Annotated in this window: 46 protein-coding genes and 2 pseudogenes; 45 read left to right on the top strand and 3 right to left on the bottom strand. The window is 36.8% G+C overall.

Going from position 1 to position 56,009, the window contains the following annotated elements:
* Positions 1-360 precede the first annotated feature (360 nt).
* The 31 genes and pseudogenes from H541_RS0103645 to H541_RS11455 all read left to right on the top strand — a co-directional run bounded on the left by H541_RS0103645 (position 361) and on the right by H541_RS11455 (position 30,832).
* On the top strand, positions 361-585 hold the full coding sequence (locus H541_RS0103645) for a helix-turn-helix domain-containing protein (protein WP_022795989.1): 225 nt from the start codon (positions 361-363) through the stop codon (positions 583-585).
* 257 nt (positions 586-842) lie between these two features.
* The gene (locus H541_RS0103640) at positions 843-1,592 is read left to right on the top strand and encodes a Crp/Fnr family transcriptional regulator (protein WP_022795988.1); all 750 of its coding nucleotides are present in this window, start codon (positions 843-845) and stop codon (positions 1,590-1,592) included.
* Between the two features lie 167 nt (positions 1,593-1,759).
* Positions 1,760-2,062 carry a hypothetical protein gene (locus tag H541_RS0103635; RefSeq protein ID WP_012658664.1) on the top strand — a complete coding sequence of 101 codons (303 nt, stop codon included), beginning with the start codon at positions 1,760-1,762 and terminating at the stop codon, positions 2,060-2,062.
* 51 nt (positions 2,063-2,113) lie between these two features.
* Positions 2,114-3,961 (top strand): heavy metal translocating P-type ATPase, encoded by a 1,848-nt coding sequence (locus tag H541_RS0103630; RefSeq protein ID WP_026501593.1) that lies wholly within the window; start codon positions 2,114-2,116, stop codon positions 3,959-3,961.
* Positions 3,962-4,056: 95 nt separating this feature from the next.
* Complete coding sequence (locus H541_RS0103625) at positions 4,057-4,290, top strand: heavy-metal-associated domain-containing protein (protein WP_022795986.1); 234 nt, start codon at positions 4,057-4,059, stop codon at positions 4,288-4,290.
* Positions 4,291-4,683: 393 nt separating this feature from the next.
* Positions 4,684-4,974, top strand: coding sequence for a GNAT family N-acetyltransferase (locus tag H541_RS12750; RefSeq protein WP_084684514.1), 291 nt, complete (start codon positions 4,684-4,686; stop codon positions 4,972-4,974).
* A gap of 413 nt (positions 4,975-5,387) precedes the next feature.
* Complete coding sequence (locus H541_RS0103615) at positions 5,388-5,984, top strand: type IV toxin-antitoxin system AbiEi family antitoxin domain-containing protein (protein ID WP_022795985.1); 597 nt, start codon at positions 5,388-5,390, stop codon at positions 5,982-5,984.
* Positions 5,981-6,823: a nucleotidyl transferase AbiEii/AbiGii toxin family protein gene (locus H541_RS0103610; RefSeq protein WP_022795984.1), complete on the top strand. Its 843-nt coding sequence runs from the start codon at positions 5,981-5,983 to the stop codon at positions 6,821-6,823. Before H541_RS0103615 ends, H541_RS0103610 begins: the two co-directional genes overlap by 4 nt.
* Positions 6,824-7,100: 277 nt before the next feature.
* A pseudogene (locus H541_RS13375) lies at positions 7,101-7,322 on the top strand (helix-turn-helix domain-containing protein); the annotation flags it as partial.
* 39 nt (positions 7,323-7,361) lie between these two features.
* Positions 7,362-7,850: a GNAT family N-acetyltransferase gene (locus H541_RS11465; protein ID WP_052168256.1), complete on the top strand. Its 489-nt coding sequence runs from the start codon at positions 7,362-7,364 to the stop codon at positions 7,848-7,850.
* A 572-nt stretch (positions 7,851-8,422) separates the two neighbouring features.
* Complete coding sequence (locus tag H541_RS0103600) at positions 8,423-12,412, top strand: ATP-dependent helicase (RefSeq protein WP_022795982.1); 3,990 nt, start codon at positions 8,423-8,425, stop codon at positions 12,410-12,412.
* 773 nt (positions 12,413-13,185) lie between these two features.
* Positions 13,186-13,410: a hypothetical protein gene (locus tag H541_RS0103590; RefSeq protein WP_022795980.1), complete on the top strand. Its 225-nt coding sequence runs from the start codon at positions 13,186-13,188 to the stop codon at positions 13,408-13,410.
* The gene (locus tag H541_RS0103585) at positions 13,400-13,594 is read left to right on the top strand and encodes a helix-turn-helix transcriptional regulator (RefSeq protein WP_022795979.1); all 195 of its coding nucleotides are present in this window, start codon (positions 13,400-13,402) and stop codon (positions 13,592-13,594) included. Before H541_RS0103590 ends, H541_RS0103585 begins: the two co-directional genes overlap by 11 nt.
* A gap of 284 nt (positions 13,595-13,878) precedes the next feature.
* Complete coding sequence (locus tag H541_RS0103580; RefSeq protein ID WP_022795978.1) at positions 13,879-14,391, top strand: dihydrofolate reductase family protein; 513 nt, start codon at positions 13,879-13,881, stop codon at positions 14,389-14,391.
* A gap of 208 nt (positions 14,392-14,599) precedes the next feature.
* Positions 14,600-15,364 carry a MerR family transcriptional regulator gene (locus H541_RS0103575; protein ID WP_022795977.1) on the top strand — a complete coding sequence of 255 codons (765 nt, stop codon included), beginning with the start codon at positions 14,600-14,602 and terminating at the stop codon, positions 15,362-15,364.
* A 298-nt stretch (positions 15,365-15,662) separates the two neighbouring features.
* Positions 15,663-16,511, top strand: coding sequence for a phosphotransferase (locus H541_RS12745; protein ID WP_022795976.1), 849 nt, complete (start codon positions 15,663-15,665; stop codon positions 16,509-16,511).
* A gap of 63 nt (positions 16,512-16,574) precedes the next feature.
* Positions 16,575-16,997 carry a DUF6508 domain-containing protein gene (locus tag H541_RS0103565; RefSeq protein WP_022795975.1) on the top strand — a complete coding sequence of 141 codons (423 nt, stop codon included), beginning with the start codon at positions 16,575-16,577 and terminating at the stop codon, positions 16,995-16,997.
* An 84-nt stretch (positions 16,998-17,081) separates the two neighbouring features.
* Entirely contained in the window at positions 17,082-17,552 is a 471-nt protein-coding gene (locus tag H541_RS0103560; protein ID WP_022795974.1) for a GNAT family N-acetyltransferase, read from the top strand.
* A gap of 30 nt (positions 17,553-17,582) precedes the next feature.
* Entirely contained in the window at positions 17,583-18,065 is a 483-nt protein-coding gene (locus H541_RS0103555) for a nucleotidyltransferase domain-containing protein (protein WP_276202758.1), read from the top strand.
* A 196-nt stretch (positions 18,066-18,261) separates the two neighbouring features.
* Positions 18,262-19,200 carry a ribosome small subunit-dependent GTPase A gene (gene rsgA, locus H541_RS0103550; protein ID WP_022795972.1) on the top strand — a complete coding sequence of 313 codons (939 nt, stop codon included), beginning with the start codon at positions 18,262-18,264 and terminating at the stop codon, positions 19,198-19,200.
* Positions 19,201-19,569: 369 nt separating this feature from the next.
* A complete protein-coding gene (locus H541_RS0103545; protein ID WP_022795971.1) occupies positions 19,570-19,887 on the top strand; it encodes a hypothetical protein in 318 nt (105 codons plus the stop codon).
* 58 nt (positions 19,888-19,945) lie between these two features.
* Positions 19,946-21,007, top strand: a complete 1,062-nt coding sequence (locus H541_RS0103540) for a S66 family peptidase (RefSeq protein WP_338024046.1) — start codon at positions 19,946-19,948, stop codon at positions 21,005-21,007.
* Between the two features lie 572 nt (positions 21,008-21,579).
* Positions 21,580-21,993: an iron chaperone gene (locus tag H541_RS0103535; protein ID WP_022795969.1), complete on the top strand. Its 414-nt coding sequence runs from the start codon at positions 21,580-21,582 to the stop codon at positions 21,991-21,993.
* A 102-nt stretch (positions 21,994-22,095) separates the two neighbouring features.
* Positions 22,096-22,773, top strand: a complete 678-nt coding sequence (locus H541_RS0103530; RefSeq protein WP_240470891.1) for a DNA alkylation repair protein — start codon at positions 22,096-22,098, stop codon at positions 22,771-22,773.
* A 124-nt stretch (positions 22,774-22,897) separates the two neighbouring features.
* Complete coding sequence (locus tag H541_RS0103525) at positions 22,898-23,938, top strand: DNA/RNA non-specific endonuclease (RefSeq protein ID WP_022795967.1); 1,041 nt, start codon at positions 22,898-22,900, stop codon at positions 23,936-23,938.
* A 143-nt stretch (positions 23,939-24,081) separates the two neighbouring features.
* On the top strand, positions 24,082-24,525 hold the full coding sequence (locus tag H541_RS0103520) for a GNAT family N-acetyltransferase (protein WP_022795966.1): 444 nt from the start codon (positions 24,082-24,084) through the stop codon (positions 24,523-24,525).
* Between the two features lie 71 nt (positions 24,526-24,596).
* Positions 24,597-25,136: a GNAT family N-acetyltransferase gene (locus H541_RS0103515; RefSeq protein WP_022795965.1), complete on the top strand. Its 540-nt coding sequence runs from the start codon at positions 24,597-24,599 to the stop codon at positions 25,134-25,136.
* A 73-nt stretch (positions 25,137-25,209) separates the two neighbouring features.
* Positions 25,210-25,794: a type IV toxin-antitoxin system AbiEi family antitoxin domain-containing protein gene (locus H541_RS0103510; protein ID WP_022795964.1), complete on the top strand. Its 585-nt coding sequence runs from the start codon at positions 25,210-25,212 to the stop codon at positions 25,792-25,794.
* A complete protein-coding gene (locus tag H541_RS0103505) occupies positions 25,791-26,660 on the top strand; it encodes a nucleotidyl transferase AbiEii/AbiGii toxin family protein (RefSeq protein WP_022795963.1) in 870 nt (289 codons plus the stop codon). The genes H541_RS0103510 and H541_RS0103505 overlap by 4 nt, the downstream gene beginning before the upstream one ends.
* 289 nt (positions 26,661-26,949) lie before the next feature.
* Complete coding sequence (locus tag H541_RS0103500) at positions 26,950-28,884, top strand: alpha/beta hydrolase family protein (RefSeq protein ID WP_022795962.1); 1,935 nt, start codon at positions 26,950-26,952, stop codon at positions 28,882-28,884.
* Between the two features lie 571 nt (positions 28,885-29,455).
* The gene (locus tag H541_RS11455; protein ID WP_022795961.1) at positions 29,456-30,832 is read left to right on the top strand and encodes an ATP-binding protein; all 1,377 of its coding nucleotides are present in this window, start codon (positions 29,456-29,458) and stop codon (positions 30,830-30,832) included.
* Positions 30,833-31,012: 180 nt separating this feature from the next.
* Here H541_RS11455 and H541_RS0103490 read toward each other — a convergent pair whose 3' ends face one another.
* A complete protein-coding gene (locus H541_RS0103490) occupies positions 31,013-33,550 on the bottom strand; it encodes a M1 family metallopeptidase (protein ID WP_022795960.1) in 2,538 nt (845 codons plus the stop codon).
* 247 nt (positions 33,551-33,797) lie between these two features.
* Between H541_RS0103490 and H541_RS0103485 the strand changes: the two genes are divergently transcribed.
* From H541_RS0103485 to H541_RS0103415, 14 genes and pseudogenes are all read left to right on the top strand, one after another.
* Positions 33,798-34,592: an APH(3') family aminoglycoside O-phosphotransferase gene (locus H541_RS0103485; protein ID WP_022795959.1), complete on the top strand. Its 795-nt coding sequence runs from the start codon at positions 33,798-33,800 to the stop codon at positions 34,590-34,592.
* A gap of 226 nt (positions 34,593-34,818) precedes the next feature.
* Positions 34,819-37,773, top strand: coding sequence for a DUF3427 domain-containing protein (locus H541_RS0103480; RefSeq protein WP_022795958.1), 2,955 nt, complete (start codon positions 34,819-34,821; stop codon positions 37,771-37,773).
* A gap of 415 nt (positions 37,774-38,188) precedes the next feature.
* A pseudogene (locus tag H541_RS12490) lies at positions 38,189-38,501 on the top strand (hypothetical protein).
* Between the two features lie 92 nt (positions 38,502-38,593).
* Positions 38,594-38,989, top strand: a complete 396-nt coding sequence (locus tag H541_RS0103465) for an HIT family protein (RefSeq protein WP_022795957.1) — start codon at positions 38,594-38,596, stop codon at positions 38,987-38,989.
* A gap of 211 nt (positions 38,990-39,200) precedes the next feature.
* Positions 39,201-40,031, top strand: a complete 831-nt coding sequence (locus H541_RS0103460; protein WP_022795956.1) for an exodeoxyribonuclease III — start codon at positions 39,201-39,203, stop codon at positions 40,029-40,031.
* 376 nt (positions 40,032-40,407) lie between these two features.
* On the top strand, positions 40,408-41,466 hold the full coding sequence (gene thrC / locus H541_RS0103455) for a threonine synthase (RefSeq protein WP_022795955.1): 1,059 nt from the start codon (positions 40,408-40,410) through the stop codon (positions 41,464-41,466).
* Positions 41,467-41,474: 8 nt separating this feature from the next.
* Positions 41,475-42,386, top strand: coding sequence for a homoserine kinase (gene thrB / locus H541_RS0103450; protein ID WP_022795954.1), 912 nt, complete (start codon positions 41,475-41,477; stop codon positions 42,384-42,386).
* Positions 42,387-42,817: 431 nt separating this feature from the next.
* The gene (locus H541_RS0103445; protein WP_022795953.1) at positions 42,818-44,062 is read left to right on the top strand and encodes a sugar ABC transporter substrate-binding protein; all 1,245 of its coding nucleotides are present in this window, start codon (positions 42,818-42,820) and stop codon (positions 44,060-44,062) included.
* Positions 44,063-44,127: 65 nt separating this feature from the next.
* Positions 44,128-45,012, top strand: a complete 885-nt coding sequence (locus H541_RS0103440; RefSeq protein ID WP_022795952.1) for a carbohydrate ABC transporter permease — start codon at positions 44,128-44,130, stop codon at positions 45,010-45,012.
* Between the two features lie 14 nt (positions 45,013-45,026).
* Positions 45,027-45,860 (top strand): carbohydrate ABC transporter permease, encoded by an 834-nt coding sequence (locus tag H541_RS0103435; RefSeq protein WP_022795951.1) that lies wholly within the window; start codon positions 45,027-45,029, stop codon positions 45,858-45,860.
* 98 nt (positions 45,861-45,958) lie between these two features.
* Positions 45,959-48,109 (top strand): beta-glucosidase BglX, encoded by a 2,151-nt coding sequence (gene bglX / locus H541_RS0103430; protein ID WP_022795950.1) that lies wholly within the window; start codon positions 45,959-45,961, stop codon positions 48,107-48,109.
* 25 nt (positions 48,110-48,134) lie between these two features.
* A complete protein-coding gene (locus H541_RS0103425; RefSeq protein WP_022795949.1) occupies positions 48,135-51,446 on the top strand; it encodes a GH36-type glycosyl hydrolase domain-containing protein in 3,312 nt (1,103 codons plus the stop codon).
* 28 nt (positions 51,447-51,474) lie between these two features.
* On the top strand, positions 51,475-52,434 hold the full coding sequence (locus H541_RS0103420) for a LacI family DNA-binding transcriptional regulator (protein ID WP_022795948.1): 960 nt from the start codon (positions 51,475-51,477) through the stop codon (positions 52,432-52,434).
* A 17-nt stretch (positions 52,435-52,451) separates the two neighbouring features.
* Positions 52,452-53,222 carry an alpha/beta hydrolase gene (locus H541_RS0103415; protein ID WP_022795947.1) on the top strand — a complete coding sequence of 257 codons (771 nt, stop codon included), beginning with the start codon at positions 52,452-52,454 and terminating at the stop codon, positions 53,220-53,222.
* Between the two features lie 191 nt (positions 53,223-53,413).
* On the opposite strand, the gene H541_RS0103410 is transcribed toward H541_RS0103415, so the two are convergent.
* Positions 53,414-54,661, bottom strand: coding sequence for a glutamate-5-semialdehyde dehydrogenase (locus tag H541_RS0103410; RefSeq protein WP_022795946.1), 1,248 nt, complete (start codon positions 54,659-54,661; stop codon positions 53,414-53,416).
* A 21-nt stretch (positions 54,662-54,682) separates the two neighbouring features.
* Positions 54,683-55,486, bottom strand: a complete 804-nt coding sequence (gene proB, locus H541_RS0103405) for a glutamate 5-kinase (protein ID WP_022795945.1) — start codon at positions 55,484-55,486, stop codon at positions 54,683-54,685.
* Between the last annotated feature and the right edge of the window lie 523 nt (positions 55,487-56,009).

Here is a 56,009-nt window from a genome sequence, read left to right as displayed (position 1 = left end):
GTTAAAGCAACATCGGCGATATATGAGTCGACACAATAATATTGCACGAAAAGTATTGGGATTCTTAAGCCCAAATCAAATGGTTGAAAAGTATTACGAAAATAAGTATAACGAAGCTGCTTGATGTGTCCACTGATTTTATATTTTTATCGTTTGTTGTCAAGGATCGTTTCACTTTCCTCCTTGACAACAAACTCAAAAAATTCGTTTTGGTGGACAAGACATCAAGCACCACTATTATCAGTTCAGGTAACATATGTTTGACAACCCTAGAGTATGAATATAAAAATATTCTGATAACTATTGTATTTATCAACCAAATGGTTTATAATATTATTAGCGTATCCTTGGAGGTGCTGTATGACTACGGCAGAAATGATTAAAGAACTGTGTGAGCAAATGAATATAAGCGTTTCCGAACTCGCTAGACGTATTGGCCAGACTCCACAGAATTTCAATAAGAAATTAAAGCGGGAAACGGTAACCTTGGATGAGTTGAAAGCCATCGCTGATGTGCTGGATGTCAAGTATGAGCAGGCTTTCATTTTATCGGATGGGAATGAGATTAAAATATCTAACGAATAAAGGAGACGGTCTAATATGATGATTGGTCCGGAAAGTTACTATTAAGAGTATTTCAAAGGAAAAACCAAAGCAGAAATAGTAACCGCTATCCGAGGACTTAAGTAAGAAATAGGCCATCTAAAAAAAACAATGGAAAGTCTAGGCTAGGGCGATAATCTAATAAGAATTCCACATGAATTCACTTGCATTTACTAGACTCATGAATACTTGGAAATAAATAAACAAGTCCCAAAATAAGTTATGAAAGGAGTATCTGAATGTCGAAAAAGGATTCCAAGCAAGATATAAGAAAAAAACTCTATAATCCTTCCTCACACATTCATCATCACAAACATGAGGCAGGTTCACAGGTTTCATGTATCAGTGTTGTTCCAATCTTTAATCATCTAGAAGAAGAACAGATGGAAGAAATTATGAAAGTCATGAAGTCAATTTCATATAAAAAGGGTGAAGTGCTTTATCGAGAAGGAGATACATCTAATGTCTTATATGTTGTAAGTAATGGTAAAATTAGAATCTACCGTTTATCTGAGTCTGGAAAAGAGCAATTATTGAGAATTTTAAATCCAGGAGATTTTACAGGAGAATTAGCTCTGTTTCGCGAATCAATCCATGAAGCGTATGCAGAAGCGATGATTGATACCGATGTATGTATGATTAGTAAAAATGACTTGCAAGAATTTTTATTAAAGTACCCTACGATATCTTTGAAGATTTTAGCTGAGTTTTCTAACCGACTGGAAATATCAGAAAAACAAACAACTAGATTTGTCACCGAGAAAGTGGAGGCTAGATTAGCGTTGTTTCTTGCAGAGTGTACAGATGGCGGAGATAGTCCAACAGAAATTGAATTACCAATGAGTAAAAAGGATTTAGCCTCTTATTTAGGAACGACACCAGAAACGATAAGTAGAACGTTGGCTGATTTTGAAGAGGCAGGTTATATAAAGCAAAAAAGAAACAGAAAGATTGAGATTTTAGATTTAGATGGTTTGTTGCTGATATAGCAGATAATCTTAAAATAAAAAATAGAACAGTTGGCATTAATTTAAAAATACCAACTGTTCTATTTTTCTGCGTAAAAAGAACAAATTTGATGTAGATCAAGTTAATATCTTTTAATCCCTTATATAATGTAGTCAACCCAAAGAAAAAAAGAAAGAAGGAAAAAAACATGTCAAAAAAATTAGATTTTAATCAAGTTAAGGAAACACATTTAAAAACATTAGCACAGTATGTACCAGTTGTAGCACGAGTTCATGGCGGCAATCATCCAGAATTTCACCAAGTTCGTGAAGTATATGATAAGCTTGCAAAAAAATTAAAAGATACAGGAAGGGGAAAACCTGACTTAGTAGATGAATTTGTAAAGTTACGTAAAATTACAGACAATTATACAGTTCCAGAGGATGTTTGTGAAAGCTATGAAGCAGTATATAACCTGTTGGCAGAATTAGATAAAGCATACGAATCATAAAAGAAACAAGTGATACAATTAATAAAAATCATAATAGGAAGGAGTATGAATATACAAAAATTAATTTTAGGAAGAAAGAATCATATTACAATAGTAAGTGCAATTTTAATAATAATTGCATATGTTAGTAAATTAGGATTTCAAAACGAACCTATAGCCATATGGTCACTAATAATTGCCTCTGTTTTAGGAGTTATACCGATTGCCATCCAAGCGTATCAAGCACTCAGAGTTAAAGTAGTCAGTATTGATGTGTTAGTGACCATTGCAGTCATTGGCGCGTTTCTAATTAGAAATTATGAGGAGTCAGCAATTGTTACCTTTTTATTTCTATTTGGAGCTTATCTAGAACAAAGAACACTGAATAAAACACGTTCTGCAATAAAAGAATTAACTGAAATGGCGCCTGAAGTTGCTCTAAAGCAACTGAAAAATGGTGAGTTTGAAGAAGTAGAAATAGATGAAGTTGATGTAGGAGATATTTTGCTTGTTAAAACGGGTGCAAAAATCCCAGTTGACGGTACAGTGTTAACAGGAGAAGGGCATATTAATGAAGCAAGTATTACAGGAGAAGCGGTTCCTGTAAGTAAAAAGAAAGATTCGGGGGTATATGCCGGAACAATTTTAGAAAATGGAACTATTCAAATCACTGCTGATCGTGTAGGTGAGGATACTACTTTTGGTAAAATCATTGAGTTGGTTGAAGAAGCACAGGATTCAAAATCAGAAGCAGAACGTTTCATTGATAGATTTTCTAAATACTACACACCAGCTGTTTTAGTTATCTCTTTTATTGTATGGATATTTTCAAGGGATATTGAACTTGCAATTACAATATTAGTTTTAGGATGTCCAGGAGCATTGGTAATCGGTGTACCAGTTTCAAACGTCGCGGGGATTGGCAATGGAGCACGTCATGGAGTCCTTCTAAAAGGTAGCGAGGTTATTAGTGACTTTAGCAGACTAGATACCATGGTATTTGACAAAACAGGTACATTAACAATAGGAAATCCCAAAGTAGCTGATAAAGAAATTTATGCAGATAATGTATATGAAGTATTAGGGTATCTAGCAAGTGTTGAAAAGGAATCAGATCATCCATTAGCAAAAGCAGTTGTAGAGTATATTGGAGATATAAAATTATATACAATTGAAAAAACAGATGTTGTAAAAGGTGGAGGAATTGTAGCTCATGTAGAAGGTCATAAAGTTGCAGTCGGTAATGTGGCACTAATGGAGCAAGAAAATATTCTTTTAAGTGAAAAAGCTCGTGCAGATATTGCCAGATTTGAGAAAAATGGAAATTCACTTGTTTTAACATCAGTTGATGGTGAATTAAAAGCATTGATGGGTATTCGTGATCAAATTCGCCCGGGTGTAAAAGATGATCTTAAAAAGTTGAAAAAACTTGGTGTTAAAAATCTAGTCGTTCTTTCTGGTGATAACCAAGGAACAGTTGATTTAGTAGCACGTGAACTAGGTCTTACAGAGGCCCACGGGCATATGTTGCCGGAAGATAAATCAGCATATATTAAAGTACTGCAAGAAAGAGGTCAAATTGTTGCATTTGTTGGGGACGGAGTAAATGATAGTCCTTCACTAGCTTTAGCACAAATTGGAATTGCTATGGGAAATGGAACAGATGTAGCAATTGAAACTTCAGATGTTGTTTTAATGAATTCAGATTTCAGCCGCTTGCCACATGCATTAGGTTTAACAAAAGCAACCGCTAATAACATGCTTCAAAATATTATTATTGCAGTAGGGGTTGTATTAGTCCTTCTTGCCAGCGTATTCTTTAGTGAATGGATGAACATGTCAATCGGAATGTTAGTACACGAAGCAAGCATATTAGTGGTCATTTTAAATGGCATGAGGTTGCTACGCTACAAACTATGAAAATAAACAACAAATTAAGCTGTTGATGCAAATCAATTTAATGATGATAATAATCGAGTATAATAAAATCGATACAAACTAAAGGAGAGAAGAAAATGCAAAAAGCAACGATTCAATTAGAAACATTAACATGTCCGTCTTGTATGAAAAAAATAGAGAATGGTGTGAAATCTTTGGACGGGGTAAATAAAGAGAGTTTAAAAGTACTATTTAATTCAAGCAAGGTGAGGGTGGAATTTGACGATGAAAAAGTATCTATAAAAGACATTGAACATGTTATCGACAAATTAGGTTATGAAGTATTAAAATCCCAGGTCAAAAATATTTAAGTAGCGAACCAATTAAGTTTGTATGGGAGATAGTGTTTGGGAAGCATTTTTTCCTAAGAACTGTATTAGAGGAGCTATGTAATAAATCCATACTTTGACTGATATGTTCTCACATACGAAAGCCCTCTGTGGATATGTTTCCACAGAGGGAATTTTCGATAAAAGCATTTGAGCCAATATTTCTTGACAGCTATGAATTCACCTCAAAACATGTTGAGTATGTGGTATTGCTGTCAAGGGTTGAGAAATAAGCATGTAATAAGATATAAGTAATAGAAAAAATATAATAAATGGTATAAAATAATACAAAATTACGAGTAGGAATTGGATATGATAAGACATTTTCAAATAGAAGATATTAACTAGGTCATGAAAATCTGACTTGATAGCAATATTGCTGAACATAATTTTATAAAGCAAGAATATTGGATTTCTAATGCACCAGACGTTAAAGAACAACTTTTGCAAGCTGAAATTTATGTATATGAACAAGAAAGTAAGATTTCTGGTTTTGTTGGGATGCAAGACAATTACCTTGCAGGTATTTTTGTGGATAAGAATATTCGTTCTAACGGAATTGGAAAGCAGGTACTAGAGTATATAAAAGATATTCGTCAGGAATTTACTCTAAGGGTATACAAAGAGAATAAGGGTGCAGTTGACTTTTATGAGCGAGAATCTTAGAGTACAAATTATAAAAAATGCTGAAGAGAGTATATAAACAATAGAATAACTGATATTATGGTGAATTACAGTTCTACATGTCAGGTTTTAAATTTCAAGAGATTTCAGATTTTGCTCTGAGGTCTTTTTTGTGTCTTGAGGGGATATAGTGGCTTAAATTTTTATTGTAGCGAGGACTTGTAATGATTAGTGTTAGATTCTTGTTTTATAAGGTCAATGTTGGTTACGGGTATTTACTTGTATGCCCTGTCAAATATGAAAAAGGGCGTATATTTAAAAATAGTAAATTAACAAACTAAAGAACTGTTAGATTATTGATGTTTATCAAAAGGAGTTCCTGAAAAAATTATAACATAGAGACTACGTTTGTGCTATAATGTAGTTGTCAATATAGTACGAAAGTAGGTTATAGTATGAATAAAGCAGAAAAAGTACTTAATTTCGCTAACCAAAACAATGGAATAATTACCACTCGTCAAGTAACGGAACTTGGTGTTGGTCGATGGGTTCTCCAAACTTTGGAAAAGTTAGAAAAAATCTATCCTGTTCAACGAGGAGTTTATGTGACCGAAAACGGCTATGCAGATGATTTCTTTCTATTACAAGAACGTTATCCAAAGGGAATTTACTCTCATGAAACAGCGCTCTACTTACTTGGATTTTCTGATCGAGCACCAATCCAGATTAATATGACCTTCGAACAAGGGACGTCAACATCTCGTATGAAGGCTGATAATGTCCTTCCAGTCACAATTAGTAAGAAAGAGTGGTTTGAAGTCGGTGTGACATCTGTAAGAAGACCTGGTGGAACAGAAGTAAAAGTTTATGAAATTGAACGTGTGCTGGTTGACTTAATGAAACCTAAATATGATGCTGATTTAGAACAAGTTATTCCGGCTTATAAAAGGTATGCAGCCAGTAAGAAGAAGGATGTAAACAAACTATTCAGGTATGCTCGAATATTTGGTGTAGAAAAAAAAGTAAGAAATTATATGGGAGTGTTATTGTGATTTTCAAAAATTCCATGAGTTTTAAAGCTAAGATTAAGCAAATCTCTAAGCTAAAGGGGATAACCACACAGCAGGTTCAACAGAACTATTTGATTGAAGCTTTCCTGTCAAAACTAGCGAAATCTGAATATAAGCAGAATTTCATCGTCAAAGGTGGCTATTTGATTGGTGGTATTGTTGGGTTAAACTTGCGTGCCACGATGGATTTAGATACTACCATCAAAGGATTTACGCTTACACATGGAAAATTGCTTGAAATTGCAAATGAAATTGTAAAGATCCCGACCGAGGAATCATTCGAGTTTTCAGTTGAAGGTGTCGAAGATATTCGTGAGATGGATGACTATCCCGGACTGAAACTAAAGTTATTTGCTTCTTTTGAGAGGATACAAGAAGTGGTTGCAATCGACGTAACGATGGGAGATGTTATTACACCTAAAGAGGTGGATTTCAATTTCAGGAAGATTTTCGATGATGAAATAATAGAATTATTAACCTATCCTATTGAAACCATCTTGGCTGAAAAGATTGAGACGATTCTTTCTCGTGGCATTGGTACGACTCGACCTCGTGATTTTTATGATGTGTACATCTTGTCCAAGCTAGATAGTGAACGAATTGATTTCGCTGTTTTGAAACAGGCTCTTAGTAACACTATGAAGAAACGTCAGTCTGAATTTCAAATGTCAGATTATAAGTTGGTTTTACAGGAAATTCGTGAAAATGAATTCCAACAAAGTTTATGGAAGAAATATCAAAAGCAATATTCATATGCAAATAATACAACTTTTGATGAGGTGATTGATGCGGTTGAGGTTTTAATGAAGAAAGCTCGATGATATAGTTTTCGGTTCGTTTACAACCCCCACCTAGTTGAACTATTTCCTAACAGAGAGAAAAACGTCGGAATCCTCTAGGCATTCAGCTTTGTGGCTGCACATGTGGAGACAGTTGCGTTACTGGCAATAAAGTAGTGAAAAACCCTTTATCACATGTTAAATTCAAGAGATTTCAGATTTTGTTCTGAGGTCTTTTTTGTCGTAGAGGGATAAGTGGCTATTACAATTATCAACCAAATGATTTATAATATTTATAACGTATACTTGTAGGTGCTGTATGGCTACGGCTGAAATGATTAAAGAACTGTGTGAGCAAATGAATATAAGCGTTTCAGAACTAGCCAGACGTATTGGCCAGACTTCGCAGAATTTCAATAAGAAGTTAAAACGTAAAACGGTAGCCTTGAATGAGTTGAAAGCTATTGCTGATGTGTTAGGTGTCAAGTTTGAGCAGGCATGTATATTGCCTGATGGGAATGAAATAAAGACGTGTAATGAAATCGGAGAACGATTCAAACAGGAATTTGTAGAGGGAAAGGTGAATGTGCGAAAATATCGCTCTTCAGATTGCGTAGAACTAGCAGAGCTATTTTATAATACTATCCACACAGTTAATGCCAAAGATTACACAACAGAACAATTGGCTGTATGGGCAACAGGAAAGCTTGACTTAGAAAAATGTAATCAGTCATTTCTAGAGAATTATAGTGTCGTTGCACTCGATAACAAACGAATCATTGGATTTGGAGATATAGATCGGACAGGATATCTTGATAGGTTGTTTGTTCATAAGGATTATCAAGGAAGAAGAGTTGCTACTGCTCTTTGTGATTGTTTAGAAAAAACAGTGCAAAATAAAGTCATTACCCACGCTTCTATCACCACAATACCTTTCTTTGAGAAAAGAGGCTATGAAGTTATGAAAGAGCAAGAAGTTGAGAAACAAGGTGTTGTACTTAAAAACTTTGGAAACGCTCTGACGTTACCTCTTTGTCTAAATAATTTGAGAGATATCTTGTTCAATTAATACTCTCGTCTGAAGGTGACAAACGTTCTAAATCCAAATGCAACTCTTTGATGATAGTTTTTACAATAAAACCGTTGCTTATATGGATGCTTTTCCTTTGTACTCATGACTGCCCATGAGCATGTCGACCATATCAATATTTATCGCAAGTGATTCTATCATACTATAGTCAAACGATTTCATTTCTCTACAACCTCGTAATGCTTTTCTACCCAATCATAGCAATTTGGGGCAAAAAAAAACGAATTGGGGTAGGAAAGATATAACTCAAGGGTGGTGTTAATGTTGTTTTAGATATTTTGTTGATTAATAATCTCAATAGATGGCGATGATAATCTTGGGGGTAAGGGTGCTATTAACAAAACTATATAAGGTAAGTGAATAAAGCATTCCGGTGATTTTAATTTTGGTTCGTAACCAGAAGTAGAGTCACTTTTTTATTTTGGAGTATACTGTTTACAAGCACGAAGAAATCTAAAATTAAGGGAAATAAAGAATATAAATTGAAATATAGAGTTTTAAATTCATTATGTGATAAAATGTTAGTAAAGTCATTGTGAAGGAGCGAACAGATGGATAAAACAGAGTTGTTAAAGTTTGGGGAAGATAATCTTGACCACCCAAAACTAAATGCAAAACAAAAACAAGCAGTTGAGACTGTTGTGGGACCAGTCATGGTAGTAGCTGGACCAGGTACTGGCAAGACACAAATCCTTTCTCATCGTGTTGCAAATATTTTAGAAAACTATGATGTTAATCCAGAAGATATTGTTTGCTTAACCTTTACTGACGCGGGGGCTTCGGAGATGTTAAACCGCGTTGAAAAACTCATAGGCGAGGTGGGACGAAATGTCCGAATATCCACAATTCACTCATTTTGTAGCGAACTAATTTTATCCAATTCAGACAGGTTTGGAAATCAACCAAAGGTTATTTCTACCGCCGCTAGATATGAAATACTTAAAGAGGTTATGGACAAACATATTCTAGAAGGGAACCCTCTTTTTAAAAATTCAGGCGACCGTTATTCATCAAAGAATCAACTGTTAGATTTATATTATAGAATGAAGCGCCAAAATTTTGATAGTGAAGATATTCAATCTGAAATTAAGGAGTATTTAAAAGCTATTGAACTATCAACTCCTAGTGATGAACTGTATACCAAATTTAAGTATAAGAAAAAATACAAAGATAAACAACCTGGCGACCTAAAACCGTCTTTCCAAAAAGAAAAAGTAAAATTTGATAAGCTTTTAGCAGCTATACCAGTTGTTGAAAAATACAAAGAAAAAATTAGTGAGAAGAACTATTTTGATTTTGATGATATGGTTCTTTGGACAATTGAGAAGCTTGAGGCACAAGAAGACTTTCAACAAGAGGTATCAAATGGGATAAAATATCTTTTTGTGGATGAGTTTCAAGATACATCTATCGTTCAAAATAAATTGATTGATTTATTGGTCAAAGGCAAGTCTAATCCAAATATTTTTGTTGTAGGTGATGATGATCAAACAATCTATCGTTTTCAAGGAGTTAGCTCTAACAATATCTCAGATTTCGAGAGAAAATTTAATCCAGTCAAAATTGTCCTTGAAGAAAACTATCGCTCCTCACAATCCATTATCGATGCAGCGAAACAATTGATCAGCCATAATCCCAGGGAAGAAAAACAACTAGTAGCATCTGGAGCTAATAAAGACTATCCAAATCACCAACCTACTCTTACGGTCTATGAGTCTGACGAAGCAGAAATGATTGGCACGCTGAACCAAATCCGCGGACTAATTTCAAAGGGCGTTTTACAAAGTAAGATTGGCGTTATATACGGGCGTAACGCTTATGGGGAACAATTGGCTAAGTTGTTGAGAGACAATGGTATTTTTGTTCAAATCAAAGAAAAGAATGATTTATTTTCAGATTCTTTCTTCAAAAAAATCATAGGGATTCTAAAATACATCAGTCTGCCACATCGCAAGGTTAGTGAGTTGAGGGAAATTCTCTATTATGATCTCTTTCCCGTATCGAATGATGATATTGCCTCTATTCGGAATGTGAAAGATGACGATAAAATAGTATTGAAAAATATTCAGGAGATTGATAAAAAGCTTGAGGCTTTTCGCAAAAAGCTATCTATATCAACGAAGTATCTTTCCCCTATGTTCATTCTTAGTGAGGTCATAAAAGTGTTTGATATTGACCAATATATGATGGTTTCTAAGGAAAAGTATCATTTAATTTCCGTTACAAGAGAAACATATAACCTAATGCTTGAAGAAACGTTACTTTATTCGCAGTTGACATTGAAAGAATTTTTGAAATGTTTATCAGGCTTACAAAATATGAGAGTTTCTTTGCCTATTGAAGAGATTTCAGCTTCTCCAGAGAATTGTGTGCAACTGATGACTGCGCATGGGGCTAAGGGTTTAGAATTTGATTATGTATTTATGGTGAAATGCAATGATGGCAAGAAGAACGTGAGTTGGCCAGGAGCTGAGAATCATGGAGGAAGTTTTTCTTATCCTCCAACATTAACTGGAAAAGAAGACAATGAAGGTCAATTGAAGAAAGAGGAAAATCGGCGTTTATTCTATGTAGCAATGACACGTGCCAGAAAAGAATTGTATCTATCTTATTCTGATGAAAATCCTGTAACGAATTATATTAATGAATTTGAAGATTATATTGTAAAAGTTGATAAAATGGGAAGTAAATTCGTTAGCAAAACTCCCACCAAAGTTGTCGTTCCAAGTTTGTCATCTGACATATTAAATGATATTCTCTCACCGTTTAGTCTTAGTGTGAGTACATTAAATAGTTTCTTAAAGTGTCCATTGAGTTTCTATTTCAATAAATGCTTAAAATTACCAGTTGAAAGTCATGAGGCGTTGATTTTTGGGAGTATTATTCATGAAACGTTAGAAGCAATTTATTTGCCAGAAGATGGCAAGAAAGATGACTTAGCGCCAAAATCAGTCCTTTCTAAAGAAGAGCTTCTCAAACGTTTCGACAGTATTTATGAAAAGAATTCTTGGAAATTATCCTCTGAAAGAGCTAAGAGAGACGATTATATGCGTGGAATAAATATTATCGAGAACCTCTATCGCCAACCTGACTACATTAAACCGGGAATCATCGCTGTTGAAAAATCTGTAAGTAGCATTGAACTAGGGAAAATTCAGAATACAACTGTCGATTTGTCTGAAGTAGCTGATTTTGAAATTAACGGAAAAATCGACAAAATTGAGATGGAAGACAACATTATACGTCTTATTGACTATAAGACCGGTAGTGCTGAGAAAGCTAGTAAAAAATTAAATGGTCCAACCGAAGATGATAAATTAGGCGGAGATTATTGGCGACAAGCGGTATTTTATTATATCCTGTTGACCAATTGCAGCTTGGACTTGACGGAAAAGAAAGTTCTAGTTAAATATATTTTTGTTGAGGACCCCAAGAATGAGAAAGGTTTTTCGGAAACAAGAGATATTGAAATAACACAAGATGATGTTGATAGTGTTCTAGAACAAATTAAAGAAGCACTGATACAACTTAAATCTGGAGAATTCACTTGTGGGTGCGGACTAATCAGTGGAAGTGAAAGTAAGGGAAGTTATCCCTGTGACTATTGTGTCCAAGCTTCTATTAATAGTATACCATCTTTTGATAATACGAAAGCAGTCGAGGTGGCAACCTACAAACAAACTTGGAATAACTTTAAAAGCCTTAGTGTTAGCAAACTGAATCGCTATATAAAATGTTCGAAGAGTTTGTATTTTGACGATGTACTGCAATTAACAACTGTAGGAGCTTTGACGGCCGGTAAGAATAAACATACTTTCAAAGAAAAAACTAACCACGCTCCTACTGGATCAGTATTTGGTACAGTGATGCACCATACAATGGAAAGGATTTATAAAGATAATCTTGATTTTGAGGGTGGTTTGAAAATCTTTGATGAGTCGTTAAAGATGCATGAGTCAGAAATCATAGACACTATGCCAGTAGAGGAGTTGGAGAAATACGGCTATCGTTTATTGAAGAATCTTTTTGATGACTATATACCTAGTAGCATTAAAGGGCCGAATGTCTCTCTGGAAAAGGAACTTTATGCTATGTTAGAAGGAACATATCCAATTAACGGTATCATTGATAAATTAGAGTTTGATGGAGATGTCATACGAGTAGTGGATTATAAGACCGGGTCTACTAAGCGTGGTGCTGAATCACTCGAAGTTGGACAAGATTACTGGCGCCAAGCTGTATTCTATAATCTCTTATTGTCACTATCATCAGAGGTTGATATAACAAATAAAAAAATTGAAACCCAGTATATTTTTCTAGATGACTTTACCTCTAAGCAAGGTTATTCTATCCACACTATTTCTGTAACTGAAGCAGATATTCAAACTGTCGTATCCCAAATTCGTGAGTTTTATCAACAAATGACTATAGCTGATTTCACTCAAGGCTGTCGTAAAGAAGACTGTGATTTCTGCCGACTAGGGAAGTTTGTTGATTTTGATGGTCTTAAAAATAAAGTCGCATACAAATCGTGGCTATAATGTAATAAGAGCCTGTAAAACTAAAGATAATTTAAAGGCTGAAATAAAAGTAGTATAAGGCAGTGAGTTAAATTTAACTATAGATTCATTGATTTCTACAAATAATATCTCAGCACCGGGGATTCGCTAAACATTAAATATATATATATATTTAATGGTTGTAGGTTGGGAGTTTGCGACAAAGCTATTATCTTTTAATGAAATGAAGTGTGTTTTAGGAACACTTCACCCATATGTTGCAGTGGAAAAGGGAAATGAATCAGCGAGGAAACATTGCTTTATAAACTTGCTGAAATTATTGATAAAGCAGACAAGAATTGTGTTTTTACTTCAAATAATAGGCATGTATTCTAGCAAAAATCTACCACTTCGTAATGCTTTTCTGCCCCAAACATACCTATTTGGGGTAGAAAGGATAAGCCTAGCAGAGTGGGATTAAATACTTAATAGAATAATGAATACTTATGGAATATTATACAACCATATATTTAATTCTATAGAAATTTAAGTGTGTAGGCTCTAGTTCTCTAGGCCTCAAGCTTATTGCTGTATTCCTAGATTTCATTTTAAAGGATTTGAATAGCCTTATGTATACTTGGATAATGAATCGAATTATTGTTGAAAACTTAGAAATAGTTGAATATGGTCACTTGGGCAATAACATCTAAGACTCTAGAAGTTCTTCCCCACACAAATGTAAAATACTCTTTACAATTAGAAGGTTGTATATTATACTTCATGTAAAGAGTGGTTTACATTTTAGGAGGAGTTTAATGATGAGAAAAATGGATGAAATGGAAATGACGATCTCCTTAAATGCTATTAAACTAGCATGGGTTTACACTGTTGTTTTTCTATTTATATGGATTGCGTATGATTTTATAATAAAAGGGAGTTTTAATGAGAACCCTGCATTTATACTACTCATTACACAAAATATAATTTATATTGGGTGTCAATTATATCTGAAACGAAAGATGAGTAAGAATGAAAAATAATATAAAAAAATTACGTGCAGGTCTGGGATTACGTCAAGAGGACTTAGCCAAAGAATTGAATGTAACGAGACAAACTATCATTGCAGTGGAGAATGATAAATATAATCCTTCACTAGAATTAGCTATGAAACTCGCAAAAGTGTTAAATACTACTGTAGAGGAATTGTTTAAGCTAGATGATTAGACAAACTCAAAATATTATATAACCGAGATCCATCTAATAAAACGTTGAAAGTTAGTATAAAAAGATAAGCATAAAAACTTCATGCAGAAACTGAGTTCGAAGATAAGTCTAAGGAGCAGGATTAAAACGATAAAGATGTAATAGTGATGATCCTAAAAAACGGAATTTGTGATGAGGGTGTATCAAATGAATCAATTCTTTTATAGTAGAAAGTAAGATCTATTTTATAAAAGGTTCGAATTTTGATTTGAAAGTGACGATGAGGATAAGAGAGGGGAGACATAATGAGTATTTATTTCTATGGATGTGTCACAATGGATGGCTATCTGGCAGATAAGAACCACAACATGGATTGGCTTTATCAAACTGGTACGACTGAGGAAACAGATTATGAAGCTTTCTATAAAAAGATGACTATTACGATCATGGGTAAAAAGACATTTGATGAAATAAAGCACTTAGAAAATATAGAGAGTTTTTATCCAACCACTCAAAACTATGTCTTTACTCATGACGAAAGGTTACCAGTTGAGGGTTTTATACCTGTTAGTGGTGATATCATAGACTTTATCAAAGAATTAGACACAAACCAGAATGTCTGGATTATTGGAGGGAATACAGTACTAGCCCCGTTACTAGATAATGATATGGTAGACAATATAACAATACAAATTGCGCCAGTATTGTTGGGGAATGGTGTACCATTATTTTCTCAAAAGGAAACCTTAAAGCGTTTTAACCTGGAGGAAGTTAAGAAATATGGACAATTCGCAGAATTAATCTATAGCAAAATATAACTTGTTACCTTTTCCTATAATAGTAGATGTGACACAAAATAATCGGTAGATATACAATTCAAAAAAAGAAACCTCCCAAAAATCTTTTAATACCAAGGTTTTTGAGGGGTTTCAACTATATAAAGTGTTAAACTCAAGAAAAAATACTCAATACGCTTGACCTTGACGTTACGTAAAGGTGTACGATGGTTTACAAGGAGGTGATCTGATGGAATATACAGTGCAAAAGCTCGGAAGGCTAGCAGGTGTTAGTGGAAGAACCTTGAGATATTATGATGAAATTGGAATTCTTAAGCCGGCAAGAATCAATTCATCAGGCTATCGGTTGTATGGTCAAGCAGAGGTAGATAAATTACAGCAAATCTTGTTTTACAGAGAGCTTGGTATTAGTTTAAGTAGTATCGAGAAACTAATAGCTGCACCTGATTTTGATGGGCTAGTCGCACTCAAAGACCATCGTAAAAACCTCCTTAAAAAAAGAGAACAGCTAGATCTACTGATAGCAAATGTAACTCAAACAATCAACTCAAGGGAGGGAAATATTACTATGTCAGATAAGGAAAAATTTAAAGGGTTCAAGAAAGCCATGGTAGTGAAGAATGAGAAAAAATATGGGAAAGAAATACGCGAAAAATATGGCACTGAGACTGTTGAAAAATCGAATGAGAAGATAATGAATATGACTCAGGAAGAAAATGATGCTGTGACAAAACTCTCAGAACAGTTAACAGAAACATTAGCGAAGGCTTTTCAAACTGGTGATCCAGCGAGTGACCTTGCGCAAAAGGCAGCTGACTTGCATAAACAATGGTTAGCTTTTTATTGGAACGAGTACAGTAAAGAGGCACATGCTGGACTTGCTCAACTGTATGTTGATGATGAAAGATTCACAGTCTACTACGATAAAGAACAACCTGGGACTGCTGCATTTCTACGAGATGCGATCCAGATCTATACAGGAATGAAGAAGTAATAGTTTTACGTCAAATAGTGTTGTTACAGTTAAAATGCTCAAGGAAACGCTCCGGCGTTTCCTTTTTTTCTATTTAGTAAAAATATACACTATTTCAAAAAAACTGTTCATTTGAAAAGCGATCACCTCAGACACATTATAAAATAGAAAACTTGACAACGGTATGGCATATTATAGTAATAAGAACAGTAAGTATAGAGTATAATGAATGAGAGTGTAGTCTTAGTGCAAAATGAATTAGGGTACAATATAACAGAGTGCAAGGTTTTAGAACTTAATAGTGTTGAGGAGTGGTAGTTTGAACCAAAATTTAGAACAGGTCGTTAACACTTTATTAGTGGGAAAGTTCAAAAGCATCAATCATGAATCAAACAATCACCATTACACTGGCTATAGCACTAAATACCAAAAGGATGTCTTTGTCAAAGTATTTAACGAAAAGAACTTGGATAAATTTCATACTGAACTAAACATTTTGAAAGCCGATAAAGAGAGATATGTTGATCATTTGGCATATGAAAACTACCTGTTGCTTATTCTGACCGATTACGAGTTAACAGATGTTGATGTTAAAATGTTAGCAGAGGGAAAGATGTTGAGTGATATTGCAAAATTGATTGCACATTTTCATCAGAAAACGTTAGAAAACGAAATATCAGTAAAGCATGAAGTGAGCCACAGAATACAAGAAACTCTACAAGGGTTACTGGGACGCCAGAATTATGCTGAACTAAGTGCCATATGGGATACAATTGCAGTGTATAGAGGGACTATCGATAGCGAATATAGCCAGTATAGAAAAGCAACTATCCATGGAGATTTTGGACTTAGAAATCTCAAGTATCATGACGGAAAGATGATTTTGATCGATTTTGAAAGAAGCAAAAAGGATATCTATTATTTGGACTTTATTAAGTTTTTCTATACGGATTTACAGTCTAACCCTGAACAAACTCGTTTCTTCTTGAAAGAGTACTATAAGTACGTCGACTATCCTACCATTTCAAAGTTGTTAGAATCCGCATTGGTGTTTTATACGGGTTTGGGTATTTTAAAATATACGATGGTATTTGATGATAAAAAATTTGAACAAACAGGACTTCAAATGATTGAGGATGTCCAACAGTTTTTTGTAGGTAACGAGTAACAGGATAGTTAGCAACTATTTTTTCAGTTATGCTACTGAGACATATGACTAAGGAGGATAAAGATGACTCAATTTGAGATATTAACCAACTATATACCAAAGTTAGAAGGGAATCATTTTGGAAAATGGGTGGTCGATACGGAGAATGATGGTTCTTCTGAACGTCCTATTCATATGCCTTATGTTGATTATTCGGCAATCATCTATAATTTTGTACACGATTTTTACCAGTTTGAAAACGAAAACAACGATTTAAAATTGAATTACTACCAAAATATTCTCAATGAGAACAATATCGACTGGCGTTCTGAGAGTATGATAACGGCTGATGTATCTGATTTAAATGCTCAAGCTATTCTTGCACTAATAATGGGTGTGATCAGGGCAGATCGATTTTCTGAGGGAACGCTACTAGAGTTTTTTCAAAATGGCTGCATGGTAAAATGGCTTATGCAACTACAACTCTTAGACGACATTGGAGACTAATTGAAGCTTGTTTTTAGCATAACAATGAAGTTTTATGAGTGTACACAATTCCAATAAGAATTAACCCCAATGGAGGGATTCGTTTTGAAAATTATCGAATACAGTGAAGGATATGAAAGGCAAATCAAAGACTATCAGTTACAAGATACAACTTACACCGGGCTACCTCAGCATGCTATCGCAATCTCAAAAGGCAATAGCAAGTATCACTCACTTTTGGCTGTCACTAGCGAAGGGACTGTCCCGACTTTCTTTGTATTGGACAGTGGACCAGACAAATTCAGATATACGACGAACTCAGATAGTCTACTTCTCAGAAGTTTCTCGACAGACGATAGATACGGCCGGAAAGGGTATGCTCTAGAAGCCCTAAATCTATTGCCCTCATATGTCAAAAACAATTTTCCAAGTGTGACCGAAATAGTTCTAGGTGTTAATAGAAAGAATATACCAGCACAAAAATTGTACGAAAAAGCAGGATTTGTGAAGCAAGCGCATACCATCGTCGGAAAACTTGGTGAACAGTTCATTTACAACCTAATTATCGCTGAGTAATCTTTTATAATGGAGGATCTAGAGTTGAAAATTAGCAAGGAAACAGTATCAGAGGCATCGTTATTCTATATACTCGACTTTTTTGAACATATGGGCATACCTTATTGGCTAGATGGCGGTTGGGGTGTCGATGTGTTAACAGGCAAGCAAAATCGGGAGCATCGGGACATTGATATTGACTTTGATGCCGAGTATACGGATGAAGTCATCACACAATTGAAAGAAATCGGTTATGTGGTAGTTGTAGACTGGATGCCTTCTAGGATGGAACTCCAACATGAGGAGTATGGGTATTTAGACATCCATCCGATTGACTTTAATCCAGATGGTTCTATCACACAGGCAGATCCTACTGGAGGCAAGTATGTCTTTCAAAAAGAGTGGTTTACGTCCCACGTCTATAAAAATCGTGAGATTCCGTGTATTTCAAAAGAGGCTCAGTTACTTTTTCACGCGGGTTATGACTTAACAGATAAAGATCATTTTGATATCGATAACTTGAATCGTTTATAATTTGAGCCGTTCATTTTCCGCTCATTTTAGTGTTCAAAGCGGTAAAAAAGCAACTATTAATTAAGTGAAATATGTTATTATGATCCTGTAGTTCAATTCATTCAGAAAGGAAGATGTCTTATGAAAAAATCAAATTTATTGATGTATATGGAGGTTTCTACTTTCTGAGGCCTCCGGAATTTTAGGAGGATGAATAATGAAACAAACAGGTCGCGTTGTTTTTCAAGCAAAAGATATGGCAAAAATTTTATTGGCAGATAATACTATAGCGTTAGGAAGAGTTTCTGGAAAATTCCGTAATACGGTTGACAAATTCAGCGATTATCCGATTGTCGGTGATTTAGTCACTGGTGAGAGCTATGACAAGAATCAGTTTTTAATCGAAGAGGTTTTACCGCGCACTAGTTTTTTACAACGCAAAGTTTCTGGGAATCGTCAAGATGAGCAGGGGATTGCTGCAAATATTGACACAGTCTTCATCACAACGAGTGCTAACGAGGACTTTAATATTGCTCGATTAGAGCGATATACGACAATAGTCTGGGATAGTGGAGCTACACCAGTTTTTGTCTTAACCAAGACAGATCTTACCACGGATTCTAAGATAGAAGAATTGTGCGATATTTTAGAAAGTACATTTATTGGGATCCCAGTCATCACGACCAACCAATTGAGCGATCCATGGGAGAAGTTTGGCGCCTATCTTTCTCCAGGAAAGCTGGTTACCTTTATTGGCTCTTCAGGTGTAGGCAAGTCAACATTACTGAATCACTTTTTAGGTGAAGCACATCAAGACACAAAAACAATTCGTGCTCAAGATGCTAGAGGACGGCATACGACAACGAGTCGCGAACTTTTCATGTTAGCCAATGGCTCGATGATCATTGATACTCCCGGTATGAGAGAGATAGGCTTGGCGACTGTCTCATCTAAAGCTGCTGGAGAGCATTACCAACAAATATATGATTTAGCGGACCAGTGTCGTTTTTCAGATTGTAGACATGATAGTGAACCAGGCTGTGCGGTTAAAGCGGCTTTAGCGAGTGGTGAATTAAGCCAGGAGCTATTTAAAAGTTACCGAAAAATGGAAAAAGAAATTGCCTATTTGAAACGAAAAGAAGCAAATAAACGATAACATAAAACCCCCTCTAGTTCCTTGTTTTGAAAGGATTCTAGAGGGGTTCTGTTTTTTAACATGTGTGACATCTTGCTCCATAAAAGTATCATGATTGCCATGTTATAAGATTAGCAGCTTTTTGATCAATTAGCCGGGTGCGCAGCAGTTTATCGGGTGATTCAGATGAGTTGAAGCGTATCTATCACGTGTTACCGATGACCAGTCACGCCTAATCATGACTAGTCACATTTCCATTAAAAATTATACTAATTAAAATTATGTTAAACTATAAGATAGTCCGTGAAAAGTAAGATAATTGGTGAATAATAGAAATGAAACATGTTATGAAAAATGTTATAAAATATTTCATAAAAGGGGTAATTAATGATGGATAGATACTACACTATCAATGCACTGGGGTATGTGATGGGGGCTTCAAGTTTACTTGGAATTATTCAGTATTCTGACTTACCGCTAATTGTCTGGATTCTAATTGGTGTAGTTGGCGTAGGGGCAATGGTGGTTAGCAATAGCAAGTATAGTGATCAAAAACATCTACTAGTCGATAGTATAAATTTCTTGGTCACCGCATTAGTCATCTATTTATTACCAAATTCTTGGGGATTTTATTTGAATGTCATAACAGCAATTTTAGTCATAGTGCTATTTGCAGTCAAAAGATGGTATTTAGGCCGATTGCGTTAACACCTATAAAAGCATACAGATAAACACAAAGAAAAACATGAGATAAATGGGGTGTATTGTGAAACCCAAAAAACTTCAAGTTGGGGATAAAGTCGCTATTATTTCGCTGTCATCTGGTATTTTAGGTGAAGCGTTTATGTCTGGCCAGAAAGAGTTAATCGAACAGCGTTTGGCGGCCTTTGGTTTGAATGTCATATACACGCCAAATGCGCTTAAGGGTCTTGACTATATCAAGGAACATCCTGAAGCACGTGCGGCTGATTTGAAATGGGCATTTGCACAGGATGATATTAAGATGATTTTGTGTGCCATTGGTGGTCGTGATACTTATCGGACAGTGCCTTATTTGATGACTGATAAAACTTTTATAGATAATGTGCGTCATCACCCTAAAATCTTCATGGGCTATTCAGACACAACGGTTAATCATCTCATGTTTCAAAAGTTAGGTCTAGTCACTTATTACGGGCCTAGTGCTATTGTTGATTTCGGAGAACTTGACAAGGAAATGCTGTCGTACACGAAAGCAGCGATTGAAGATTTGTTTACCAATGATGTGCCAACAATTACTTCCAGTCCTTATTGGTACTACGAACGAACAGATTTTTCTTCCAAAGCAATTGGCACTAAAAGAAAAGTCGCTAAAGAAACACGTGGTTTTGAAGTACTACATGGTCACGGAATTGTGAAAGGGCAATTATTCGGAGGGTGTTTGGAAAGCTTTGGTGACTTGTTGTTGGGAGATCAGTGTGAGGATGAAGCAGAAATTTGTCAGGCATATCATCTTGTACCGACAGATAACACAGGCAAGGTTTTGTTTCTCGAAACGTCTGAAGAAAAACCGAAACCTGATCTTGTACGCGAAATTTTGAAGACACTTGAACGATATGGTTTCTTTAGTAATGCTCGTGCGTTGTTAGTTGGTAAACCACAAGATGAACAGTATTATGAAGAGTATCGTGCTATTTATACGGAACTTGGTAGAAAGCTTGAGTTACCAATTCTTTTTAATCTCAACGTTGGTCACGCACATCCTCGATGTATTTTGCCAATCGGAGAACAAATTGAAATTGATTTTGATCATAAACAAGTACGATTGTTGGCGCCATTAGCAAGATAACTATAACAGATGGTTGATGGTCTACTTGTTGGATAATTTTTTGTTATTGTGCGTTATAATAGCGATTATTTTACAGGTCAAAAGGATTGTCCTACTTTTATTTGGAATCAATAGTCTTATAATTAATTAAATCTAAGCTCTCGTCATTTAGTGTGGTCTTCTTAACTGAAGGTCAGGACTAGATGACTAGTTCTATTTTGAATGGATTGGTTGATTGAATCTCAATGATAAATAGTGCAATAGTACAAGACATAAAACGAGACGGGTAAGTGGAACTGACACTTACCCGTCTCGTTATTGGTTTAGAGTTTATGGCTATCTTCTAGGTTGAAAAGTCTCAAAAATGATCTCTCGTAACTTGTACGCAACCTTTAGTTATTTAACTAAAAATAATATCCAATCGCAAGCGGTGATGATAAGTAAATCATGGTAAAATGATTGTTAGATATAGTAATAGCCAGGTTTAGTAATAGCCACGTATAGTAACCGTTAGATATATAGACAGTGAACTGATAGATAAGTTTGTCTCATAGCCATAGAATTTCGGTTATCAAACGAAAGAGGTGTGTGATATGTGGGAGTGTCCGAAGTGTGGTAGAAAATTTAATAGAACGAATCAAAGTCATTTTTGTGGAGAATTACCTAAGTCAGTAGACAGTTATATCAAAGAACAACCCGATGTGATTCAGCCACGGTTACAAGAGTTAAGGCAAGTTCTAAAACAAACCTTACCAGATGCAAAAGAGTGTATTTTATGGCGTATGCCAACGTATAGATCTGAGAAAGGTAACATCATCCATTTTGCTGCTGCAACTAACCATATTGGCCTCTATCCTGGTGATAAAGCAGTAAATGCTTTCTCGAATCGTTTAAAAGACTATAAAAGTCATAAAGGCTCTGTTCAGTTTCAAAACGATGAGCCTTTACCGTTAGACTTGATTTCAGAGATAGCGAAATGGTGTTATGAGACAGGAAATCATCATTAAGAAAATAGTCCGTGATAGGTAATATTGTCGTATAATACCATCAATTCAAACCATAATATCTTTTCAGCTTCTCTTAAGAACAACTATCAAAAAAGAGGTTTTATGATGTTAATCACAGAAAAACTAGTATCTCTTCAAGATCCAAAGTATGGTGATTTTCAAAGCAAATTGGTTCCAAATATTCCAAGAGCTGAGATTATAGGCGTTCGAATGCCAAAGCTTCGTCAGTTAGCTCAGAAAATTGCTGGTAGTCAGGAAGCAACAGATTTTTTAAAGTCGCTTCCGCATGACTACTATGACGAGAATATATTTCATGGGATCTTGATCTCGAGTATGAAGGACTATTCAGCTGCCATTGCTGAATTGAATACTTTTTTACCTTATGTCAATAATTGGGCTGCTTGCGATACGATCTCTCCAAAAGTGTTTCAAAAGAATCGGGTGGATCTATTAGATAACATCAAGAAATGGGTAGTTTCAGAACACGTCTATACTTGTAGAATTGGTGTCGGAATGCTGATGAGACATTTTTTGGATGAAGACTTCAAACCAGAGTATCATGAGATTCCTGCTCGCATTCACTCAGACGAATACTACATCAACATGATGATTGCGTGGTATTTTGCAACGGCACTCGCGAAACAATGGGAGTCTACTATTCCTTATTTGGAACGGCATAAACTTAATACACAAGTTCATAATAAAACAATACAAAAAGCACGAGAAAGTTTTCGAATCACAGCAGACCAAAAGGCATATCTTAAAACATTGAAACGGTAGTTTTCTAGTGTGATGGAGAAAATCAAAGCATGATTTATTTAGCTATTGTTTGATGTTGACTAAAGTAATGATACTAACTAAAACAATGATGTTAATTAAAGTAAGGTAGTAGGAGATTAGTCATATGAAGCATATGAAGAAAAAACAGTTAGTCATCTTGTCACTTCTCTCATTTTTCCTAATTGGTGGATGTAGTAGTATTTCAGATGAAGCTCTTAGTGATCAAGAAACTGCGCAATCATCGGTCGGTCATAATCTGACTAGTAGTTCTGTTAACAGCAAAGATCTCGATGGAGACAGTCAAGATGATACTGAAGAAAGTACTATTGTAGAGGATAGCAAAAACGATTCTCAGGATGATGCACAAGAAGAGTCTCAGGACACTTCCAAGGTCTCCAATGAAGCCAATAAGACCTTATTTGAAGGGTATCGGCAACTTACAGTTGATGGTGGTGACTTATCTGGTCATCGTCAAGCTAATGTCGTCGTTGATATTGGTTATGGTGACCGCGAGTATTGGGCGTTTACGAATGAGTATGGGCAACTTGTTCGGGTGGTTGCTGAACGAATCACCCTACAAGATGACTATACCGAGCCAGTACTGCCTTCTGGAAGATATTATCCAGACGAAGCACATGTTCCCGGAGTAGAGCGAGATGATTTAGATCAAGGACATATCATCGCCGATTCATTAGGCGGTGTTTCAAATGCTTATAATATCACGCCTCAAGATAGTACATTGAATCGCCACGGAGACCAAGCTTATATGGAAAAGGCCATTCGTGATGCAGGTGGAGCAAGCAATTTTGAAGCTATTATTACTTACCCAGACACTACTACACATATTCCATCACATTATAAATACACTTATACTGTTATGGGGAATGTCGTTGTTGATGAATTTGACAATGTCAATCCAGACGAAGTCAATGCTCAGCTAAATGAGTCAGAGAAATCTTCATCTGACGCAACAAACGGTAATGGTTCGTCTGAAACAGCACCAGCTTCTGATGATCAGGATGTTTCTAAAGTAGATACCAACGGCAATGGTCAGGTAACCATTAAAGAGGCCAAAGCAGCGGGTTTTCAAATGCCAATCACCAGGGACCATTGGTTGTATCAGTACATGAGAGATAACGACAATGACGGTATGGTGGGCGAGTAAGACAAGGTGATGAAATGTGACAGTTATGTCGCATATCTAAGACTGTACACTTTTAAAGACGACAGTCTGCTGTCAAATGATGTTTCAAAAGTGAAAAAATTGAAAGCAAACTAATAGTAATCCACGAATTTAAGGAGTCGGAGATGGAACTGAAAGAAGTGATGACAGATAAGAAACGCTATTTGTCGTTGTTATTACTTGCGGATGAACAAGAGGATATGATTGACCAGTATCTAGCAAAGGGGCGCATGTATCTTTTAATAGCAGATGGTGTCAAAGCAGAGTGCGTCGTGACGGACGAGGGGCATGGCATTTTAGAAATCAAGAATATCGCGACTGATCCTCGCTTTATCGGTCAAGGCTATGGCCAAAAATTGATTGAGCTAATTGCTGAAAAATACCATGACACCCATCATACGCTACAAGTGGGGACTGGTGATAGTCCTTTGACCATCCCTTTTTACCAAAAATGTGGGTTTAAACGGTCACATATTATCAAGAACTTCTTTGTTGATTATTATGACCATCCCATCTATGAAGAAGGCATCCAATTAGTCGATATGATTTACTTACAACGACCTCTATAAGAGCTTAGAGAGGGATTAAAAAGACGCAAAGAATAGCGCTAAGAAAGTACTATTTTAGAGGTGGTGGCTAGATGCGGTTAGAAACAGAAAGACTATTAATCAGACCATTTGAACCAAAAGATTTAGAGGATGTCCTTGATATCTATCGTGATGAGAAAACATGTCAGTATTTATTGCACGAACCCTGGACTGATAGTACGGCAGAAAATTATTTTAAGAAAAGACTGTCCCCACATCATTTATCAGAAGATAATGCCATTAGTTTAGCCTGTGTGATTGAGGATAAAGTGATTGGTGACATCGCAATTTGGTACACTGAAATGAAGGATACGGTTGAGATAGGGTATACGTTCAATAAGAATTATTCAGGACATGGCTATGCGACAGAAGCTGTCCGCTCTTTAGTAGACTATTTATTCAAGGTGAAAAAGGTGCACCGTATCCAAGCTAACTTGGATAGCCGAAATCTGGCAAGCAAGAAGTTATGTGAACGAATTGGAATGCGGCAAGAAGCACATTTTATATCTGACTTTTGGAATAAAGACGAGTGGACTAGTAGCTATATCTACGCCATGCTTCTATCTGATTTAGATGAGGTTATAAACGAGTAATGAATTTGTTTTTAACTAAAAAAGATGGATATTCGCCAGTTAATGTAATATAATTCAATTAAGTGGTGATAATATGATAAAAACAACAGCAATGCTTTTTGATGAATTAGAGGAATATCGTTCTCCAGCAAATAAAATATCGCGAATGGTTGACAATGGTAATCTTATTCCGATAGTAAGAGGTTTATATGAAACTAATAAAAATGTGTCTGGATATCTTTTAGCTAGTTCAATTTATGGGCCATCTTACCTGTCTTTTGATTTTGCGTTGTCCTATCATCATCTCATTCCTGAAGCGGTTTATACTTTTACTTCGGCAACTTTCCTTAAAAAAAAGAAAAAACAATTTCAGACACCGTTTGGAGTATATACTTACCAAGATGTTCCTCAATCTGCCTATCCTGTAGGTATATTGATTAAGAATGAAGGCAACTACTCTTATCTGATTGCGGAGCCAGAAAAAGCTTTGTGTGATAAGCTTTATTCTGTACCGCCTGTTGTGTCTCAAAAAGAGCTTAGAGATCTATTATTTGATGATTTACGACTTGATCCAACAGAATTTGGAAATTTAAATAAACAGAAACTCGTATCCTACTGTGGCTTATACCATGCGACGAATCTGAAGATCTTTATAAAACTGCTAAGGAGGATGGCATGACAACAATAATACAGCAAATGTTGGATAAGTATGAAACAAAAAGCCTTCTTGATAAGAAAAATGCCTTAAAAGAAATTATGCAGGAAATGGTACTGTGTGGCTTATCGCGGGCTGGTTTTTTTAAATCAGCAGCCTTTTATGGGGGTACTGCATTACGTATTTTTTATGGCTTAGACAGATTCTCAGAGGATTTGGACTTTTCTTTAACAACGGGAGACAAAAGTTTTGACATCACTTCATATTTTCCTATTTTAGAAAAAGAAATAAATGCCTTTGGAATAAATGTAGAACTGAGTGAAAAAGTTAAAACTAAAGACTCAACTATTCAATCAGCCTTCTTAAAAGGAAATACTAAACAACATTTGCTGCTATTTTTTGCTAATCAACCAGAGAACGGTATTCACCCAGATGAAAAAATTAAAATCAAATTCGAGGTGGACATTAACCCACCTATGTTTGCCAATTTTGAACATAAGTTCCGATTGCTACCAAACCCATATGAAGTTAAATTATATGATGGGCCGTCACTTTTTGCAGGCAAAATACATGCTGTATTATGTAGATCGTGGAAGAATCGAGTAAAAGGAAGAGACTTATATGATTATGTCTTCTATCTTTCAAAGGCCATGCCAGTGAACTTAAAACACTTACAAGCGCGACTGATACAGAGTGGGGATTTAGATCCACAGAAAGAATTCACAATGGAGATCCTCAAGAATTATCTTTTTGAGCGGTTTGACAAGATCGACTATGCTCAAGCGAAGCAAGATGTTGTTCCTTTCATTCGTCATACTAGCGATTTAGAACTATGGCAGTCAGATTTTTTCAAACAAATAACTGAAACACTACATACCGAGAGTAACTGAAAAAGTTTAATTCAGGTGATTGTAACGGTTAGAAATGGGAATGGATTGACCCTGTCTGAACAAAAATCCTATTCAGTTGACTTACATCTAGCCGTCTGTTATGAGTAAATACACACCTGAATGCTAGTTAAAGTACTTAGGTAATAGTGATGATTTATGAGAAGTTAAAGAGGTAACGGTCGTGAGGTTGTTACAATAAAGGTGGTAACGCGAGCATGTTCGCCCTTTTTAAAAAGGGACGGATGTGCTCTTTTTTAATCTCAAGATACAGAAAGGGAAGGTGAGTTTTATGACAAAACAACTAATTCCCGAGGCACTGAATGAGATATGGGAACTACAAGGGCTTAAGAAAAGCCCAAGTGGGACGCGTGTATTGTTTATGGCGCGTCGTGCGGATACTACCAAAGACCACTATTTCTATCAATTGTGGATGCTTGAAGGACTTGAAAAAAGGTTGCTGTTAGAGCATATTGCTCCATTCGCTTATGATTGGGCTAGTGACGAGCTCGTTATTTTAATAAGCAACTTTACAAAAGATGATCGCTCAGCGGCTAAAAAGAAAGGGACTAGTTTTTATCTGTTGGATATAGCTACACAACAAATAAGACCAGCTTTTAGGGCGCCTTTTCCGGTAGAACAGGTAAGCTATTTTAATGACCACACGCTTTTGTTAGAAACCTTTTTACCGGCTTCTTCTCAGCAAATATTAACCACACAAGATGTTGGAGAGAAGACAACAAGTGATCTTGAGCAATCACTTCATGCTTTCTCTGAGCTGCCATTTTACCAAAATGATTGTGGCTTTTTGGATCACCGTAAGAGAGGATTATTTGCGGTAGGCCAACAAACCGGTAATTTTTTCCGAGTGACACCTGCTGAATTTGACTTAGCGCATTATGTTGCAGATCCAAGTTCTGATTGGTTATGGCTAATAGGGCAATATCAAAAAAATGGTATCAAGGGAAATAATGATCATTTACTCAAAATCAATCTGAAGACACGTAAAGCACAATTAGTGTTTTCTGATGCAATATTGGATATTCAAAAAGTGTCAGTGGTAGGCAAAGAGATTTATCTCTTAGCAACGGATCACAACGAGTGGGGTTACGTCCAGCTTCCAAAGCTTTATCAACTTGTTGATGGTGATTTGAAATTAGTAGCTGATGCAGATCTTGATGTAACTACTGCCATTGATCTGTCGACGGGAACGGATAATTATTCTGCAATTGTGTTGAAAGGTTATCACTCGACTGTTGTCAGAGAGAATATATGGCATGAACTTTCACCACTCTACGATTTTGATGGGATTATTTTTGAAGCGGTAGTCTTAAAGAATCGTGTCGTCTTTCTTGGACGTAGAGCAAATGAGTTGGCTGAAGTGTTTGAGGCTGACGATGACTGGCAAGAAATTACAGCATTGACTCATTTCAATATGGCCTTTTATCAAAAATATCATCGTTCTTTGATTGAACAAGTTAAAAACAGCCAAATTGACGGTTGGGTCCTTAAACCCCGTGATTACCAAAAAAGGAATAAATATCCAGGCATTCTGGTAGCTCATGGTGGGCCTCATGCAGCTTTTTCTATGGCTTATCAATTCAATAATCAATTATTAGCAAATAATGGCTATTTTGTTTTCTTTGCCAACCCAAGAGGCTCTTCAGGGAAAGGAAATGCCTTTGCAGAGCTTAGAGGTAAAACGGGAGTTTGGGATTATAGTGACCTAAATGAGTTTATTCAAACGGTTTTAAAACACTATAATGATATTGATGAGACAAAATTGGGCATCACTGGTATTTCCTATGGGGGATACTTAACGAATTGGTTTATGACGCAGTCAAATCTCTTTAAGACGGCCATTTCAGAAAATGGGGTCTCTAATTGGATCAGCCAAGCCTCTACGTCGGACATGGGCTATACCTATGTTCAACACTATAGTGGGGACCCACTGTATCAAGCGGAGCAAGCTTGGAAACTTTCACCGCTGAAGTACGCTAAAGAAGTTAACATTCCGATGTTATTTATTCATTCAGATCAAGACTATCGTTGTCCAGTTTCTGAGGGACTTCAAATGTACAGTTTGGTTAAACGTCTAGGAAATCCAACCGAATTCGTGTTATTTCATGGGGAAAACCATAGTTTTTCTCGGGAAGGTAGACCTATGAATCGCTTAAAACGACATCAAATTATCGCTAAATGGTTTGAAAAACACTTAACACAGTGATGGAAAAGTGAGAATCAGCTGATAAAGTGAGATGTACAAAACTGACATGGTATAGTAAAGATAACGAACAACATAGGACAAAAAGGCGGTGTGATCAATTGAAACAAATTCTCACATTTTTAGGATATCTTGTGATTAGTTTTCTTTAGATCATAGGCGTTTTGTTGGTAGCCTCTTCTTATGAACCAACGCTCATGTGCATGATATTTATGCTACCAGTTCTGGTGATTTACCAAACGATAGTGATGGTGATCATCACCGAGATTTTTCGGCGGAAAACATCTTTAAACCCTATGTTAGATGGAAGTATTACTGGTCTGATTGTTTCAACCATAGTTGCTCCTTTTTTCATAGTGTTGATTACTTATATTAATTAGTCATATAAATAGAAGGTACTGAGCTCAATCACTGGTTTACGAGTGAAAAAGTAGAGTCAACTATAATGACGTTATAAAGTACTACTCATAAGTAAAATACTTGTGAGTAGTATTTTTATGGACAATTATACTACTCTAAAGTATAATAATCGTAAGTAGTAAAATATGATAGATGAACGAGAGGAGCTGCGAGCATGTTTTTTGGAAGGGAGAAGGAATTAGAATCTCTTGAGAGGATGTATAAAAAAAATACATTCCAAATGGCTGTAGTGTATGGTCGACGCCGAATTGGGAAGACATTCTTGCTAAATGAATTTATAAAAGATAAGAATTCACTTTACTTACCAGCAGAAGAAGTGAATGATTCACTAAATTTACAGAATTTTTCGCGATTGTTAGGAAAAAAGTTAGGCATTAGTCATTTTCCAACAGTAGAAAACTGGAAAGCATTGTTTTTGCTTATTAAAGAACAATTGGGACAAGAGCACTTGATCATTGTGATTGATGAGTACCCTTATGCAGCATCAGCAAATAAGTCACTTAATTCAATCTTGCAGCATGTGATTGATTATGATTTTAAGGACACCAACATCTTTTTGATACTTTGTGGGTCATCAATAAGTTTCATGGAAAATCAGGTTTTGGGAGAAAAAAGCCCATTGTTTGGACGAAGAACAGGTCAGCTGAAAATTAGGCCACTTGATTACTATGATTCGGCACAATTTTACCCTGATGCAAGTGATGAAGATAAAATTAAGTATTATGCCTGTATTGGTGGTACGCCATATTATCTATCGTTAATAGATCAGAGATTGAGTTTTGAAGAAAACTTACGAGACCTGTATTTTGAAATCAATGGTTACTTGAACAATGAAGGGATTCTATTGATGAAGCAAGAGTTTCGAGAACCAGCGAATTACAATGCTGTTCTTCAAGCCATAGCTAGTGGTTCGAATAAGCTGAATGAGATAGCACAGTTTACAAAGTTAGAAAATAGTCTCATATCTAAGTACCTTATTACATTACAAGAGATGAATTATATTGAGCGAGTTGTTCCATTTGGTTCAAACCCTCTGAAAGGCAAGACGAGTCAATACAAGATTTCTGAGAACTTTATTGCTTTTTGGTACCGTTATATTCTTTCGGTCAGAACCGAGATTGAGCGTGGAAATGGTGATATCTACTTTAAGTTAGCTATTGAAAATTTGTCTGATTTTATTGGTCCTATTTTTGAAGATGTCTCACGTCAATACCTTCGTAGGGTGAATGGACAAGGAAAGTTACCTTTTGTTGCAAAGTCATTCGGTAAGTGGTGGGGCAAAGACAGAGCTGGGAAGGTTCAAGAAGTAGATGTCGTTGTTGAATCAGTCACAGGAAAGGAATTGTTAGTTGGCGAATGTAAGTGGCGTAATTCTTTTAAGGTCAAACAAACACTTGAAGTTTTTAATGAACGAGCTGCTTTCTTTAACAAGTACAGGGTTTACCAATACCTATTCACAAAAAAACCTGTATCTATCGAGACAAATCCCAAAATTATTAACATTTCCCTTAGTGATTTATTTGGTTTGTAGCTAAAGTGATAAGTGTTTATGGATGCGGGTGTTATAAACCAGTAGTTAAACGTGTAGAGTATCGTAAAGCATAAGACATGAGAGTTAAGACATAGCAGTTAAGATACAAAAAACGCCAAATCTCTGATAAAGGGATTTGGCGTTCAATAATTTATCACTGTGACATGATATGGTTTAGAATCATTTATTAATAGCTTTTGCAACTGCTTGATTAACAGCGTCTTTTTCGTCAGCAATCAAGGTAACGCGGCTCTCGATAGACTTGATACCCATAGTGATTTCGCGTGTTAAACCAGGTGTTTGTAGTTTTGGTTCAAAGAAGGCTTTGAACTCAGCTAGACGTTCAGGCGTTTTGAAAACACGGCTAATCACAGTGATGTAGCTAGTGAATGACATGTCACCGCCGACGGTGTCTAGCAACCATTGCCAGTTCGATTTAATCCAGTCCCACGCAGCTTGTTGACCTTGATCGTTGGCTAAGATGTAGTAGAACCAACTTCTCAAATCTTGAGGTTTGATAGTGTCCGCATCTTTGAATAAGGTTACTATTTTAGTGATTTCTTCTGGATTTTCTGTTCTTCCAATAGCAGCTGGCAAAGAAGCTTTGTAGCTAGCATCAGTTGAACGACGGTATTCATCCAACAAAGTATCTATTAATTCCTTGCTACCAAAGTGTTTTACTTCGTTAATCAGTACATAAGGTCTGACAGATGCAGATATAGTTGCTAAATGGTCAGTATGTGCTTCAAAAAGACGGTGTGCATCCGCGATAAAGGCTTGATTGTCCGCATAAGTAGCTGCTGATATGACTTCTTGACGAGTGACTTGATCATCATTTGGTTCGCCTTTTTTTGGTTCTAATCCTAAACGATCATAGGCTGTTGCACTCAATTGATGGAAGAAAGCTTTTAGGGTAGTTTCTTCTTCAGATTTAGGTGTTACAAAGCGTTTCAAGTTATCCGCGATATCATAAAGGGCTGTATTGACGATAGCAGAGTGACTATCTGAAAATTGTGATAGAAGTGGGATCAGACTTGCATAGGAGATCCGACGTCCTTCTGCCAACAATCGTAAATCTTGTAGCAGTTGCAATTTAGAGATGGCATCTAATTGATCTGATTCATTCAAGATGTCGTCTAGTAAGGTTTGTTCATAAGAAACGATGAAGTGAGAACTATTACCCACGTTTAAACGGAAAGCTGTGCCTTCTTTTTCCCGTAAGCTGTTGTAATCACCTATAACGAGTTCTTTTTCAGTCATTAAGTCAGGAACACCGTCATAATTGCTATTCAATGGCACTTGCCAGAGACGTCCAACAGCTTTACCATCGCCGATAAAGAATTGTTGTTGAGTTAAGACGAGCTTACCGTCCACTACTTTTGCAGATACTACTGGATAACCTGGTTGTTCAAGCCACGATTTCATCACTGCGCCAACATTAATCCCACTAGCATCGCTTAAAGCACTCCATAAATCTGCACCAACTGTATTGTTGTATTGATGTTTGTCAAAGTAAGCTTTTAAGCCAGTTCTTAACGCTTCGTCACCGATGAGTGCACGAACCATAACGAGCATCCGAGCGCCTTTAGCGTAAACGATAGCAGAATCAAAGAGCGAATCTACTTCAGCCGGATCTTCAACTTTAGAATAAACAGATTGGACACCATCAGTAGCATCTCGTTCTAAAGCAGCTGGTGTATCTGAAGTTTGGAAAATCTCCCATACATTCCAGTCAGGTTCGATGGCATCAACTGCAACGTATTCCATCATGTTAGCAAAACTTTCGTTCAACCATAGATCGTCCCACCACTTCATGGTTACAAGATCACCAAACCATTGGTGAGCAACTTCGTGGGCAATAACAGTGGCAATAATTTGTTGCATCCGAAGGCTAGTATTATCAGGATCAACTAAGAGATAAGCCTCACGATAAGTGATCAATCCCCAGTTTTCCATAGCTCCAGCTGAAAAGTCTGGTAATCCCAGTTGCCATGAATGAGGTAAAGGATAAGGTGTTTGGAAGAAGTCTTCATAGAATTCAATGGATCGTTTAGCGATGTCTAACCCAAAGTCTAGTTCTTTTGCTTGATGGGCTTTAGTAGCAAAAATTCCAACTTTAACACCGCTCTTGGTAGTTGTTGTCTTACTAATCATCTCTCCAAAGCCAAAGGCAACAAGATAAGTAGACATTGGAACAGTCTTTTCAAAATAATGAACGCCATCAACGACTTTTTCCTCAGGCATGTTAGAGATAATAGTTTCGCCATCTTTTTCGTCGAACTTAATCGCTAAGCTGAAGGTGGCTTTGGCAACAGGTTCATCGATCGATGGAAAAGCTTGACGAGCTGAGTTAGTTTCAAATTGCGTGCCAATCAGTTGTTTCTTGACACCATCGACGTCGTAGTATGAAGGGTAGATACCCATCATGGTATCGGTTAATTTTGCGCTATAAGTGATGTCTAACGTAGTTTGACCGCTTTTAGGTAGATCAATCCAGATGGCATCTAGCTCTTTGTCAATGGTATAAGGGACAAGGTCGCCATTAGCGAGGACTTCTGAGACTGCTAGGTCTTTTTGGTGGATACCAATTTTTTCAGTCGTCGCTGTCCCGGTAATAGTTGTTTTACCAGAGAATTGCTTGGCTTCACGATCGATGTCTAGATAAATGTCGTAATGCTCAGGTTTAAATAAAGGGTAAAAATGTTGAAATTTTGTCATGTTAATCCTCCATTTCGTGTATCTATAGTGATTATAAACTTTTTATCAGGGAGATTCATTAGTTAAGCTGTAGGATATAGTATAATGAACGCATATTGAATCATTAAAAAGTATTTTGAAGTTTGTTTGGAGTTTTTTGAACTTGAAGATATAAGAAGTTGTTAGACCTTTGATTATCGGGGTTAAAAAGATTGTAGTAATAAAACGTGTAGTTAGAAAGGTTATAGTTACAGTGTTGGGAGTTAAGATGGAAAATTTGCAAATACCAGATCAGATAAAAGAATTGATTGGTGATGAGCCCTATTACATCGATGATATAGGGAAATCAGAATCACAGGTGATATTGTTTTCGGACAAAGTTTTAAAAATTCAGGAAGTATCTGATGAGTCGGTTAAAGAAATTCAGGTGTTGACTTGGTTAGAAGACAAGTTAAGCGTTCCGGAAGTTCTAGTCTCTCAAGTGGAAGGGTCTACTCATTATTTACTAATGTCAAAAATTGGGGGGAATATGGCGTGTGATGACATTTATATGGCTAATCCAGAAAAACTGGTTAAAGCGTTAGCAACAGCTTTGCGGCAATTATGGAATGTTGATTTGTTTAGTTTTAAACCGATGATGACGTTAGCGAAAAAGTTGGAGATTGCAGAGTATAATGTTTTGAATGGAAAAGTTGATATGGCTGATACTCAACCAGCTACCTTTGGGGCGAATGGCTTTGAAGATCCTCATGCATTATTGCGGTGGCTGGTGGCGAATCAACCAGATGAAGAATTGGTGTTTTCGCACGGTGATATGAGCTTGCCGAATGTGTTTTTTAAAGATGACCATGTATCGGGTTTTATTGATCTAGGTTTAGCTGGCGTTTCAGATAAATGGCAAGATATTGCAATTGTTTACCGTAGTTTGGTCAATAACTTTGCAGGGGTTTATGGTGGTAAAACGTATGCTGGATTTAAACCGGAAATGCTATTTGAAGCATTAGATATGACACCAGATTGGGATAAGTTGCGTTATTATATCCTGTTGGATGAGTTGTTTTAAAAGAGATGGTCAATATGAAGTAGCTAAAGAATAAGTGATGTTTCATAGTGGGGTGTATTAATAAATAGGGTGATGTGTGGAGCAGTTCCGGATATTTTGATGGGACTGTTTTTTTGTTGGAAAAAACCAAAAAGTTTTTAAAATCATTCTAAATAACTGATATAATGTATATAACCTAAAAACCGATAATTACTGTATTTCATTTTTAAAGTGCTAAGGAGAAGCTATGAATAAAGGGTTATATGAGCGATTGATCGATGAAAAGTTAGATCATATTCTATCAAAAGTCTCAGGTGTTGTTGAACGTGGGGAGGTTGAAAAAGAAGAACTACCATATTATCTAGCGGATCAATTAAAAAAGCTTGTTCTTGATAAGCTAATCAATGCTGATGAAAAAGATAGAGTCCATATTTTCAATCGTTTGTCCGAGCAAATTAGATCTGATGCCAAAATTAATGAGACAGCTAAAGAAATCCTGTTAAAGGAAATAAGAGATCAAAACGATAATAAAAAAAGTGCACCTGAATCAAAACTGGTTGAGCCACTTTTATTTACCGGGAGAAGTTCATCTACATTTCCTAACTTGGCTAGTGAATTCAAAAAAGAAATTCAATCAAGTGATGAAATAGACCTTATTATCTCATTTGTAAAAGTTGGAGGACTTAACATTATCTTAGAAGCTCTCAAAAACTTTACACGTTCTGGAGGAAAACTGAGGTTGCTGACCACAACTTATATGGGTGCATCAGATCTAAAGGCAATACAGCAGATTGCTCGGCTACCAAATACAAGAGTCAAGATTTCGTACAATTTTGAAGCAGTCAGACTACATGCCAAAACCTACATTTTTAAACGCAAAACTGGTTTTTCTACTGCTTATATAGGCTCATCAAATTTGTCTAAGTCAGCCATCACAACTGGTCGCGAGTGGAATGTTAAGGTGACTAACGCCAAATTACCGGCATTATTTCAACAATTAACCGGTGAATTTGATTTGTTCTGGAATAATGAAGACTTCGAGGACTACGATGTTGCAACTGATTCAGTGAAACTACAGCATGAGTTGAAACGATCTTCAATTACCCAGACTGACCAAAATCCTATCGCCTATTTTGATATAAGACCATTTCCTTATCAACAAAAGATATTGGATGACTTGACCTATAAACGGAATAATGGAGTCTATAAAAACCTAATAGTAATGGCGACTGGAACAGGAAAGACAGTTGTGGCTGCCCTTGATTTCAAGCGTTTTAAACAAGAACATCGGAATAGTCGTCTCCTTTTCATCGCACATTCTATTGATATTACAAAACAAGCATTAGCTACATTAAGACAAATTTTACACGACCAAAACTTTGGAGAGTTGTTAGATGGGAAAAACAAGCCACTTGAGGGGCAGAATATATTTGCAACGATCCAAACCTTTGACAGAATAACAGAACAGTATCCAAAAGATTACTTTGATTACATTATTATTGATGAAGCTCATCATACAGGGGCTAAATTTTATTGGAATACATTGGATGACTTAGAGCCAAAAATACTATTAGGTTTAACCGCGACTCCAGACAGGATGGACGGGTTTGATATACTTGGACACTTTGATCATCAAATTTCGGCCGAACTGAATCTTTTTGATGCTATCGAAGAAGAATACCTGGTGCCATTTCAATACTTTGGTGTGACAGACAGTGTCGATTTAGCCAGCCTAGATTTTAAAGCCGGGGACTATGATTTAAAACAATTATCAGATGCCTTATCAAATGATGTAAGAATTAATACAGTTGTATCATCCTTAGATAAATACACTCCAGAAATCAAACAATTAAAAGCTATAGGATTTTGTGTTGATCAAAAACATGCTAGGTATATGGCAGAGGCCTTCAATAGACTAGGGTATAAAGCTACCTACCTTGTCAGTGACGGAGCAAATGACAGAGATCAAGTGAAACATGATTTGGAAAGTGGCAAAGTCAACTTTGTTTTCACTGTAAATATGTATAACGAAGGTGTTGACATACCAGACATTGATACCGTTTTATTTTTGAGACCGACTCAATCAAAAACAATTTTTCTACAACAACTTGGTAGAGGGCTAAGAAGAAGCGAAGGAAAAGAGTATTTGACAGTGCTAGATTTTATCGGTGGACAACATGCTCGGTATAATTACCAAATGAAATTCCGAGCACTGATCCAAAAAGGCAGTGTGAAGAAAGCTGTAGAAGATGACTTTCCATATGTACCTGCGGGTTCTGTCATTACATTAGAACCAGTGGCTAAAAAGATTGTTTTAGAAAATATCAAGAAACAATCCTCGGGTAAGAAATGGTTCAGAGAAGAAATAAAACAATTTAAACAAAATTATGATGCTGAGCCAACGCTTAAAAATATCGTAGAGAAACTAGAAGTTACGCCAACAGAAATATATAAAGAGCTATTGGATAAGAATACGACACTATCAGATTTGCGATTTGGTAAACAAAATCAAAGTGTCAGATATTCCTTTGTGTTTAAAAATACAGTTGATAGCAATAATAAGCAATCTTTTGATTTGCTACTAAACAGTTCTAGAATTGGTGAAGATGATTATCGTTTTTTATATGCAACTTACTTTTCAAATAAACCAAAGGGAGTAAATAAAAGGAAAGAAGTAGTAAAACTTCTCGAAAATTCTAATGCTCATTTAGTCGATGAATTTAGAAATCTTATCGATTATAAATTGACCAATGATCAGGTTGTGGAAGGTATTGATCAGTATGGTTTTACAAAATACGGAACCTACACCAATGCTCAAATAATGTCTCGCTTACCCGGGATGGAGAATGTACTACAGCATACAAGTGGTGTGTTGAACGTCAAAAAGAAAAATATAGAAGTCCTTTTTATAACATTAGAAAAAACAGAAAAAGACTTTTCACCATTGACAATGTATCAAGATTATATTGTGAACCGAAATAAGCTTCATTGGGAAGGCCCTCATAACAGAGGACAAAAATATGCACATGATTTGCTAGATAGAAAAGCAATATTGTTGTTTGTTCGTAAAAACAAAAGTTCGAATAACTATTACTACCTAGGGGCGTCTAAACCGGGAGAGATTACAGGAGAATTTCCAATCCAAACATATTTTACTTTCTCGGAATCAATTCCAAGAAGGATATATGAGAAACTGTTATAAATATGTTGAATGTTTATTATTTTTAATTTCATTGAAAAGGAGCCTTGTTTTTGTGAAAAATAGTCAAGGTAAAGTAAAAACTATCTCAGTTAATGCAAAAGATGTAATAACCAAATTTGGCCAAAAAAACGTTTACTGTTGAAGGCTTAAATGCCGGAAATGGTATAATGATTCCAAAAGATAGTATTGATTAATTGGCTAGAAGATGTTGATGAATATTTCATACTATACACAAGAGTAGACATATTTATGTCATAATCACTAAGGACTGATTTGAAAGTTTATAGGAATAAGGGAGTAATGATTTATGTCATATGTTGATTTAGCATTAGAAATCGCAACGGTAGCACATCGAGGTCAAGTTGATAAAGCAGGAATTGACTACATCTAACATCCAAAGGTTGTAGCCAGTTATGTGACAGAAGGCGAAGAAAAGTCAACTGCCTATCTGCATGACGTACTTGAAGATGCTGATGTTACGGCCGATGATTTAATGAGGCAAGGTATACTACATCAAGTCGTAACTGCGGTTGAGACGTTGACGAAAAATAGTAAGGAACCTTATTTTACTTAATCTAGAAAAAGTTAAATTGAATCCCATAGCTAGGGTTGTTAAACTTGCAGATCTGAAACATAATTCTGACTTGTCTCGTCTACCTAGCCCAACAGAAGAAGACTATAAAAGGCTTGAAAAATATAAGAAAGCAATTGCATTTTTAAGCGATTAAGAAAAGGTAATTTTACACCAATTCAAAGCAATCTTTGATTTGTTATATTTATCTGTTGTTGACGATAAAAGAGTAATGGAAGGATAATTTAAGTGACTAATTGCATTTTTTGCTCAGGTCTCAGCGCTAGTCAGATTTTCTTAGAAACGAAGTACTTCAAGGTGTTATTAGATAAATTTCCAGTTCAGGACGGACATATTCTAATCGTTTCAAAAGAGCACCGAATGAGTTTAACAGAGTTGACCGAAAAGGAATTAGACGACTTAATCCGGCTAGAGATAAAATTAGTGTCAACCATCGAAACAAATTTTGATGTTCTCGGCACTACAGTATTACAAAACGATGCAGGTGTTATGGAAGAAAACACTCACTTTCATGTGCATATTGTCCCTCGTTATGAGCATGATGGTTTTTATGATAACCAAGTTTTAGTACCACATGAATTATCGACAGCTAAATTGATTGAAGTCATTAAGGAGCAATACTAACTTCTAATGTACGGGCTATCTCGTAAGGTGGTCCGTATTGAAGGGTTAGTATTGCTTTTTGGCCCATAGTGTATTCTCAGAGTATGCTAGTATATGAAAATAAAGCTGAAATAGGGTATTCTAGTGATATGGAAATAGTTAAGGTTTGGCTTTATTATCACTGTCACCTTGCAATAGTTAAATTACAAATGATAGGAGTACACGAACTTATATGAAACTCATCTCATGGAATATCGATTCATTAAATGCTGCATTAACGAGCGATTCTAATCGGGCATTGTTAACACGTGCGACGTTACAAAAGGTCATTGCTTTAAAACCGGATGTCATCGCTATTCAAGAAACTAAATTATCAGTCAAAGGGTTAACCTCTAAACACATCGAAGTGATTACACAACTGGCTCCGAATTATAATTATGCCTGGCGGAGTTCTGTTGAACCTGCGCGTAAGGGTTATGCTGGGACTTTGTTCTTTTACCTTAAAACGTTAGAAGAGCCTAAGGTTACGTTCCCAGAAATTGGAGCACCGACAACGATGGATGCTGAGGGGCGGATTATCACGCTCGAATTTGACAATCTTTTTGTGACGCAAGTGTACACACCCAATGCGGGTAACAAATTAGAACGTCTAGCTGATCGACAAGTGTGGGATCAAAAGTATGCTGATTATTTAGCCGAATTGGACAAGACTAAACCTGTTTTGGCGGTTGGAGACTTTAATGTTGCCCATCATGAGATCGATCTAGCTCATCCTGATCGCAATCACATGTCTGCTGGGTTTACAGATGAAGAACGTGTTGGTTTTACGCACTTATTAAGCCGTGGGTTTACCGATGCTTTCCGTCATGTGCATGGCGATGTTGAAGGTGTCTACAGTTGGTGGGCACAGCGTGTTCGCACGAGTAAAGTAAACAACTCAGGATGGCGGATCGATTATACGATCGTCAGTGATCGGATCGCTGATAAAGTGACGAAAGCTGAGATGATCGATTCGGGTACGCGACAAGATCATACGCCAATCGAGATCGAAATTGCTGAATAGATTTGATATGTTTTAAAAGTGCTGAGTAGTTTTCTGGTGAGTAGTTTTCTGGATAGTGGCGGCATAAGTCATGTGCGATAGTGAACGCTCAAAGAATTGTATGACTTCTTAAATGCTGTTAGGTCTAGGTCAGACAAGACGTTCAACCCAATAAAAATTCTTTAGTAGATGTTTGTAGATGAACTGAGAAATCACTCTCAGTTCTTTTTTTGTAGAAAAATAGGGATAAAGATCACATTGTTTGTGATAAATATGGCATATGTCCTTGTCTAATGTGTGTCAGTTATCTATAATAAGCGTAACAAACTTTCTCATTGTTTTTTAACATTTTATAGGCAGTGAACAAGTCATTAAACAAAGGAGTGGACAATACTAAATGTGGCAAGGATTGATTGACCATTATAAGGACCAGTTACCCGTAACAGAAAAGACACCTCATTTGACATTGAATGAAGGGAATACCCCTCTTGTCTTTCTGGAAACATTATCGAAACAGCTTGGCATAAAATTGTATGCAAAAACCGAGGGAGTCAATCCAACTGGGTCTTTTAAAGATCGTGGCATGGTCATGGCTGTTGCTAAGGCAAAGGAAGAGGGCAACGATACTATTATGTGTGCTTCTACGGGGAATACGTCTGCTTCAGCTGCAGCTTATGCTGCCCGTAGTCAAATGAAATGTATCGTGATCATTCCGGATGGAAAGATAGCTTTTGGTAAATTAGCACAGGCTGTTATGTATGGCGCGGAAATCATTGCTATAGATGGGAATTTCGATGAAGCTTTGACTATGGTTAGGGATATTTGTGCTCATCACCCGATTGCTTTGGTTAACTCGATTAATCCTTATCGTATCGAGGGGCAAAAGACTGGTGCTTTTGAGGTTTGTGAGCAGTTGGGGTCAGCACCAGATATCTTGGCGATTCCTGTCGGAAATGCTGGGAATATCACAGCTTATTGGAAAGGGTTCAAAGAGTTCAATGACTTGCATGGGACTGGGTTACCTAAAATGCGTGGCTTCCAAGCAGCTGGGGCAGCTCCTATTGTTCATAATAAAATAGTTGAGCATCCTGAGACGATTGCGACAGCTATACGTATTGGTAATCCAGCAAGCTGGGAAAAAGCTGTCAATGCAGCTACTGAATCAAATGGTAAAATCGATGAAGTGACTGACGAGGAAATTTTAGCGGCTTATCAACTTCTCGCTAAAACAGAAGGTGTTTTTGCAGAGCCTGCTTCGTGTGCCACGATTGCTGGTGTAATGAAACAAGTAGAGTCTGGCGAAATTGAAGATGGAAGTACTGTTGTTGCTATATTGACGGGGAATGGTTTGAAGGATCCTAATACCGCCCTTGATATTTCAGATATAAAGCCATTAAAGGTGCCTGCAATTGAAGAAGAAGTGTTGAAACACTTAAACCTACCGGTCGGATTGTGAGCAGTGCCATGAAGCGAGAACAGAAAAATAGAGATAAACAGTTTGAAATCATTGTGCCAGCAAGCACGGCCAATCTTGGCCCGGGTTTTGATTCCGTAGGTATGGCATTATCAAAGTATTTAAAGCTGACTGTTCGGCCAAGTGACGTCTGGCACTTTGAAGGAACCACTGAAGCGTTAAAAGCACTACCCACTGGCGAAGACAACCTAATGTATCGTGTCGCTAAAAAAGTGGCGGATGCTTACCATAAAGAACTCCCTCCAGCTAAGGTCACTGTATGGAGTGATGCTCCTTTAGCTCGTGGCATGGGGACAAGCGCGTCTGCTATTGTGGCGGGTGTTGAGCTTGCTAATCAACTAGCGGATTTGAAATTGTCGAATGAGGAGAAACTTCACTTGGCAACTAGCATTGAGGGGCATCCTGATAATGTGGGACCTTCATTATTTGGTGGTTTATTTATCGGTATGCATGAAGCTTCTGATACGGAGATGTATCTCGGTAAATCGCCAAATATCGATGTTGTTGTTGTCGTGCCACCCTATGAAGTGTTGACTAGAGATGCCAGACGGGTATTACCTGAAACTCTCCCTTTCTTTGATGCTGTTAAAGCGAGTGCTATCAGTAATATGTTGGTGGTTGGACTTTTAACCGAGGACTGGGAACTCATGGGTCGGATGATGCGAAAGGATCTATTCCATCAACCTTATCGTGAAGCTTTGGTTAAGGAGTATGCTCACGTCGTTGACTTAGCGCAAACATACGGTGCGATTGGAACAGCGTTAAGTGGTGCTGGGCCAACTATTATTTCAATTGCAAAAAAAAGCGAAGGTGAAAAGTTGCGACGCCAGTTAGCAAGCCATTTTCCCCACTGTGAAGTTGCTTGTTTAGTCGTTCCTGAAAAAGGCGTTGAAGTTGTCTGAAATAGTACATTTTGATCAGCATGTTTATCTATAAGTTGCATGTTTGTTTATAGGATGGCATGTTTGTCTATAAGATTATTAACAAGATGGTAAATCCTTATCCTATCGATTGTTATAGCAGTCACTTGAAGAATTATAAACTTTAAAAAGACATTTTTTAAGAGCAACTCATAGTCTATCTGTTCGACAGACTGTGAGTTACTTTTTATTTTGTCAAAAAAAGCCACAAAGTTTAGTCTGATACCTAAATACTTCTAACAATAGAAACGATTCGATAGTTGAAAGGTTAATTTATAGGTTAGAAATGGAATATCTCCGATAATTTGCTACAAAAACAGAACAGAAAGCGATTGCATTTATAAAATTCATGATGTATAATCAATTTATAGAAACGTTTCACCAAAATAAAAAAACAAAATGGAGGATGGAAAATGAAATTTAAAAAGAGAATGGTGGCTTTGGGAGCTTTAGCTGTAGCTTCTATAGGCTTAATGGCAGGCTGTTCAAATGGTGGGAGCGATAGTAGTTCAAGTGATGAACTTACTTTTTGGTACATGGGTGATGGTGACCAAGGAATCAAACCAATCGTGGATGATTTTACAGAAGAAACTGGGATAAAAGTTAAAATTCAAAGTATTCCATGGAGTTCTTCTAGAGATAAATTGTTGACTGCAGTTGCATCAAAGGGTGGTCCAGACGTTGTACAAATGGGCTCAACGTATATGAGTGAGTTTGTAGACGCCGGTGCGTTACTAGATATAACTGAAGATGTAGAAGGAAATGACACCTTAAAGCCTACTAATTTTTTTGATGGCTCAGTGGAAACTACTAAGTTCGACGATAAATACTATGCTGTTCCTTGGTATACAGAGACACGGGCACTATATTATCGCACGGATTTATTAGAATCAGTTGGTTACTCTGAAGCACCAAAAACATGGGATGAATTAGCAGATGCTGCACAAAAGCTGTCTGAACGTGGAGATAATATGTATGGTTTCAATGTTGATGCTTCTGAACCGACTTTTGGATTTATGTTTGCGCGACAAAATGGTTCAGAATTGTTCGATGATAATACCACTCCGTTGTTCAACCAACCAGAAATGGTAGAAGCACTTGATTTCCTTTATGGAATGGTAGAATCAGGGGCTGCTCCTAGCACAGATTTAGGGTTAGATATCAGTCAAGGTTTTGGCGGTGACGGTGTTGTTCCTATGTTTATCAGTGGTCCATGGATGATTAATGCTATTGAAGAAAACGCGCCCGATATTGAAGGAAAATGGGCAGTAGCGGAATTACCTGCTGGACCTGTTAGTAATACATCTGTAACAGGTGGTGCCAATTTAGCTGTATTTAGTAGTTCTAAGAAAAAAGATGATGCTATTAAATTGATTGAGTTCTTATCTAGACCAGAGAACCAAACAGCGTTCTTTGAAAATACAAATTCATTACCTACAAGTCAATCTGCATGGGAAGATGATGTCTTTACGACTGATCCACATATTTCAGTGTTTGGGGAACAGTTAAACGAATCACAACCAATGCCTTTGATGAAGGAATGGGACGAAATCACTCAAAATTACTTGAAAGAATGGGAACAAGTTGTTGCTAAATCAAAAGATGTTCAAACAGCAATGGATGATTTAACGCAGCAAACTGAAAATATACTAAAATAGATTGAACAAGATCTTGACTCTCTAAATCTTTGAGAGTCGAGTTTCTTTTTTAGGAGGAATCAAAAATGGAAGCAAAAAAGGCCCCATACTTTTTCATTGCCCCGGCCATCACACTACTTGTTATATTTTCCATTATACCAATCTTTATTGCGCTGATTATCAGTTTTACGGATATGAGCTTAGCTGGCTTAGCAGATTATTCCAGAATCAATTTCATTGGTTTAGAGAACTACAGAAACATATTTACTGATGCTAGTTTTGGCAAAGCTGTTTTAAACACAATCTATTATGTCGTTATTGGTGTTCCCCTAGTTATTCTGATATCCCTTGCTCTGGCGATTATGATTAATTTTGGGGAAAATAAGTTTTTTAAATTCATGAGGTTAGTTTTCTATAGTCCATCTATCACAAATACAGTAGCAATAGCTGTGGTTTGGATGTACTTATATAACCCTACAATTGGATTGTTAAATCATCTTCTTTCATATATCAATGTCGGCCCTATCCTTTGGTTGACAAATCCTGGAACCTCAAAGATTTCTTTGATCATTATTGCAGTTTGGAAAGCTATAGGCTTGAATATGTTGATTTTTCTAGCAGCTATTCAAGGAATTCCCAAAGCGTATTATGAAGCCGCCGAGATAGATGGTGCTAATAAATGGCAACAGATCACTAAAATAACTGTTCCATTATTGAAGTTTTCGATTTTCTTTGTCACAGTGACAACCTTAATTGGGTGGTTCCAATTCTTCGAAGAACCGTTTGTTATGACAGATGGGGGACCATTGCAAAGTACACTATCAATTGCGTTATTCATCTACCAAAATGGTTTCCAATACAGCAAATTTGGATATGCAGCTGCTGGATCATTCGTGTTATTTATCGCGATAATCATTGTAACTATTATTCAGCTTAAAGTCCAAAACAGACAACGAAAAAATGAATTGTAAGGAGGGGTTGAAAGATGCATAAATCATATAAAAATTCGCAACGGGGCACTAAAATATTTGTTGGGTTGATTCTATTAATCTTTGGAACAATGACCTTTTTCCCATTTCTCTGGATGATTTTCTCTTCTTTTAAAACGAATGCTGAAATCAACCAAGTTGTCCCAACATTGCTGCCACAAAATCCGACGTTTGATAATTTCATAGAATTATTTGATCGACTGAACTTTGGAACATACTTGAAAAATACCCTAATAATCACATTTTTCTCGTTCGCGGGTCTCTTCTTAAACGCGATGGCAGGTTATGGTTTTTCCAAGTATGACTTTAAAGGGAAAAATAAACTATTTCTGTTAGTACTAGCAACAATGATGATTCCTGGTCAAGTTACAATGATCCCGGTGTATTTGATCCTTAATGCTGTCAATTTAACCAATACACTTGCTGGTATTATTTTGCCAGGTTTGGCTGGTGCGTTCGGCATTTTCCTGTTTAGACAATTTATGAGTACCATATCAAATGAAATGATTGAAGCAGCTCGTTTAGATGGTGCAAGTGAATGGTATATTTTTCTTCGAATCATTTTGCCGGTGACTAGGCCAATATTGGCTGTCCAAGGTATTTTAACCTTCATCGGGGGTTGGAATGCATTCTTATGGCCATTGATTATTGCAAATGATGAAAGATTTTATACTTTGTCAGTTGGACTACAGTTGCTACAAGGGCAACATGGTTCAAATTATGCGTTACAAATGGCGGGAGCTACATTCATGGTCGTGCCGATCTTGATTGTATTTCTAATCTTCCAAAAATATATTTTACAAGGCTTTAATGTCTCTGGAATGAAATAAGCCAAGTAAATACGTATGACAGGTTTTGAACACTGTTAAAAGGACATGTACGAATAGTGATATAAATTTTGAAATAACGGATAAAAATAGGAGAAATGATGAATAAAAAACAGATAGAAAATCTTTTAAGTCAAATGACGCTAGATGAAAAAATCGATCAACTGTTACAACTAGCAGCAGCTTTTTATTCGGACACAGCGGAAGAAAAAACTGGACCAATGTCTGAATTGGAATTGACCCAAGAGGCGATTAACAACGCTGGAACAACGCTTGGAGTTTCCGGTGCCAAGGAGGCAAAGAGAGTTCAAGATCAATATTTAAAAAATAATCGACTTAATATTCCGTTGATTTTGATGGCCGATATTATTCATGGGTTTAGAACAATTTTCCCCATTCCATTGGCTTTAGGATGTTCTTTTGATCCAACTGTGGCAGAGGCTGTAGCTAGTATTTCAGCTCTTGAAGCTTCGGTTTCTGGTTTACATGTGACTTTTTCGCCGATGGTTGATTTAGTTCGTGATCCTAGGTGGGGACGTGTACTCGAATCAACGGGTGAAGATAGTTTTCTCAATGCAACCTTAGCAGCAGCTTTTGTAAAAGGGTATCAGGGCGATGATTTAAAGAATGATTTAACCAAAATTGCTGCTTGCGTCAAGCATTTTGCGGCTTACGGTGCACCAATTGGTGGGAGAGATTACAACACGGTCAATATGTCTGAACGTGAGCTAAGACAGAATTACTTACCGGGATACAAAGCAGCCATAGATGCTGGTGCTAAGTTAGTTATGACGTCATTCAACCTTATTGATGGCATTCCAGCTACAGCTAATAGATGGCTGTTAAGAGATGTATTAAGAAACGAATTTGGATTTAAAGGTGTTGTTATATCGGACTGGGGTGCTGTAAAAGAGACCATTCCACATGGGGTTTCAGCCACAGAAAAAGAAGCAGCTCGACTGGCTTTAGTGAGTGGAGTAGATATTGAGATGATGACATCTTGTTACAACCATAGTCTAGAAGAGTTGATTAAAGAAGGCATCATCAGCGAGGAACTCGTTGATGAATCTGTCTTAAGAATATTGACACTTAAAAATGACTTAGGGTTATTTGAAAATCCTTACCGTGGAGCAAACGAAGAACGGGAATCAGAAACAATCTTATCAGTAGACCATCGAAAAGCAGCTCGAGATATTGCTAAAAGAAGCATAGTACTCCTTAAAAACAATAACATTCTACCACTACAAGCGAATGACAAAGTTGCTATTGTTGGCCCTGGAGCCAGTTCTAATGATGTGTTGGGAGCTTGGTCTTGGCAGGGTAAACAGGAAGAGTCCGTTTCGCTAGCAGATGGAGCAAAAAAATGCTCGAAGAATGTAGTGATTGGAAAAGAAAAATTTGATTATTTTGAACCCTCTGAGAAAGCTATTGAAGAGGCAATTAGTCTTGCTCATCAGTCAGAAAAGGTCGTTTTAGCTTTAGGTGAACCAGAATGGATGAGTGGCGAAGCTGCCAGTCGTAGCGATATTAGGTTACCAAAAGCGCAAATTGGTTTATTTAAAGCAATCAAATCGGTAAATCAAAATGTCATAGTAACAACGTACAATGGGAGACCATTAGATTTGTCGGATGTAGACGAGGCAGAAGCAATAATAGTTGCTTGGTTCCCAGGAACTGAGGCAGGAAATGCTCTTGCAGATGTATTATGGGGTAGCTTTAATCCAAGTGCACGCTTAAGTATGTCTTTCCCAGAATCAGTGGGACAAGTGCCTATCTATTACAATGTTAATAATACTGGTAGGCCGTATGAAAGTGCACCAAATGAAAAGTATGTCTCAAAATATTTAGATTGTTCTAATTATGCTAAGTATCCATTTGGCTTTGGATTAAGTTATACATCATATGACTATAACAATATGGAATTGAGTCAAAATAGAATGAATAAAGATGAAACTATTCTTGTGTCGATCACTGTGCAGAATGTTGGAAAAATGGCTGGGGAAGAAACCGTTCAACTTTATTTACAAGATATCGTTGCTGAAGTAGCCAGACCGGTCAAAGAGTTGAAGGCATTTAAGAAAGTATGGCTAGAACCGTCCGAATCGAAAAAAGTAACGTTTGAAATTGACGAAAAATTGTTGCGATATGTTCATTCAGATAAAACAGCGAGAAGCGATGATGGTCAATTTAAAGTAATGATTGGCGGGAATAGCCGTGACCTACTAGAAAAAGTGTTTGACTATAGGAACTAATAGTAACTAGGCGAGGAAGGTAGATATGAAGAATTTAATTAAGTTTACAAAAGACGATACGACGATAACTTTTCATAAGACCGGCGATTTAAACTATATTATCAGTCATCAAAAGATGATTAATCAAATCAGCGGAAATCACCTAGATGGTAGTATAAATCAAATCTATCTGAGAGTGCATACAGAAAATGGGATCAAAGCTACTCCTATGATTGGATCCATTAGTGAAAGTGAATTTGGTTATAGCGAGGATCAATTATCTTGGAGAGGGCAGTTTGAAAACATTCAATATCAGGTGAACTTTAAATTAGCGGAAAAAAATAGATGGTTCTGGCAAGTAACTGTTAAGGGAAATGGAATCATAGATATCATATATGGTCAAGATATAGGGAATGCTGAAAAAGCTGTTGTGGAAACTAATGAAGCTTATATTTCTCAATATATTGATCATCATGTCACCAAGGATAAAGGCCGTTATGTCATTTCTTCACGCCAAAATCAACCTCAAGATGGCAAATTCCCATTGGTTGAACAAGGGAGTTTAAATGAACTCGCAGGATTTTCAACAGATGGATATCAGTTCTTTGGTACAGAATATAAAACAACTAACACGCCAAAAATTTTAACTGAGGAACACTTAGCTAATGAAGTTTACCAGTATGAGTTTGCATACATTGCATTACAATCTCAGAAAGTAGCTTTAGGTGAAGATCATCAAGAAAATACACATGAATTTGTATTTTATGGTCTAGCACTAGCTAGTCAAGATAAGGCCGTTACGGAAAATGTAGTCTCAATTGAAGATATTAAAGACTCTTATAAAAAGACTCACTTTGATCAGATAAAAGCCATAAAGCAGCCTTCAAAAAAAATTGGGAAACCTGTTGTAGGACTAACTTTAACAGAAGAAGAATTAGAAATTTTATTTCCCAAAAAAGCAAAAGTTGAAAAAGTAAATGATGAGATTTACTCCTTCTTTGCGAATGAACACCATGTGGTCTTGAAGGCAAAAGAAAATGCAATGGAAAGAGCTCACGGTCATATACTTTTGAGTGGACAAACATTAAGTGTTGATGACCCAATAATGAGTAGTACCGTTTATATGTATGGTATTTTTAACTCTCAAATAGTTCTGGGCAATACAACTAGTAACAAGTTATCTAGTAATAGTCGTAACTCATTGAATGTCATGAAAAGTTCAGGGCAACGTTTTTATATTCTCGAAGATGGCAACTGGCGCTTATTGACCATGCCTTCGGCTTTTGAGATGGGCCTAAACTCAGCGACATGGTACTATAAACTAGCGGACGACATGATAAAAGTAAGTGTGTACACAGTAAGTGGCATACCTAATTCTGTGAGAGAGATACGAACGGAATTGACAAGTGCTACAGATAAAAAATACACTTTTGCCATAACGAATCAATTGATAATGGGACCGGATGAAGGGCATCAGACCTATAATTTGAATAAAAATGATCAAGTCCTTACAATCAAACCTTCTGAAAAATCTGTTATTAAAGATTTTTATCCTGATTTAACCTATTACATGGCCATCGATCAACCGTTTGAACTGACAACAGAAAAGCTGTTTATGCCTGATTGTCAAGATGACACACTAACAGTTTTTAAAGTAACTGAACAATCGTCATTTACGATTATTACCCAAGGGACGACTGGAGACTCTTTTACACCAGTTAATACAGCCTTATCGCAAGAGGATAAGAAGTATAGCGCGTTCATAGATAGCTTATTGCATCATTTTAAATTAAGCCATGATAGTGAAGATGTGACCTCGATAAATCTATTAATCCGTTGGTATACACATAATATGCTAGTACATTATCTGTCGCCACATGGTTTAGAGCAATATGGGGGTGCAGCTTGGGGGACACGAGATGTATCACAAGGGCCTACGGAGTTTTTCCTTGCAATAGATCGTCCCGAAATAGTTGCATCAATTATTTCACATGTTTATGAAAATCAATTTGACGAAGATGGCAACTGGCCTCAATGGTTTATGTTCGATAAGTATGAGAAAATAAAGGCTTCAGAAAGTCATGGGGACGTCATTATTTGGCCACTAAAAGTAGTGACAGATTATCTTGAAAAAAGCCAAGATTTTGAAATATTAAAAGAAGAGATTCCTTATACAAGTCGGAACACGTATTTGCGCTTAAGTCAAAAAGTCACATTACTCGATCATATTAAGAAGCAAATTAACTATATTGAAACCAATTTCTTACAAGGGACATATTTATCTTGCTATGGTGATGGTGACTGGGATGATACTCTTCAACCGAATAATAGTGCGATGAAAAAACAAATGGCAAGTAGTTGGACTGTCGCCTTGACCTATCAAGTTTTAAAGAAATTTGCAACATTGATGAGTGAAGTGGATAAGAATTATGCTGATCATTTGAATGATCTAGTTGCAGGTATCAAGGCAGATTATCAAAAATATATGTTGGGGACAGATACACTACCAGGTTTTGTTTATATGAAACAACCAGGTGAAGTTGAATTAATGATACATCCAACTGACAAGAAGACAGGCATACAGTATCGCTTATTACCAATGACGCGAAGTATGATTGCAGAATTACTCGATAAAAAGGGTGTTGAGCACCATTTTGATGTGATCAAGCAATACTTGCAATTCCCAGATGGGGTACGTTTGATGAATAGACCCGCGCATTATAATGGAGGGGTAAGTACTAATTTTAAACGTGCAGAACAAGCCGCTAACTTTGGGAGAGAGATTGGTCTTCAATATGTCCATGCTCATATTCGTTTTGCTGAGGCAATGGCAAAAATTGGTGAAAGTCAGGAAGCGTGGCGTGCGCTAACTTTAATCAATCCAATAGCGATAAAAGAAAGAGTTCCTAATGCTGAGATACGTCAAGCTAATACTTACTTCAGTAGCTCAGACGGTGACTTCAAAACAAGGTATGAGGCGCAAGACAACTTTGATCAAGTTAGAGATGGAGAAGTAACTGTTAAGGGTGGCTGGAGAATATATTCCAGCGGTCCTGGGATCTATATCAACCAGCTTTTGAGCAATATATTGGGGATAAGAGAAAACCATGATAAATTAGTTTTAGATCCGGTATTACCCATTGAATTAGATGGCTTGGAGTTGCAGTATGAGCTGTACAATAAGAAAACAACCTTCAAATTCCATGTTAAACACTCAAACAAAAAGGTATACTTAAATGAAATGGAATTACCATTTGTTCTTGAAGAAAACCGTTATAGGGAAGGTGGCATTGTATTATCTGCCGAAAACCTGAAAGAAATCTTACGCGAAAACAACCACTTAGATATTTATATCTAAAACTTGCTAGTAGAAGGGATGTGTCGATATGGTTGGAATCAAAGATATCGCGAAGAAGGCTGGAGTGTCGATATCAACTGTTTCGTATGCTTTAAACGACAGTCCTAAAGTAACCGAAGAGACCAGAGAAAGAATTAAAGCGATAGCAAGAGAATTGAATTATATTCCGAATATGGCAGCGCGCACTTTGAAAAGAAGGCAAACTAATATCATTGCGGTTTATTTAACTGATTATGCTGGTAGTTTTTATGGAGAACTGCTAGATGGCATCAAAAAAGGGTTACAAGTTTATGGCTATGAAATGATAGTGTGTAGTGGCTCAAAGTCACAACTTTTTATTCCAGAAAAAATGGTTGATGGTGCTATTGTCTTAGATTGGACTTTTAAGTCCGAAGACATTATCAAATTTGCCAATCGTGGACACCATATGGTTGTTTTAGATCGGATAATTGAGCATCCAAATATTTGTAAGATTCTATTAGACAACAAAGGGGGATCGACTTTAGCCATAGAACAACTGGTCAGTCGACATACCAAGAAGGTCTATCTGATTACAGGACCAAAGAATGGTCATGATAGTCAGGAGCGTCTGAAAGCTAGCGAAAAAGAATTAAACCGCTATGGCATTGATTATGAACTGATACCTGGTGATTTCACTGAGCCATCTGGTTATGATGCCGCGCGGAAGATTTTTAGTGATACTAAAGACAGGCCCATCAGTATTTTTGCGTTTAATGATGAAATGGCCATTGGTGTTTATAGTTATGCTGATAAGCACGCTGAAGTCATTGGTGCTGATGTTCGGTTGATTGGTTTTGACAACATGCAACTTGGATCATTTTTGAAGCCACGCCTTGCTACTATTTCCTATTCAAAATATCGTTGGGGGATGGTTGCGGCAGAGAAAATAGTGAGACTAGTTAAAGGGAAAAAAGCCGAAGATGAATTAATCTATACATCATTTGTAGCAGGTAAATCATTTCCATAAGGAGTTGAAGCATAATTATGGCAATTAGTCGTATGAACTTTAGATCTGAAATCCTAGGAAAAGGAACGTCAATCAACGTTTTCTTGCCCGATAATAGAGATGGAATTTCCAAAAATGATTATAGTGAATTTCCTGTCATATATTTATTACACGGGTGGTCAGATGATTGCAATGCCTGGCTAAATGCGACATCATTGGAACGTTATGCCAGTGACTATCCCTTCGTCATTGTAATGCCCCAGGTAGAATTGAGTTATTATACCGATATGTATGAAGGAGAGCCGTACTGGACATATCTGACTGTAGAGTTGCCAAAAAAAATGGAGCATTGGTATCATATTTCTTCAAAACCCGAAAAAACATTCGTTGCTGGATTGTCGATGGGAGGATATGGTGCGTTTAAATGGGCATTACAGCATCCTGAACGGTTTAAAGCGAGCGCGTCACTTTCTGGAGCATTGGATGTTGCATCACTATGGAAGAATGATTCGAGCAGAGAGAAGGCATTTCATCGTATTTTTGGATCGTTAGAGTCATTTGAGGAAAGTGATGATAACTTATATCGCTTATTGGATGTCAAACAAAACTCTAGTGGGTGCCACTTTATCCAAATTTGTGGAACAGAAGATTTCTTATACGAAAACAACACGCAATTTCGTAAAAAGCTAACGGCGAGTCCGTTTGGGGAGAAAGCATCATATTTTGAGAAATCAGGAGACCACAACTGGGCCTTCTGGGATGAAATGATTCAGAGAGTCTTGAAAGAATTTTCGCTCCTTTTAGCATAAATACGTCTTCTTTAACCAAATAGATCAGCGTGCTTATCTACAATAATGAATGCTATCAACAATATTGCATGCTTATCTATTGAATTGCATGTCTGTCTATTAGCTTAGTAACAAAAAAAGTATCATCGCTTCAGTAATCAAACTAGAAGTGGTGATACTTTTTACCTTATTTAAGTGAAAAAATGGAATAACTACTCTCTAATCTGTCCGTCTCCGTAGATAATATATTTGCTTGAGGTGAGGGCGGCGAGTCCCATTGGACCACGGGCGTGTAACTTTTGAGTACTAATCCCAATTTCCGCACCAAATCCGAATTCATAGCCATCTGTAAATCGTGTCGAAGCATTGACATAAACTGCAGCAGCATCGATTTCTTTCAAAAATTTTTGCGAGGCAAAATAATCGTCCGTGATGATTGCTTCGGAATGTTTCGTTCCATAATGATTGATGTGGGCAATTGCCTCATCTATTGAATCGACCACCTTGACTGCCAAGATGTAATCTAGGAATTCAGTTTTGAAATCTTCTTCAGTGGCTAAAACAGCTGTTTTGAGATAAGGAAGCGCTCGTTCGTCAGCTCTTAGCTCGACATTCTTTGTCAACAGAGCTTTTTCAATCTCTGGGAGGGCTTCTTCAGCAATTGCTTGATGAAGAACGATTGTTTCAATGGCATTGCAAACAGATGGGCGTTGGGCTTTGGCATTCAAAATGATGTTAGCCGCCATCGGAATTTGAGCGGATTGATCAACATAGACATGGTTATTACCAGTACCAGTTTCGATGACCGGGACGGTAGCTGTTTCCTTCACACGCTTAATTAAACCAGCCCCACCTCTTGGAATCAAGACATCTAGGTAATCGGTCAGATGCATCAACTGTTCTGCAATTTCGTGAGAAGGGTCAGTGACGAGTTGTACAGCATAAGGATTAGCACCTTCAGCCGTCAAGGCATCTTGAATCACAGTCACTAAAGCCTTATTGGAATGGAGTGCCTCTCTGCTTCCCCGTAAGATGACGGCGTTACCTGTTTTTAGGCATAAACTAGCAGCATCTGTTGTCACGTTTGGTCGAGATTCGTAGATAATCCCAATAACGCCTAAAGGAACGCGTTGGATGCCAATTGTAAGGTCTGCTTCGTTTTGCCACATTTCAGTGACGTCTCCAATAGGGTCAGGGAGGGAAGCGACTTGTTGGATACCTTCAGCCATGTCTTTTAAGCGTTCTGGGGTGAGTTGCAATCGGTCACGTTTGACTGCTGGGACTCCTGCTTTTTCTGCGGCATCGACATCAATGCGATTGGTTGCTAGAATAGTTGATTCATGTGATAAGAGGTCATTTGCAATACGATTGAGAAGGCGGTTCTTAGTACGGGTATCACTCAATTGTAGGCTTGTAGATGCTTCTTTTGCCCGTTTTCCTAGTTGTTGTAAATCTGTCATGTCACGCCCTCCTTTTATCCTTTAATTGTTAGCGTTAAACCAGGTTCCTATATCGTGGCCTTTTAAAATGCCACAGATAATCAAAGGATCGTGACCATTCGCTAGAACCATTTGTTTGTGGTTTGCTAGTATTCGTTTAGCAGCATTTAGTTTGCTTCTCATTCCACCTGTACCGAATTTAGTACCACTGCCTCCGGCTTGTGCCATGATTTCATCAGAAATCTCACTAATTTGGCTGTGCAAAGTTGCTGATGGATCCTTTACTGGATTGGCGGTGTAGAAGCCATCGATATCAGATAGCATGATCAATAGATCAGCTGCAGTCACTTCTGTCACGATAGCTGATAATAAGTCATTGTCGCCAAATTTAGTGAGGTGATCCAACTCGTCAATGGCGACTGTATCGTTCTCATTAACGATTGGAATGACTGAAAGTTTCAAGAGACTGTTGAAAGTGTTTGTCACATTTTGGCGGCTTTCTGGGAACACAACCACATCACGAGTGAGCAGAACTTGTCCCACTTGTTGGCCGTAAGTCATGAATCGTTGGTTATAAATATCCATTAAGGCTGCTTGTCCGACTGCTGCGACTGCTTGTTGCTCAGGGATGGTTTGAGGTCGACTGTTTAATTTCAGTTTATTCAATCCAACTCCAATAGCCCCAGAAGATACCAAAATAACTTCTTTCCCCTGATTTCTTAAATCAGTTAATACAAATGCTAATTGATTGATCGCTCCTAAATTGATATTACCATTGGGATAAACCAAGGTACTTGTCCCAACCTTGATCACGATCCGTTTAGCTGATTGTATAGAATCCCTCATAAGTCACCTCGTCGAATTAAGTAGTTATTGAATTGATACTAGTTATGATACTTAGTTGCTGTTAAGTTAAAGATAAGTTAAAAATAAGTTGAGGCTAATGAATGACCACTAGCGCTTATATCCATTATAATGAGCTAAAGGAATAGTGCAACATTATTTGCCATCTCAGGTCACATTTACTGGTATTAGGTGTTTTAGTGAAGCCTCATGAAGAAGAGTAATGAAGAAGAGTGAAGAGTAATGAAGAAGAGTGAAGAGTAATGAAGAAGAGTGAAGAGTAATGAAGAAGAGTGAAGAGTAATGAAGAAGAGGCATGATTAAAAATCATGAGTCAATTATAGGTTGTATGCTGTATGTCGTAAAGGCTGAGGAGAGAGTCTATGAGGAAATCTAAATCGTTTTTAAGTTATCTGTTGGCGAGTTTCTGCTTGTTTGTGGTAATCATCTTTATAGCGGCACTGGTTGACCCTGTTATGTATTATATGTCATTTATTACCATAGTTGCTTGTCCTATCCATGCATT

Origin of the sequence: Bavariicoccus seileri WCC 4188, assembly GCF_000421665.1 — a bacterium.
GTDB classification, from domain to species: domain Bacteria; phylum Bacillota; class Bacilli; order Lactobacillales; family Aerococcaceae; genus Bavariicoccus; species Bavariicoccus seileri.
This window is presented reverse-complemented; position numbering and strand designations above follow the sequence as displayed.

Bases quoted from the DNA above. Each gene is read 5' to 3' on its own strand.
- H541_RS0103440 (WP_022795952.1), top strand. From the start codon at position 44,128: ATGGAAGCAAAAAAGGCCCCATACTTTTTCATTGCCCCGGCCATCACA.
- H541_RS0103615 (WP_022795985.1), top strand. From the start codon at position 5,388: ATGAATAAAGCAGAAAAAGTACTTAATTTCGCTAACCAAAACAATGGA.
- H541_RS0103510 (WP_022795964.1), top strand. From the start codon at position 25,210: ATGATAAAAACAACAGCAATGCTTTTTGATGAATTAGAGGAATATCGT.
- H541_RS0103590 (WP_022795980.1), top strand. From the start codon at position 13,186: ATGATGAGAAAAATGGATGAAATGGAAATGACGATCTCCTTAAATGCT.
- thrC (WP_022795955.1), top strand. From the start codon at position 40,408: ATGTGGCAAGGATTGATTGACCATTATAAGGACCAGTTACCCGTAACA.
- proB (WP_022795945.1), bottom strand. From the start codon at position 55,486: ATGAGGGATTCTATACAATCAGCTAAACGGATCGTGATCAAGGTTGGG.
- H541_RS0103485 (WP_022795959.1), top strand. From the start codon at position 33,798: ATGGAAAATTTGCAAATACCAGATCAGATAAAAGAATTGATTGGTGAT.
- H541_RS0103410 (WP_022795946.1), bottom strand. From the start codon at position 54,661: ATGACAGATTTACAACAACTAGGAAAACGGGCAAAAGAAGCATCTACA.
- H541_RS0103565 (WP_022795975.1), top strand. From the start codon at position 16,575: ATGACTCAATTTGAGATATTAACCAACTATATACCAAAGTTAGAAGGG.
- H541_RS0103635 (WP_012658664.1), top strand. From the start codon at position 1,760: ATGTCAAAAAAATTAGATTTTAATCAAGTTAAGGAAACACATTTAAAA.
- H541_RS0103645 (WP_022795989.1), top strand. From the start codon at position 361: ATGACTACGGCAGAAATGATTAAAGAACTGTGTGAGCAAATGAATATA.
- bglX (WP_022795950.1), top strand. From the start codon at position 45,959: ATGAATAAAAAACAGATAGAAAATCTTTTAAGTCAAATGACGCTAGAT.
- H541_RS0103515 (WP_022795965.1), top strand. From the start codon at position 24,597: ATGCGGTTAGAAACAGAAAGACTATTAATCAGACCATTTGAACCAAAA.
- H541_RS0103585 (WP_022795979.1), top strand. From the start codon at position 13,400: ATGAAAAATAATATAAAAAAATTACGTGCAGGTCTGGGATTACGTCAA.
- H541_RS0103530 (WP_240470891.1), top strand. From the start codon at position 22,096: ATGATGTTAATCACAGAAAAACTAGTATCTCTTCAAGATCCAAAGTAT.
- H541_RS0103480 (WP_022795958.1), top strand. From the start codon at position 34,819: ATGAATAAAGGGTTATATGAGCGATTGATCGATGAAAAGTTAGATCAT.
- H541_RS0103415 (WP_022795947.1), top strand. From the start codon at position 52,452: ATGGCAATTAGTCGTATGAACTTTAGATCTGAAATCCTAGGAAAAGGA.
- H541_RS11455 (WP_022795961.1), top strand. From the start codon at position 29,456: ATGTTTTTTGGAAGGGAGAAGGAATTAGAATCTCTTGAGAGGATGTAT.
- thrB (WP_022795954.1), top strand. From the start codon at position 41,475: ATGAAGCGAGAACAGAAAAATAGAGATAAACAGTTTGAAATCATTGTG.
- H541_RS0103535 (WP_022795969.1), top strand. From the start codon at position 21,580: ATGTGGGAGTGTCCGAAGTGTGGTAGAAAATTTAATAGAACGAATCAA.
- H541_RS0103460 (WP_022795956.1), top strand. From the start codon at position 39,201: ATGAAACTCATCTCATGGAATATCGATTCATTAAATGCTGCATTAACG.
- rsgA (WP_022795972.1), top strand. From the start codon at position 18,262: ATGAAACAAACAGGTCGCGTTGTTTTTCAAGCAAAAGATATGGCAAAA.
- H541_RS0103580 (WP_022795978.1), top strand. From the start codon at position 13,879: ATGAGTATTTATTTCTATGGATGTGTCACAATGGATGGCTATCTGGCA.
- H541_RS0103640 (WP_022795988.1), top strand. From the start codon at position 843: ATGTCGAAAAAGGATTCCAAGCAAGATATAAGAAAAAAACTCTATAAT.
- H541_RS0103435 (WP_022795951.1), top strand. From the start codon at position 45,027: ATGCATAAATCATATAAAAATTCGCAACGGGGCACTAAAATATTTGTT.
- H541_RS0103600 (WP_022795982.1), top strand. From the start codon at position 8,423: ATGGATAAAACAGAGTTGTTAAAGTTTGGGGAAGATAATCTTGACCAC.
- H541_RS0103545 (WP_022795971.1), top strand. From the start codon at position 19,570: ATGGATAGATACTACACTATCAATGCACTGGGGTATGTGATGGGGGCT.
- H541_RS0103505 (WP_022795963.1), top strand. From the start codon at position 25,791: ATGACAACAATAATACAGCAAATGTTGGATAAGTATGAAACAAAAAGC.
- H541_RS0103490 (WP_022795960.1), bottom strand. From the start codon at position 33,550: ATGACAAAATTTCAACATTTTTACCCTTTATTTAAACCTGAGCATTAC.
- H541_RS0103525 (WP_022795967.1), top strand. From the start codon at position 22,898: ATGAAGCATATGAAGAAAAAACAGTTAGTCATCTTGTCACTTCTCTCA.
- H541_RS0103500 (WP_022795962.1), top strand. From the start codon at position 26,950: ATGACAAAACAACTAATTCCCGAGGCACTGAATGAGATATGGGAACTA.
- H541_RS0103575 (WP_022795977.1), top strand. From the start codon at position 14,600: ATGGAATATACAGTGCAAAAGCTCGGAAGGCTAGCAGGTGTTAGTGGA.
- H541_RS0103420 (WP_022795948.1), top strand. From the start codon at position 51,475: ATGGTTGGAATCAAAGATATCGCGAAGAAGGCTGGAGTGTCGATATCA.
- H541_RS0103445 (WP_022795953.1), top strand. From the start codon at position 42,818: ATGAAATTTAAAAAGAGAATGGTGGCTTTGGGAGCTTTAGCTGTAGCT.
- H541_RS0103625 (WP_022795986.1), top strand. From the start codon at position 4,057: ATGCAAAAAGCAACGATTCAATTAGAAACATTAACATGTCCGTCTTGT.
- H541_RS0103520 (WP_022795966.1), top strand. From the start codon at position 24,082: ATGGAACTGAAAGAAGTGATGACAGATAAGAAACGCTATTTGTCGTTG.
- H541_RS0103425 (WP_022795949.1), top strand. From the start codon at position 48,135: ATGAAGAATTTAATTAAGTTTACAAAAGACGATACGACGATAACTTTT.